The sequence below is a fragment of the Mesorhizobium sp. WSM4935 genome (genome assembly GCF_029625735.1).
In the GTDB taxonomy this organism is placed as follows: domain Bacteria; phylum Pseudomonadota; class Alphaproteobacteria; order Rhizobiales; family Rhizobiaceae; genus Mesorhizobium.
On sequence record NZ_JARTVR010000001.1, the window covers coordinates 213505 to 268974 of the forward strand.

At 64.2% G+C, this 55470-nt stretch carries 55 protein-coding genes (1 of these 55 only partly in view); 21 read left to right on the forward strand and 34 right to left on the reverse strand.

Annotation, left to right across the window (positions count from 1 at the left end):
* Positions 1-46: 46 nt before the first annotated feature.
* Genes P9273_RS00985 through P9273_RS00995 form a run of 3 tightly spaced genes read left to right on the forward strand, consistent with a single transcriptional unit; the run spans position 47 to position 1742 of the window.
* Complete coding sequence (locus P9273_RS00985; protein ID WP_278047234.1) at positions 47-334, forward strand: PqqD family protein; 288 nt, start codon at positions 47-49, stop codon at positions 332-334.
* The gene (locus P9273_RS00990) at positions 334-765 is read left to right on the forward strand and encodes a lasso peptide biosynthesis B2 protein (protein WP_278047235.1); all 432 of its coding nucleotides are present in this window, start codon (positions 334-336) and stop codon (positions 763-765) included. The genes P9273_RS00985 and P9273_RS00990 overlap by 1 nt, the downstream gene beginning before the upstream one ends.
* On the forward strand, positions 762-1742 hold the full coding sequence (locus P9273_RS00995) for a serine kinase (RefSeq protein WP_278047236.1): 981 nt from the start codon (positions 762-764) through the stop codon (positions 1740-1742). Before P9273_RS00990 ends, P9273_RS00995 begins: the two co-directional genes overlap by 4 nt.
* 16 nt (positions 1743-1758) lie before the next feature.
* Here the strand turns inward: P9273_RS00995 and P9273_RS01000 are convergent, their stop codons facing one another.
* The 15 genes from P9273_RS01000 to P9273_RS01070 form a co-directional block, all read right to left on the reverse strand.
* On the reverse strand, positions 1759-2784 hold the full coding sequence (locus P9273_RS01000) for a nucleotidyltransferase family protein (RefSeq protein WP_278047237.1): 1026 nt from the start codon (positions 2782-2784) through the stop codon (positions 1759-1761).
* A gap of 66 nt (positions 2785-2850) precedes the next feature.
* Positions 2851-3837, reverse strand: a complete 987-nt coding sequence (dhaK, locus tag P9273_RS01005; protein WP_278047238.1) for a dihydroxyacetone kinase subunit DhaK — start codon at positions 3835-3837, stop codon at positions 2851-2853.
* 23 nt (positions 3838-3860) lie between these two features.
* The gene (locus P9273_RS01010; protein ID WP_278047239.1) at positions 3861-4292 is read right to left on the reverse strand and encodes a hypothetical protein; all 432 of its coding nucleotides are present in this window, start codon (positions 4290-4292) and stop codon (positions 3861-3863) included.
* A 7-nt stretch (positions 4293-4299) separates the two neighbouring features.
* Entirely contained in the window at positions 4300-5874 is a 1575-nt protein-coding gene (gene ptsP / locus P9273_RS01015) for a phosphoenolpyruvate--protein phosphotransferase (protein WP_278047240.1), read from the reverse strand.
* 41 nt (positions 5875-5915) lie between these two features.
* The gene (locus tag P9273_RS01020) at positions 5916-6218 is read right to left on the reverse strand and encodes an HPr family phosphocarrier protein (protein WP_040988690.1); all 303 of its coding nucleotides are present in this window, start codon (positions 6216-6218) and stop codon (positions 5916-5918) included.
* Positions 6219-6237: 19 nt separating this feature from the next.
* Positions 6238-6627: a dihydroxyacetone kinase phosphoryl donor subunit DhaM gene (dhaM, locus tag P9273_RS01025; protein ID WP_040993682.1), complete on the reverse strand. Its 390-nt coding sequence runs from the start codon at positions 6625-6627 to the stop codon at positions 6238-6240.
* On the reverse strand, positions 6624-7226 hold the full coding sequence (gene dhaL / locus P9273_RS01030) for a dihydroxyacetone kinase subunit DhaL (protein WP_278047241.1): 603 nt from the start codon (positions 7224-7226) through the stop codon (positions 6624-6626). Before dhaL ends, dhaM begins: the two co-directional genes overlap by 4 nt.
* 10 nt (positions 7227-7236) lie before the next feature.
* Positions 7237-8877, reverse strand: a complete 1641-nt coding sequence (locus P9273_RS01035; RefSeq protein ID WP_278047242.1) for a dihydroxyacetone kinase subunit DhaK — start codon at positions 8875-8877, stop codon at positions 7237-7239.
* A gap of 62 nt (positions 8878-8939) precedes the next feature.
* Positions 8940-9953, reverse strand: a complete 1014-nt coding sequence (locus P9273_RS01040) for an ABC transporter ATP-binding protein (RefSeq protein WP_278047243.1) — start codon at positions 9951-9953, stop codon at positions 8940-8942.
* Positions 9946-11052, reverse strand: a complete 1107-nt coding sequence (locus P9273_RS01045) for an ABC transporter ATP-binding protein (protein WP_278047244.1) — start codon at positions 11050-11052, stop codon at positions 9946-9948. Before P9273_RS01045 ends, P9273_RS01040 begins: the two co-directional genes overlap by 8 nt.
* A 2-nt stretch (positions 11053-11054) precedes the next feature.
* Positions 11055-11255: a hypothetical protein gene (locus P9273_RS01050; RefSeq protein WP_278047245.1), complete on the reverse strand. Its 201-nt coding sequence runs from the start codon at positions 11253-11255 to the stop codon at positions 11055-11057.
* A gap of 217 nt (positions 11256-11472) precedes the next feature.
* Positions 11473-12423, reverse strand: coding sequence for a carbohydrate ABC transporter permease (locus tag P9273_RS01055; RefSeq protein ID WP_278047246.1), 951 nt, complete (start codon positions 12421-12423; stop codon positions 11473-11475).
* Positions 12420-13367: a carbohydrate ABC transporter permease gene (locus P9273_RS01060; RefSeq protein WP_040993696.1), complete on the reverse strand. Its 948-nt coding sequence runs from the start codon at positions 13365-13367 to the stop codon at positions 12420-12422. The genes P9273_RS01055 and P9273_RS01060 overlap by 4 nt, the downstream gene beginning before the upstream one ends.
* Before the next feature lie 121 nt (positions 13368-13488).
* On the reverse strand, positions 13489-14820 hold the full coding sequence (locus tag P9273_RS01065) for an ABC transporter substrate-binding protein (protein ID WP_278047247.1): 1332 nt from the start codon (positions 14818-14820) through the stop codon (positions 13489-13491).
* Positions 14821-15054: 234 nt separating this feature from the next.
* Positions 15055-15753 carry a PIG-L deacetylase family protein gene (locus P9273_RS01070; RefSeq protein WP_278047248.1) on the reverse strand — a complete coding sequence of 233 codons (699 nt, stop codon included), beginning with the start codon at positions 15751-15753 and terminating at the stop codon, positions 15055-15057.
* A 24-nt stretch (positions 15754-15777) separates the two neighbouring features.
* Between P9273_RS01070 and P9273_RS01075 the strand changes: the two genes are divergently transcribed.
* The 5 genes from P9273_RS01075 (at position 15778) to nhaA (ending at position 22884) form a co-directional block, all read left to right on the forward strand.
* A complete protein-coding gene (locus tag P9273_RS01075; protein WP_278047249.1) occupies positions 15778-16668 on the forward strand; it encodes a DMT family transporter in 891 nt (296 codons plus the stop codon).
* A gap of 37 nt (positions 16669-16705) precedes the next feature.
* The gene (gene hrpB, locus P9273_RS01080; RefSeq protein ID WP_278047250.1) at positions 16706-19168 is read left to right on the forward strand and encodes an ATP-dependent helicase HrpB; all 2463 of its coding nucleotides are present in this window, start codon (positions 16706-16708) and stop codon (positions 19166-19168) included.
* A gap of 43 nt (positions 19169-19211) precedes the next feature.
* Positions 19212-20537 carry an ActS/PrrB/RegB family redox-sensitive histidine kinase gene (locus tag P9273_RS01085; RefSeq protein ID WP_278047773.1) on the forward strand — a complete coding sequence of 442 codons (1326 nt, stop codon included), beginning with the start codon at positions 19212-19214 and terminating at the stop codon, positions 20535-20537.
* Positions 20538-20767: 230 nt separating this feature from the next.
* Positions 20768-21331, forward strand: coding sequence for an ActR/PrrA/RegA family redox response regulator transcription factor (locus P9273_RS01090; RefSeq protein WP_040993706.1), 564 nt, complete (start codon positions 20768-20770; stop codon positions 21329-21331).
* 362 nt (positions 21332-21693) lie between these two features.
* A complete protein-coding gene (nhaA, locus tag P9273_RS01095) occupies positions 21694-22884 on the forward strand; it encodes a Na+/H+ antiporter NhaA (protein WP_278047251.1) in 1191 nt (396 codons plus the stop codon).
* Positions 22885-22951: 67 nt separating this feature from the next.
* On the opposite strand, the gene P9273_RS01100 is transcribed toward nhaA, so the two are convergent.
* A complete protein-coding gene (locus tag P9273_RS01100) occupies positions 22952-23452 on the reverse strand; it encodes an MmcB family DNA repair protein (RefSeq protein WP_278047252.1) in 501 nt (166 codons plus the stop codon).
* 186 nt (positions 23453-23638) lie between these two features.
* Between P9273_RS01100 and P9273_RS01105 the strand changes: the two genes are divergently transcribed.
* Entirely contained in the window at positions 23639-23830 is a 192-nt protein-coding gene (locus tag P9273_RS01105; protein WP_278047253.1) for a hypothetical protein, read from the forward strand.
* On the opposite strand, the gene P9273_RS01110 is transcribed toward P9273_RS01105, so the two are convergent.
* From P9273_RS01110 to P9273_RS01120, 3 genes are all read right to left on the reverse strand, one after another.
* A complete protein-coding gene (locus tag P9273_RS01110; RefSeq protein WP_278047254.1) occupies positions 23827-24021 on the reverse strand; it encodes a hypothetical protein in 195 nt (64 codons plus the stop codon). The two genes, P9273_RS01105 and P9273_RS01110, sit on opposite strands and share 4 nt — an antisense overlap.
* The gene (locus tag P9273_RS01115) at positions 24018-24839 is read right to left on the reverse strand and encodes a hypothetical protein (RefSeq protein ID WP_278047255.1); all 822 of its coding nucleotides are present in this window, start codon (positions 24837-24839) and stop codon (positions 24018-24020) included. Before P9273_RS01115 ends, P9273_RS01110 begins: the two co-directional genes overlap by 4 nt.
* Before the next feature lie 612 nt (positions 24840-25451).
* The gene (locus tag P9273_RS01120) at positions 25452-26393 is read right to left on the reverse strand and encodes an IS1595 family transposase (protein WP_278047256.1); all 942 of its coding nucleotides are present in this window, start codon (positions 26391-26393) and stop codon (positions 25452-25454) included.
* A 401-nt stretch (positions 26394-26794) separates the two neighbouring features.
* Between P9273_RS01120 and P9273_RS01125 the strand changes: the two genes are divergently transcribed.
* Positions 26795-27052 carry a hypothetical protein gene (locus P9273_RS01125; RefSeq protein ID WP_278047257.1) on the forward strand — a complete coding sequence of 86 codons (258 nt, stop codon included), beginning with the start codon at positions 26795-26797 and terminating at the stop codon, positions 27050-27052.
* A 390-nt stretch (positions 27053-27442) separates the two neighbouring features.
* Here the strand turns inward: P9273_RS01125 and P9273_RS01130 are convergent, their stop codons facing one another.
* Entirely contained in the window at positions 27443-27697 is a 255-nt protein-coding gene (locus P9273_RS01130; protein ID WP_278047258.1) for a DUF6894 family protein, read from the reverse strand.
* A 205-nt stretch (positions 27698-27902) separates the two neighbouring features.
* The gene (locus tag P9273_RS01135; RefSeq protein ID WP_278047259.1) at positions 27903-28124 is read right to left on the reverse strand and encodes a hypothetical protein; all 222 of its coding nucleotides are present in this window, start codon (positions 28122-28124) and stop codon (positions 27903-27905) included.
* A gap of 147 nt (positions 28125-28271) precedes the next feature.
* On the opposite strand from P9273_RS01135, the gene P9273_RS01140 reads away from it, so the two are divergent.
* On the forward strand, positions 28272-28742 hold the full coding sequence (locus P9273_RS01140) for a nucleoside deaminase (RefSeq protein WP_278047260.1): 471 nt from the start codon (positions 28272-28274) through the stop codon (positions 28740-28742).
* Positions 28743-28755: 13 nt separating this feature from the next.
* Here P9273_RS01140 and cueR read toward each other — a convergent pair whose 3' ends face one another.
* Entirely contained in the window at positions 28756-29145 is a 390-nt protein-coding gene (gene cueR / locus P9273_RS01145; RefSeq protein ID WP_278047774.1) for a Cu(I)-responsive transcriptional regulator, read from the reverse strand.
* A gap of 226 nt (positions 29146-29371) precedes the next feature.
* On the opposite strand from cueR, the gene P9273_RS01150 reads away from it, so the two are divergent.
* Positions 29372-29989, forward strand: a complete 618-nt coding sequence (locus tag P9273_RS01150; RefSeq protein WP_278047261.1) for a L,D-transpeptidase — start codon at positions 29372-29374, stop codon at positions 29987-29989.
* Positions 29990-30133: 144 nt separating this feature from the next.
* Here the strand turns inward: P9273_RS01150 and P9273_RS01155 are convergent, their stop codons facing one another.
* From P9273_RS01155 to trpS, 3 genes are all read right to left on the reverse strand, one after another.
* A complete protein-coding gene (locus tag P9273_RS01155) occupies positions 30134-30703 on the reverse strand; it encodes a NifU family protein (protein ID WP_040994447.1) in 570 nt (189 codons plus the stop codon).
* 168 nt (positions 30704-30871) lie between these two features.
* Positions 30872-31363, reverse strand: a complete 492-nt coding sequence (locus tag P9273_RS01160) for a universal stress protein (RefSeq protein ID WP_040993731.1) — start codon at positions 31361-31363, stop codon at positions 30872-30874.
* Positions 31364-31461: 98 nt separating this feature from the next.
* Positions 31462-32529, reverse strand: coding sequence for a tryptophan--tRNA ligase (gene trpS / locus P9273_RS01165; protein WP_278047262.1), 1068 nt, complete (start codon positions 32527-32529; stop codon positions 31462-31464).
* Between the two features lie 172 nt (positions 32530-32701).
* Between trpS and P9273_RS01170 the strand changes: the two genes are divergently transcribed.
* The 3 genes from P9273_RS01170 to P9273_RS01180 all read left to right on the forward strand — a co-directional run bounded on the left by P9273_RS01170 (position 32702) and on the right by P9273_RS01180 (position 34069).
* A complete protein-coding gene (locus tag P9273_RS01170) occupies positions 32702-33328 on the forward strand; it encodes a LysE family translocator (RefSeq protein ID WP_278047263.1) in 627 nt (208 codons plus the stop codon).
* 91 nt (positions 33329-33419) lie between these two features.
* The gene (locus P9273_RS01175; protein ID WP_278047264.1) at positions 33420-33665 is read left to right on the forward strand and encodes a type II toxin-antitoxin system VapB family antitoxin; all 246 of its coding nucleotides are present in this window, start codon (positions 33420-33422) and stop codon (positions 33663-33665) included.
* Positions 33665-34069 (forward strand): type II toxin-antitoxin system VapC family toxin, encoded by a 405-nt coding sequence (locus P9273_RS01180; RefSeq protein WP_278047265.1) that lies wholly within the window; start codon positions 33665-33667, stop codon positions 34067-34069. The genes P9273_RS01175 and P9273_RS01180 overlap by 1 nt, the downstream gene beginning before the upstream one ends.
* On the opposite strand, the gene murJ is transcribed toward P9273_RS01180, so the two are convergent.
* Together murJ and P9273_RS01190 are read right to left on the reverse strand one after the other, a co-directional pair.
* The gene (gene murJ / locus P9273_RS01185; RefSeq protein WP_278047266.1) at positions 34044-35648 is read right to left on the reverse strand and encodes a murein biosynthesis integral membrane protein MurJ; all 1605 of its coding nucleotides are present in this window, start codon (positions 35646-35648) and stop codon (positions 34044-34046) included. The genes P9273_RS01180 and murJ overlap by 26 nt on opposite strands.
* Before the next feature lie 40 nt (positions 35649-35688).
* Positions 35689-38490 carry a [protein-PII] uridylyltransferase gene (locus P9273_RS01190; RefSeq protein ID WP_278047267.1) on the reverse strand — a complete coding sequence of 934 codons (2802 nt, stop codon included), beginning with the start codon at positions 38488-38490 and terminating at the stop codon, positions 35689-35691.
* 190 nt (positions 38491-38680) lie between these two features.
* Here P9273_RS01190 and P9273_RS01195 point away from each other — a divergent pair, with 190 nt between their 5' ends.
* The 3 genes from P9273_RS01195 (at position 38681) to P9273_RS01205 (ending at position 42652) form a co-directional block, all read left to right on the forward strand.
* Positions 38681-41185 carry a heavy metal translocating P-type ATPase gene (locus P9273_RS01195; RefSeq protein ID WP_278047268.1) on the forward strand — a complete coding sequence of 835 codons (2505 nt, stop codon included), beginning with the start codon at positions 38681-38683 and terminating at the stop codon, positions 41183-41185.
* Between the two features lie 42 nt (positions 41186-41227).
* Positions 41228-41617: a CopM family metallochaperone gene (gene copM / locus P9273_RS01200; RefSeq protein WP_278047269.1), complete on the forward strand. Its 390-nt coding sequence runs from the start codon at positions 41228-41230 to the stop codon at positions 41615-41617.
* 189 nt (positions 41618-41806) lie between these two features.
* Positions 41807-42652 (forward strand): aldo/keto reductase, encoded by an 846-nt coding sequence (locus tag P9273_RS01205; RefSeq protein ID WP_278047270.1) that lies wholly within the window; start codon positions 41807-41809, stop codon positions 42650-42652.
* Here the strand turns inward: P9273_RS01205 and P9273_RS01210 are convergent.
* The 3 genes from P9273_RS01210 to mutS form a co-directional block, all read right to left on the reverse strand.
* Positions 42649-43218 (reverse strand): TetR/AcrR family transcriptional regulator, encoded by a 570-nt coding sequence (locus P9273_RS01210; RefSeq protein ID WP_278047271.1) that lies wholly within the window; start codon positions 43216-43218, stop codon positions 42649-42651. The two genes, P9273_RS01205 and P9273_RS01210, sit on opposite strands and share 4 nt — an antisense overlap.
* Before the next feature lie 89 nt (positions 43219-43307).
* Positions 43308-43772 carry a nuclear transport factor 2 family protein gene (locus P9273_RS01215; protein WP_278047272.1) on the reverse strand — a complete coding sequence of 155 codons (465 nt, stop codon included), beginning with the start codon at positions 43770-43772 and terminating at the stop codon, positions 43308-43310.
* 77 nt (positions 43773-43849) lie between these two features.
* On the reverse strand, positions 43850-46579 hold the full coding sequence (gene mutS, locus P9273_RS01220; protein ID WP_442920184.1) for a DNA mismatch repair protein MutS: 2730 nt from the start codon (positions 46577-46579) through the stop codon (positions 43850-43852).
* Between the two features lie 275 nt (positions 46580-46854).
* Between mutS and P9273_RS01225 the strand changes: the two genes are divergently transcribed.
* Entirely contained in the window at positions 46855-49134 is a 2280-nt protein-coding gene (locus P9273_RS01225; protein ID WP_278047274.1) for an NADP-dependent malic enzyme, read from the forward strand.
* A gap of 96 nt (positions 49135-49230) precedes the next feature.
* On the opposite strand, the gene P9273_RS01230 is transcribed toward P9273_RS01225, so the two are convergent.
* The 3 genes from P9273_RS01230 to P9273_RS01240 all read right to left on the reverse strand — a co-directional run bounded on the left by P9273_RS01230 (position 49231) and on the right by P9273_RS01240 (position 52731).
* Positions 49231-50373: a porin gene (locus P9273_RS01230; protein ID WP_278047275.1), complete on the reverse strand. Its 1143-nt coding sequence runs from the start codon at positions 50371-50373 to the stop codon at positions 49231-49233.
* Positions 50374-50740: 367 nt separating this feature from the next.
* Positions 50741-51439 (reverse strand): antitoxin Xre/MbcA/ParS-like domain-containing protein, encoded by a 699-nt coding sequence (locus P9273_RS01235; RefSeq protein ID WP_278047276.1) that lies wholly within the window; start codon positions 51437-51439, stop codon positions 50741-50743.
* A 299-nt stretch (positions 51440-51738) separates the two neighbouring features.
* On the reverse strand, positions 51739-52731 hold the full coding sequence (locus tag P9273_RS01240) for an adenosine kinase (RefSeq protein WP_278047277.1): 993 nt from the start codon (positions 52729-52731) through the stop codon (positions 51739-51741).
* Between the two features lie 346 nt (positions 52732-53077).
* Between P9273_RS01240 and P9273_RS01245 the strand changes: the two genes are divergently transcribed.
* Positions 53078-53980, forward strand: coding sequence for a DMT family transporter (locus P9273_RS01245; RefSeq protein ID WP_278047278.1), 903 nt, complete (start codon positions 53078-53080; stop codon positions 53978-53980).
* A 151-nt stretch (positions 53981-54131) separates the two neighbouring features.
* The gene (locus P9273_RS01250) at positions 54132-54827 is read left to right on the forward strand and encodes a sulfate transporter family protein (RefSeq protein WP_278047279.1); all 696 of its coding nucleotides are present in this window, start codon (positions 54132-54134) and stop codon (positions 54825-54827) included.
* Here the strand turns inward: P9273_RS01250 and P9273_RS01255 are convergent.
* Positions 54824-55470, reverse strand: partial view of an isocitrate lyase/PEP mutase family protein gene (locus P9273_RS01255; RefSeq protein ID WP_278047280.1) — the 3' portion only. 160 nt of this gene lie beyond the right edge of the window; only the last 647 of its 807 coding nucleotides appear in the window; its start codon lies beyond the right edge, outside the window; the stop codon is at positions 54824-54826. The two genes, P9273_RS01250 and P9273_RS01255, sit on opposite strands and share 4 nt — an antisense overlap.

Below are 55470 nucleotides of genomic sequence, written 5' to 3' on the forward strand. Positions count from 1 at the left end.
TCTCGCGGCGCCGCGCTAATTGCTCTTCGGCGAAGGGAGCGGGCAGATGGCTGAAATCGGCTCTGAAACGGTGCTTCGGATGGCGGAGGATGCGTCCGTGCAGCATGTCGGCGATGGCGCCGTCGTGCTTTTGGCGCGCAGCGGCCAGCTTTACACCTGCAACGACACCACCGAGGCCTTTCTCGACAAGGTGAACGGCGCGCGCAACCTCAACCAGATCGTCGACCTGCTGTCGGACGAATTCGAGGTCGACAAGGCAACACTCGACCAGGATATGGTCGAATTGGCCGTCGAGCTGGTGGCTGAAGGCATCCTCGCCGACCCGGGCGCGTGATGGCCGACGGACCGGTCCTGCGCGTCCTGTTCCGCGTCCATTTGTGGCTCAGCGCCCGGCTGCTGCCGGTGCTGGTCGGCCGGCGCGATTTCGAAAGCGTGTTGAAGCTGGCGCCGCTGCAGTCGCCTGCGCCCTATCGTGACTTGCCTTGGACCTACATCGTCCACCGCGTCAAACGAACGGTGCGGCGCCCCTGGCTGATGCGCGACCGCAGATGCCTTCGGGAAGGTCTGCTCGGCTTTCGTTTTCTGCGCATGGCCGGTCTCGACCCGGAACTGCATTTCGGCGTCGACGCCAAATCGATGCACGAGCCTCGCCTGTCGGCGCATTGCTGGGTCTGCCTCGACGGCACGCCGGTGGTCAGCGACAGCCAGCCCGGCATGGTGGAGATCTACCGCCACCCGGCCAGGATGAAGGCGCCAGCCGCTTGAGCGACCAGACTTTCCGCTACGACCTTGACGGCCAGGTCATAGGCATCACCGCCGCGCGCGCCGATCTCTGGCCAAGCTTCGACCTGATGCTAGGCGCCCTGCGTGTGAACGAGCCTGTCCCGCCCGGTTTCCGCGTCGACATCGTCGAAACGCTTGAGTTGCAGGAGAACCCCGAAGGAAATCTGGCTTTCGACGGCGACGTGCCGCTGGATGGCCATTGCCGCATGATCGACGCCGGAAGCGTCTTCCATCTCGTCTTTCCGGGCCAGCAGACGCTGTCGATCCGCGACGGCGAGCGCCGGGCCGAAATCCGTCTTCATCCCGACAGCAAGATGAAGTGGACCTTGCTGATGATGGTGCTGGATGCGGCGCTCGATGCGGACGGCCAGCACATGCTGCATACTGCGGGTCTCACTCTGCCCGGAAAGGACGGCTTGGTTCTTATCCATGCGCCAAGCGGCACGGGCAAGTCGACGACGTCGTTGGCGCTTGCCTCGCAGGGTTTCGGCCTCTGCTCGGACGACGTCATGGTCCTCAAGGCGACAGCGGACGGGGTCGCGGCCTGGGGTATGCCGCGCAAAGTGAAGGTCCACCGCAACACGGCGGCGATGCTGCCCTTCGTCGCGCCTTGCCTGGGCGAGACCTGGGACGCCGAGGGCGAGCAGTCCGTTTCGCTGGATTGCCTCGGCCAAATCATTCGCGTCGACGATGTGCGCGCCAGGCCCGTCGCCGTGCTCCTGCATCTCGCGCGCTCGGCCGACGCCGAGACCCGGCTGCTGCCCATGGCCAGGACCGACGCCATGGTGGCCTTGGCCACCGACAATGTGCGGACCGGCATGACCGGCCTGCTGTCGCTGCAGAAAAGGCGCATGGCGATGATCGCGGCCCTCGTGAAGGCGGTGCCAACCTTCACGCTGGAGGTCGGAGCAAGGCCGGATGAGGCGGCGGAGTTGATCCGCGCCACGGTGGGTGTCTGAGGTCTGCTTCCCGCGCTCAGGCTGGATAAGGTCGCGGCCGTGCCAGCCTCTGTACCCAGCGGAAGGCGTCGCGGCTGAGGCGCGAGCGCAGCTTTTCGCGGGAATTGACGCGAAGCAGCATGTTGCCGGTGATCAGCCATTTCGCCAGCCGTATCGAGAGGTCCGGCTTGATGCGGTCTGCGAGCTCCATAGCGCGCGGCGCGGCGAACAGGCGTCCGGTGACATTGAGCACCGTCGCCAGCTCGAGCTCGATGCCGGTCATGCGGGCGGCCTCGAGCAGGCGCGCTTCGTCTTCCGGCGATCTCAGCGCCCGCACGCCTTGCAGCACGTCGACGCAGAGCTGCAGCCGGTGGAATTTGTGGCCGCCTGCGGCATGGACGATGGCAGTGGTGAGCAGCGCCGCCGGCGTGTCGGTCTCGCCCTTGTCGATCGCCTGCAGCTCACGAAAGCCGAGTGACAGGCGTCTGCGCATGCCGGTGTCGTGCACCAGATTGCCGTGCAATTCGATGAGCAGGCTGGAGTTCTCTTTCTCCAGCCATTTGAATTCCTGCAGCTCATGCGACTCGGCTTCGCCGCTGCCGAGCTCGAAACCGCATTCGGCGATCGTCCGATTGGCCGCCTCGACGCTGGCGGGGTCGACGAGGATGTCGATATCGGTGAACGGCCGGTCGGCAAGCTGCCGATAGAGCTTGCGCGCGAACACCGGCCCTTTGACGATCCGGGCCGGAACGCCTTTTGCCGCCAGCGCCTTCATGATGCGGTCGCCGTGATATTGCAGCAGCATCGACTGCCCGGTCGCCGTCGTCATCTGGTCGCGCAGCTCGGCAAGCTTTTGCAGCAGGCCCGCGTCTTTCGGCAGACCGGCCTCGCCGCGTTCGCGCAGCTTGCGCAGCACGATCGGCAGCACGCCGTGAAACTCCGCATTGGCCAGCAGCGCCAACAGGCCGGCCGCTGAAACGTCCTTGTCCAGATCGGCCGGCGCCCCCGGATCCGCAAGGTTGATCAGCAGTTTTTCCTGGGCAGGCGAAAGCTCGGGCAGCATCGTTCAGGCAACAGCGGCAGGTTCCACGCATGCTTGCCAGAAAAGCATCGGGGAAGCCAGCGACGGCTACATCCCCCACCGCAGCGCTGCCGTGTGCACGGGAGCGTCCCAAAGCGCCGTCATGTCGTCGTCGAGCAGGGTCAGCGTGATCGAGCATCCGGCCATGTCGAGCGAGGTCACATAGGAACCGACCAGCGAGCGGACCACCGTCACGCCCTGTTTCTCGAACATTCTGCGGGCGCTGTTGTACATCAGATAGAGCTCCATCGACGGCGTGCCGCCGAAGCCGTTGACGAACAGCAGCGCTGGTCCTTTGGCGCGGCCGCCGAAGTCACCGGCAATTGCCGCGCAGACTTCCTCGGCGATGGCATCGGCGCTCTTCAGCGCGTCGCGCCGCCGGCCGGGCTCGCCGTGGATGCCGACGCCGAATTCCATCTCGCCGTCGCCGATCTCGAAGGTCGGCTTGCCGGCGGCGGGCACCGTGCCGCTGGTCAGCGCCACGCCCATCGAGCGCGTCGCGGCGTTGACGCCGTCACCCAACGCCTTGAGCGCGGGCAGGGCCATACCTTGCTCGGCCGCGGCGCCGACGATCTTTTCCACCACCAGCGTGCCGGCCACGCCGCGCCGCCCCGTTGTGTAGGATGAATTCTCGACCGCGACGTCGTCATTGGTCACCACTTGCAGCACACCGTCCGCCATCTCGGCCGCCATGTCGAAATTCATCACGTCGCCTTCGTAGTTCTTGACGATGAACAGGCAGCCGGCGCCGGTGTCGACGGCCTCGAAGGCGGCCAGCATCTGGTCGGGCGTCGGCGACGTGAACACCTGGCCAGGACAGGCGGCGTCAAGCATGCCGTGGCCGACCAGCCCGCCATGCAGCGGCTCGTGGCCCGAGCCGCCGCCCGAGATCAGCGCCACCTTGCCGGGCTTCAGCTCTCTGCGGCGGATGAATTTGTGGTCCTCGCCGAGCACGAGGATGTCGGCATGAGCCGCCGCAAAACCATCGAGGCTTTCGGCCAGCACCGTGTCCACCGAATTGATGAATTTCTTCATGGCAGTCCTCCCATGCTCCCGCGCTAGCCGCTGCCCTTGCCGGCGATGCTGGTGATCTTCTGGATGAACTCGTTGATCGCCCGGTCCAGCGCGGCGTTCTGCCTGTCGTCGCCGAAATCCGGCACGATGAGCGAGACATGGCGTGTCTTGCGCTGGCCCGAGGCCGCGGGCGCCTTGCCGGGATGGGCCTGGTGATAGGCGGCCATGAACTGGTCGCGCTCGGCCTGGCTGAAGTGGCAGACCGAGAAGATGGACGGCAGATGCTTTGACGGGATCGGGACCGAATAGGCAGGGCTGGAAATCTGCGTGACAAAGCTGCGGTGCTTGCCGAGCGCGTCGGCAAGGCGCTGGCGCATGCCCGACGGGCGCTGGTCGATCACTTGCGACAGGATCGTCTTATAGGCGCGGATCGCCTCTTCCGAGCCAACTTCCTGTATCTTGGCAGTCTTGGCCATGCCGCGCTTAGACCGAAACGTCCGCAATGGCCGCCTTGGCCATGGCGAGTTGCGCAGGAGCGACCGACAGGTCGCGCAGGCCCGCATCGAGCAGCGCCGGGATCGCTGCCGGATCGCCGCCGGCGTCGCCGCAGAGGCTCACTGGAATACCTCTTTCCCGCCCGAAGGTCGTGATCGCAGCGATCAGCCGCAGGACGGCTGGGTGGCGGACGGAATTGAGATGCGCCACGGCTGCGTTGTCTCGCGCGGCCGCCATCACATATTGCGCCAGGTCGTTGGAGCCGATCGAGAAGAAGGCGACGTCGGCGAAATCCTCCGGCGCCAGCGCCACGGATGGCACCTCGACCATGATGCCGAGCGGCGGCAGCCTGTGCGCCACGCCTTGCGCGGCAAGCGCGACTCCTTCTTCGGCGAACAGCGCTGCTGCTTGGGCATACTCGTCAGGCGTGGCGATCATCGGGAACATCACCTTCAGATTGCCGTGGATGGCGGCGCGCAGCAATGCCCGTATCTGCACGCGAAAAATATCGGGCCGCTTGAGCGAAAGCCGGATACCGCGCAAACCGAGAAACGGGTTGGTTTCGCCGACGGTGAAACCCGGCACCGGCTTGTCGCCGCCGGCATCGACGGTGCGGATGGTCACCGGCTTGTCGCCGGCCCATTCCAGCACCTTACGATACGCGCGGTATTGCGTCTCCTCGTCCGGCAGCGTCTTGCCGAACAGGAATTCCGTGCGCATCAGCCCGACGCCGTCGCAGGTCGCGATATCGATGCCGTCAACATCGGAAGGGTAGGCGATATTGACCTGCACGCGCACGGCGGTGCCGGCCTTGGTCACCGCCGGTTCTGCCAGGAATGTCTTCGCCGCGCCCCGGCGGTCGGCGAAGGAAGAGGCTGACTGCCGGAAGGCTTCGATCTCGGCGGGCGAGGGCGAAAAGATGAGCCCGCCGCGTTCGGCATCGAGCAGCGCGACACCGGTGAGCGTTTGAGCCTCGTCGCCGAGACCGACGACCATCGGCACGCCGCGCGAGCGCGCCAGCATCGCGACATGGCTGGCGGTGCTGCCCCGCTTGAGCGCGATGCCGCCGCCCTCGCTCCAATCGGTCTCCAGGAAGCGCGTCGGCGCGATGTCCTCGCCATAGAGGATCGCGCCGGGGGGCCCCGCAGCTTCGCCGGCTTCGCTCAGCGCCCGCAGCACCTGGTCGCGAATGTCGCGCAGGTCGGCGGCGCGGGCGCGGAAATAGTCCTGGTCCGACGCTTCATAGCCGGCGATCTCGCCGTCCAGCGCTGCCCGCCAGGCGGCGTCCGCCGGCTGCCCGGAGCCGATCGCCGCCAAGGCCGGGCCGCTCAATGCGTCGTCCTCCAGCATGGCGATGTGGAATTCGAGGATGCCGGGGGCGTCGCCATCGGTGCTTTCGACCAGTGCGGCCAGCCGGTCGACGGCTTTGCCGATTGCGCTTACCAGTGCGACTTTTTCTTCCTCGGCGCTCGCCCTGGCCTTGTAGCTGGTTGGAGGCTGCTCGAGGTCGAACAGCGGGCCTTCGGCGTAACCGGGGGAGGCCGGGATACCCTCAACCCGCATGGCTCGCATTCCTTGCGCGCCTGCCGTCATGCAAATCGGTCTCAAGCCGACCGGGCATGATCCGCATCCTCGTCGAAGTCGCGCTGCACCAGGTCGACCAGCGCTTTCACCGCCTGGGCGGCGCCGTCGCCCTTGGCGCGGATATGCAGCATGGTCCCTTTCGGCGCTTTCGCCGCCATCACCTTGACGATGCTCTTGGCATCGAACCAAGGGCCGTTGGCGGCCACCGCCACCTCCACCTCGGCCGCGAAGGACTTGGCAAGCTTGGTGAACTTCACCGAAGGGCGCGCATGCAGCCCGACCGCGTGGGTGATCAGGACCGTTGCTTCGGCGGATGCGGACATTCAGTCGATTCCCGTTCGTTCACGACGGCGACAATTCGTGCGCCGTCGCCACCACTTCCTTGAGCGAGGCGCCGCCGGAAGATTCGGTCGCCGCCATCACCGCGCCTTCGACGATCGGCGCGTTGCAGACGACTATTTTGTGCGAGCGCGGCTCGCCGATCATCTCGACCGCCATCTCGCTGTTGGTCTCGGCGCCGCCGAGATCGACCAGGATGGCGACGCCCGCGTCCGACCAGGCCTTGTCGATCGCGCCCATGATTGCCTCGACACTGGTGCCGAGCCCGCCATGGCCGTTTCCGCCGCACCATGCAAGCGGCACTTCGTCGCCCACCATCTGGCGCACCATGTCGGCCGTGCCTTCGGCAACCAAGGGCGAATGCGACACGATGACGATACCGACATTGCTCATCGATTGCCCTCTATGGCTTCCGCGATTGCGCGCACCAGAAGCGCGGTGGAGCGCGCTCCGGCGTCCATATGCCCGATCGAGCGCTCTCCCAGGAAGGAAGCGCGCCCGCGCAGGGCCTTCATCGGCACCGTGGCCTCTGCCGCTTTGTCGGCGGCATCGGCGATTTCGCGTACCGTCTTGCCTTGCGCCAATGCCTCATACACCGGCTGCAGCACGTCGAGCATGGTTTTTTGTCCCGGCTGCGATTTGCCGCGCGCCGCGACCGCTTCGATCGCCTTGTCCAATGCCGCCGCCAGCGCAGTGCGATCCGGGACAGCGGGCAGTTCCTTGCCGAGCGCCATGAACAACGTGCCGAACAAGGGACCGGAAGCGCCGCCCACGGTCATCACCAGCTTGGTGCCGACAGCCTTCAGCGCCTCGGGCAGCGGCTTCGCTGAAAAGGCGTCGGCCTCGGCGCGCACGGCTTCGAAGCCGCGCTTCATGTTGAGCCCGTGGTCGCCGTCGCCGATCGCCTGGTCGAGCGCGGTCAATTCCTCGGCATGCGCCGCGATCGTGTCCGCCGCTGCTGCGATCAGCTTTGAGAAATCGGATGCGGCCATTCTTGGTCCTTTATGCCGGGGCGAACAGCGCCGCCACGGCAGCGAAAACCTCGGCGACGGCGAAGGCGCCGGGATCCGCTACGTCAAGCTGCCTGCCAATATAGGCAGAACGGCCGGCCTTTGCCTTCCGCATCGCGGCAGTTGCCTCGGCGCCTTGCCGCGCCGCCTTGGCGGCTGCTTCCAGCCCGCTTGCGTCGAATGCCCTCAGCGCCGGCTCCAGCGCATCGACCATGGTGCGGTCGCCGATCCTGGCACCGCCATAAAATGACATTCGTCCGAGGCCGGCAAGCAGCGCCTTGGGCAGAGTTGCGCCAAAACCCAAAGTCTGCGAGGCGGCGGTGAAGAAGATCGACAGAAGCACGCCGCTGGAACCGCCCATCGAAGTGCCAAGCGCATCGCCGATCGCGGCAAGCGTGGCCGCGCGATCGGCAAGCGGCAGGGTGTCGATGCGCTCGAGCACGCTGCGCGCCCCGGTTGCCATGGTCGATCCGGTATCGCCGTCGCCTGCCTTGGCGTCCAGCGCGTTGAGGGGCTCTTCGAGCGCGATCAGCCTTTGGCAGGCGGCCCTGATCAGCCGCTCGGCGGCCGCATCGCGGCTGGCGGGCTTTGGGGCTGTGCCGGTAACAGGCTCGGGCATCGCGACAACGACCGGCTGACGAACCGGTTTTGCCGGTGGCCAGGCATGCGGGCCGACAGCCGCAAGCAGCGCCGCCTCGCGCGCCGGGTTCAGCTTGAGCAGCGACAGCGAGAAACCGTTCATATTGAGCGCCGTCATCAGATGCCCGGGACCGATCGTCAGCGTCACGGCCTTGGCGAGCGGCGAGGACAAAACGGCGTTGGCGATGAGCGACATTTCGAGCGGCGGCACCGAGCCAAGATTGTTGATCAGCAAGCCATAGTGATCGCCGGGATCCAGCTGCGCGGCGAGGCGCTCCGCCATGATGGCGACGAATGCGCCCGCGCTTTGCAGCGGGATACGCTCGACGCCCGGCTCGCCATGGATGCCGAGGCCAAGCTCGCCATCGTCAGCGCCGAAGCGCTCCTCATGCGCCTGCCCGGGGATCGAACAGGAGGAGAGCGAGATGCCGAGCGAAACGATGTCCTTAGCCGCCGCGCGGGCCGCCGCGGCTACCGATGCCAAGTCATCCCCGGATTCCGAAAGGTGCCCGGCGATCTTGTGCACGAACAGCGTGCCGGCGACGCCACGCGGCTGTGCGATGTCCGGCAGCGCTATGTCGTCGGCAACAATCACCATCTCGACCGCGAAACCTTCGGCGCGCGCCTTCTCGGCCGCCAGGCCGAAATTGAGCCGGTCGCCGGTGTAGTTCTTGACCACCAGCAGACAGCCGGCCGGCCCTGTCGTCGCGCGGATCGCCGCCAGCACCGCCTCCACACTGGGCGAGGCGAAGATCTCGCCGGAGACGGCCGCAGTCAGCATGCCGGCGCCGACGAAGCCGGCATGCGAGGGCTCATGACCCGCGCCGCCGCCCGACACCACGGCCACTTTCGTCTTGTCCCAGTCGGCGCGCAGCACGACCTTGATCTCGGGATAGCCATCGAGGCGGGCGAGCGTGCCCGATCCCGCCGTGGCGAGGAAACCGTCGAGCGCCTCTGTGACGATCGTGTCCTTGCGGTTGAAAAAGTGCTTCATGGATTTCGTCCAGTCCGTATCTGCGGTCGTCATTCGGTGTGCTAATATCTAAGGCGTCGCAGCTACATCAGTCTTTGCCCGTCCGAGCCGAAATAGAGCGGGGCGATGTAGCGGATCGTTACTCTGTCCCCCTTTGCGAGCGGCGTGTCGGGATCGGTCAGCGTCACCAGCTTCTTCGCCCCCACCGTCACATGCAGGTGGTTCTGGTCGCCGAGATGCTCGACCCAGTCGACGACGCCGTCGGCATTGCCGTTCATCGCCTTTTCGATCGCGAGATGTTCGGTGCGGGCGCCGATCGTCGTCGTTCCGGCCGGCGCGCCGCCGTCGGGCAGCAGCCCGGCCGGCAAAAGGTTGATCGCCGGCTGGCCGAGGCGGGCCGCGACATGGAGGTTCGCCGGCTCCGAATATATCGCGCGCGGCGTGCCGATCTGCACCAGCACGCCGTCGGCGAGGATGCCGATGCGGTCGGCCATGGTCATCGCCTCGATCTGGTCGTGCGTGACATAGAGCATGGTGGCGCCGAGCTCGGACTGGATACGCTTCAGCTCGAGCCTGAGATCGGCACGCAGCTTGGCGTCGAGCGAGGAGAGCGGCTCGTCCATAAGGTAGATCGCGGGCTTGCGCACCAGCGCGCGGCCGATGGCGACACGCTGCATCTCGCCGCCCGACAATCGTGTCGAGCGGTTGTCGAGCTTGTGGTCGATTCGCACCATGCGCGCCACTTCCTCGACACGGCGCCGCACAGCGTCCTCCGGAAAACGCCGTGCCGGCGAGCGCAGCGGGAAGGCCAGATTGTCGAACACCGAAAGATGCGGGTAGAGCGAATATTGCTGGAAGACGAAGGCGGTGTCGCGTTCGGCCGGCGACAGCGCCGTCGCGTCATGGCCGCCGATGTGGATCGTGCCGCTGTCCGGCCGCTCCAGCCCCGCGATCAGCCTGAGCGTCGTCGTCTTGCCGGCGCCGGTCGGCCCAAGCAGCACGACGAATTCGCCGTCCTTGATCGCGAGGTCGAGATTGCTGACCGCGACGGTCTCGCCGAAGCTTTTGGTCACGCCCTGGAGATTGACATCAGCCATGGCGCGCCTCCGCTGCCTGATCATGCATGGCGGTCCTGACCGCGCGTCCAGTGCCCTTTTCGAACAGCGAAAGCCGCGCGCTGCTCAGCGTCAGCCCAACCTGCTCGCCGGGACTGAGATGGATGCCGGCCGGCACGCGGGCCTTGATGATGCCGTCGGCCGTCTCCACCGCGACGATCTGGGTGGTGCCGAGATATTCGGTGCCGTAGATCGCGCCGCGCAGCTTCGAGCCATCGTCGAAACGGATGTGCTCGGGCCGGATGCCGAGCGCCATGTCGGCGGGTGCCACGTCCTCGCGCACCTCCGGCACAGGCACTTTCGCGCCCTGAACGACGATCTCCTTCGCGCCCTTCGCCAAGCCGCCGCCGAAGCGCAGAAAATTCATCGGCGGCGAGCCGATGAAATCGGCGACGAACATGGTCGCCGGCCGGTCGTAGATCTCGCGCGGCGTGCCGAACTGCTCGATGACGCCGTGGTTCATCACCGCTATTTTGTCGGCCATCGACATCGCTTCCATCTGGTCATGCGTGACATAGACGGTCGTGGCATGGATGCGGTTGTGCAGCTCGCGCAGCTCATGCACCATCAGGTCGCGGAACTCGGTATCCAAAGTGCCGAGCGGCTCGTCCATGAGAAAACATTTCGGACGTCGCACGATGGCGCGGCCGAGTGCGACGCGCTGGCGGTCGCCGCCGGCGAGGCCCGACACGGATTTGTCGAGCAGATGGTCGATGCGCAGCAGCTTCGCCGTCTCCTCGACGCGGCTGCGGATCTCGGCCGAAGGCATGCCCTGCGCCAGCAGTGGGAAGCCGATGTTCTTGCGCACATTCATATGCGGATAGAGCGCGAAGAGCTGGAAGACGAAGGCGATGTCGCGCTCGCGCGCCCGGCGCATGGTGACATCCTCGCCGCCGAGCAGGATCTTGCCGCCGGTCGGCAGTTCGAGGCCGGCGATCATTCGGAGCGTTGTCGTCTTGCCGCAGCCGGAAGGCCCGAGCATGACGAAGAATTCGCCGTCCTCGACGACGAAATTGGAATCCTGCACGGCGACGAATGCGCCGAAGGCCTTCCTCAGGTTCTGAACACGGATCTCGGCCATCTCTATTCCGGGAATTTCGAGACGATGATGAACATCACCGTGCCGGCAAGCATGGTGATGAAGGAATACGTGTAGAGCGCCAGCGCGAAGGGCTGGAACAGCATCAGGAAACCGATCGCGATGATCGCGGTCGCGATGTTTTCCATCAGGCCGCGCCTTGCCCAGCGGGGCCAGGAGGAGCGTTTGGAGACAGCGCGGCTCATGCGTTCCTCCCGTTCTTCTCCCCCGTTACGAGGAGAGATGGTTGCCAGGTGGTTCCCCCACTCCGTCGCTGCTTCGCAGCGCCACCTCTCCCCCCTCCGGAGGGAGAGGAAGGGAGCCAGGCTGAATGAAGTTCGCGTCCTTCCTCTCCCCCGTCGATCGGGGGAGAGGTGTCGAGCGACGCTCGACGGAGTGGGGGTCGACTTATTCCCACATCAATCATTTGCGCACCGCGCCGAAGGTGATGCCGCGCAGCAATTGCTTGCGGAGCAGGATGGTGAAGACGAGGATCGGCACCAGGAAGATGGTCGTGCCCGCCGCCACCGCAGGCCAGTCCTGGCCGCCCTCGCCGATGATGGTCGGGATGAAGGGAGGCGCGGTCTGCGCCGTGCCTGAGGTGAGCAGCGCTGCGAACGCATATTCGTTCCAGGCGAAGATCAGGCAGAAGATGGCGGTCGCGGCGATGCCGGTCGTCGCCTGCGGCAGCACGGTGCGCCAGAAGGCCTGCAGCCGCGTGTAGCCGTCGATCATCGCGGCCTCTTCGTACTCGCGCGGGATCTCGTCGATGAAGCCCTTGAGCAGCCAGACCGCCAGCGAGACGTTGACCGCGGTGTAGAGCAGGATCATGCCGAGCGCGGTGTCGGAGAGGCCAAGCTCGCGGTACATCAGATAGATGGGAATGGCCACCGCGATCGGCGGCATGAAGCGCGTCGACAGGATGAAGAACAGAAGATCGTCGGCGAGCGGCACCTTGAAGCGCGAGAAGCCATAGGCCGAGAGCGTGCCCAGGAACACCGCGCAGAACGTAGAGCCGAAGGCGATGATCAGCGAGTTGACGAAGCGTGGCAGGAAGTTCGACGGGCCGGCGATGACCATGTTGCGCTTGCGCACGGTCTCGTCGCAGAAGCCGGTCGCCGGCCCCAGCGCGTTGATATATTCCGGCGTCTGGCGGGTCCGGGTCGTGAAGAGGTTGCAATAGCCCTCGGTGCTCGGCTGGAAGACGATCTTAGGCGGATAGGCGATCGAATCCGGCGGCGTCTTGAAGCTGGTGGCGAAGATCCAGAGCAGCGGCACGATCGAGATCAGCGCATAGGCTATGATGATCGTGCCGGCGATCAGCTTCGCGTTCGACGACGGGGCGACGACGGAATGGGCGGTGGTCAGGCTCATCTCTGCTTCACCTTGTTGAGGGCCTTGACGTAGATGTTGGCCAGCCCGAACACGGCGACGAACAGGATGATGGCGAAGGCCGAGGAATAACCGGTGCGCCAGCTTTCGAAAGCCTGCCGCTTCAGCGTGATCGAGGCGACCTCGGTGGTCGAGCCGGGTCCGCCGCCGGTGAGCAGGTTGACCATATCGAACATCTTGAAGTTCTCGATGCCGCGGAACAGCACCGCCAGCATGATGAAGGGCAGCGCCATAGGCAGCGTGATCGACCAGAACTGACGCCAGTTGGAGGCGCGGTCGACCTCGGCCGCTTCGTAGATGTATTCGGGAATCGAGCGCAGCCCGGCGAGGCAGATCAGCATCACGTAAGGCGTCCACATCCAGGTGTCCACGATGATGATCGCCCACGGCGCGAGTTCGACATTGGACAGCATCTGCACATTCGTCGGAGGAATGCCGGTGACGAAGGAGACGACGTAGGAAAACAGGCCGATCTGCGGCTCGTAGAGAAAGCGCCAGAAATTGCCGACCACCGCCGGCGACAGCATCATCGGCACCAGGATGATGGTGGTCCAGAAAGCGTGGCCGCGGAATTTGCGGTCGATGAGCCAGGCCAGCGTGAAGCCGATCACCGTCTGCAGGAGGATCGTCCAGAAGACGAAATGAGCCGTGGTCTGCATGGCGATCCAGATATCCTGGTCGCCGAGGATGCGCCGGTAGTTGGCGAGCCCCAGATTCTTCACAACCTCGTTGGGGCGGTTGGCCCGGTAATTGGTGAAGGAGAGATAGATCGCCCAGAACAGCGGGAAGATGTTGATGGCCAAAAGCAAAAGGATCGTCGGCGAGATGAACAGCCAGGCGAGGCCCTTGTCGCTGATGCCCCGGATCTTCTTGGCCAACGGTTCCGGTGTGGCCCGGGCAACGTTGTCCGCAGTCCGATCGAGCATGGTTAATCCTGCTTCGGTCACGTCAAGTCTCGACAATGGAATTTATCTGAACTGCGTCCCGTGCCAAGGCGGCACGGGACGCTGCGATCAAGCTCGGGAGGAGCTTTACATCTTGCCCCGACTACATCTTGCCATCGTCCTGGAAGATCTGCGTCCAGTCCTTGACGAGGCCGTCCAGCGCATCCTTGGCCGAGCCCTGGCCGGCGACGACATAGTCGTGGAAGCGCTTCTGCGAGGCCTGCAGCAGCGGCGCGTAGCTCGGTTCCGCCCAGAAGTCCTTCACGATGGCCATGGAGTCGAGGAAGGCCTGCGCGTAAGGCTGGCTGGACGGGAATTTCGGGTCCTTGACCACCGAGTTCAGGCAGGAATAGCCGCCGAGCGACCACCACTTGGCCTGCACGTCCTTGTTGGCGAACCACTTGATGTATTTCAGCGCCGATTCCTGCTTGTCGGAATAGGAGACCACCGAGATGCCCTGGCCGCCGAGCTGCGCGAACTGGTCGCCGTCGGGGCCTTTCGGATTAACGAAGTAGCCTATTCTGTCGCCACCGACATTCTCGTCCTTCTGCAGGCCGGGCCAGGTGAAGGCGAAGTTCATGTGCATCGCCACCTGCCCGGATTTGAAGGCGTCGACGCCTTCGCCCATGTAGCTGTTGGAGGCGCCGGGCGGCGTGCAGCAATCATAGAGCGCCTTGTAGAACTCGAGACCCTTCACCGATTTCTCGGAGTTGACGAAGCCTTCCATTTCGTAGGGCTTCTTGGGGTTCTCATATTGGAAGCCGTAGCTGTAGAGCACGTCCATGGCGCCCATGGTGATGCCTTCCGAGCCGCGCTCGGTATAGATCGAGGCACCATAGACGGTCTTGCCGTCGATCTGCCGCTTCTGGAAGAACTCGGCGATCTGCTTCAGCTGGTCGAAGGTGGTCGGCGGGGCGAGGTCCCAGCCATATTTCTCCTTGAATTCCTTCTGCAGCTCGGGCCGCGAGAACCAGTCTTTGCGATAGGTCCAGCCGACGACGTCGCCCATGGCTGGCAGCGCCCAGTAGTTCGGCGTGTTCTTCGGCCATTCCGAATAGCCGACCACGGTCGCCGGCACGAAGTCGTCCATGCTGATCTTCTCCTTGTCGAAGAAGTCGTTCAGCTTGACGTAATGGCCGTTCTCGGCGGCGCCGCCGATCCACTGGCTGTCGCCGATGATCAGGTCGCAGAGCTTGCCGTGCGAGTTGAGCTCGTTGAGGAATCGGTCGGCGTAATTGGTCCACGGCACGAACTCGAACTTCATGCCGATGCCGGTTTCCTTGGTGAAGTCCTTGGACAGTTCCACGAGCGCGTTGGCCGGATCCCAGGCCGCCCAGCACAGCGTCAGGTCTTCCGCATGCGCGACGTTCCAGACGGCTGTCGACGCAAAGATCGCCGAGGCCAGTCCCAACGCCAGTTTCAAGGTCGATTTCATGCCTTACCTCCCATTTGCGAAACGCGTCCGGATGACGGTTTCAAGAGCCCTCGACCCTCGCTCCTCCGAGGGCCTAAACAAGGCACGCTATGCGCTGCCGATGTTTAGTAATTTGTTTAGTGATGCTCTTTTTACTAAACAACGCAAGCGAATTCGTTGCTGCGCCGCAGCATGGCGAGCCGTGTCATTGAAATCGTTGGGAAATGATCGCCGGACGTTTCCGGCCTGCTGCCGTCAGTTGGTCGGGACGGCCGGGCCTGGGCTTGTCGTCACCGGCCGGATCGATGGCGCCGGCGGCAGCAATGCGCGTATGTCTGCGAAGGGAAAGATCGGCTCGAAGCGGAAGGCCTCCGCCAGCGCGCCGGAGGCGCCGTTGCACTGGCCGGCGCGAAACTCGTTCTGGAGGCGCGCCCTGTGCACATAATGCTCCGGGCCTTGCGACTGGTGCGCCCGGATCGCTTCAGCCTTGACGTCCCAATGCTGCGAAATCTCGACATAGTGCGTCGGCGAAAAACCGGTGCCGCCGAGCGTGTCGACATGCAGCACCGGGACCGCGAAGGATGCGGCGATGCGCACGCCGTCGGACAGGGCGCGGTGGTCGCCATGATAGTCGTAGGGCGCATGGGTGATGGCGAGATCGGGCTTCACCTCGCCGATCAGCGCCTTTAGCGCCGCAATGAACGCGGCGTCGGCGACGAGCTCGCCGTCGGGAAAGTCGAGGAAGCGCGGCTCGACGCCGAGCAGGCCCGCCGCCTTGGCCGCTTCCTCGCGCCGCAACCGGGCAAGCACCTTGCGGTCGCCCATGCCGCCTCTGGCACCATCGGTGGCTATTGCGAAAGTCAGTTCTGCGCCTTGCGCGGCATAGGCGGCCAGCGTACCGAACATGAATATCTCGATGTCGTCGGGATGCGCCCCCAGCGCCAGTATCTTCATGTCTTCTCTCCCGGAAATGGTATCGTGCCGAACGGAATCCTGCTCGCCCTTCTCGCCTACGCAAACTATTCGTTCAGCGACGCCGTCATCAAGGGTCTGGGCGGGCAACTGACCGTCTTCGAGATCGGTTTCTTCGTGACCTTGTTTGCCGGCTGTTTCCTCTTCTTCACTCGGCCGAAGGAGGAACGCTGGCGCGATTTCTGGCGCACCAGGCGGCCGTGGGCCGTTCAGGCGCGCGCCTTGGCCGGCATCATGTCTGGCGTGCTCAGCGTCTATGCCTTCACCACCATTCCGCTGGCGGAGGTCTACGCCCTGCTGTTTCTGGCCCCGTTGCTCGTCACCGTGCTTTCGACCGTCATCCTCAAGGAAAAGGTCGGTCCCTGGCGGTGGCTGGCCGTGGTTGCAGGCTTTGTCGGCGTCATGCTGGTGGTGCGGCCAGGCTTTCGCGACTTGCATCTCGGCCATCTCGCCGCCTTTGCCAACGCCTTCGTCGCGGCAGCCATCGTCATCCTGATGCGCTCTCTCGCCCAGCAAGAAAAGCGCACCACCATGTTGGGCACGCTGATCGGCTACGGCCTGCTGTTCAACGGCGCCGGAGCCGCCGCAACCTCGTTTTCGCTTCCCAGTCTGTGGCAACTGGGCTGGCTGGTCCTGGGCGGTCTGTTTACTGCCGGCGGCCAATTGCTGCATCTCCTGGCGGCCAAATATGCACCCGCCAACCGCATCGCGCCGACGCATTATTCGCAGATCGTCTGGGCGGTCATCCTCGGTGCTATGTTCTTCAACGAACATCCCGACGCGATGACACTGGTCGGCCTTGCAGTCGTCGGCGCCTCTGGCCTCCTGACCATGGTGCGCGAGGAAGTACGGCTTGGCACCGTGCGCTGGAACCCGTTTACGCGCGCTCGGCTTTGAGTTGCGCAGCAATCGCGACCGCTGATATGCGGGCGACATGACGACGAAACCCTTGCCGGAGCTTCCGGTCACCGCTGTGCTGCCGGCACTTGGCGAAGCGCTCTCGGGGCGCAACAGCGCCGTGCTGGTGGCGCCGCCAGGCGCCGGCAAGACGACGCTGGTGCCGCTGGCCCTGCTCGACGCGTCTTGGCTAGGGCAGGGCCGGATCGTGCTCCTCGAGCCGCGGCGGCTCGCCGCCCGCGCCGCCGCGCGCCGCATGGCCGAGTTGCTGGGCGAGGAGCCCGGCGGCACGGTGGGTTACGCCATGCGCATGGAGAACCGGACCTCGGCGCGGACAAAGATCCTGGTCGTCACCGAAGGCGTGCTCTCGCGCATGATCCTCGACGATCCGGAGCTGCCGGGCGTCTCGGCGGTTATCTTCGACGAGTTCCACGAGCGTTCGCTGGACGGCGATTTCGGCCTGGCGCTGGCGCTTGACGTGCAGGGCGCGCTGCGGCCGGACCTGCGTCTGCTGGTCATGTCGGCGACGCTCGACGGCGCGCGCGTCGCGAAGCTTTTGTCGGAAGCGCCGGTGATCGAAAGTGAGGGCCGCGCCTTCCCGGTCGAGATCCGCTACGACGAACGACCGGCCGGTACGGCGATCGAGGATGCCATGACTAAGGCCGTGCGCTCTGCGTTGGCTGGCGAGCAAGGCAGCGTGCTCGCCTTCCTGCCTGGACAGCGCGAGATCGAGCGCACCGCCGAGCGGCTCGCGGGCAATGTCGCGGCCGACACCGACGTCGTTCCGCTCTACGGCCAGCTCGACAACAAGGCGCAGGATCAGGCGATCAGGCCGGCGCCGGCCGGCCGCCGCAAGGTGGTGCTGGCGACCTCGATCGCCGAGACCTCGATCACCATCGACGGCGTGCGCGTCGTTATCGATTCCGGCCTGTCGCGGCTGCCGCGCTACGAGCCGGCGAGTGGCCTGACCAGGCTAGAGACAGTGCGCGTCAGCAGGGCTTCGGCCGATCAGCGCGCCGGCCGCGCCGGGCGCACGCAAGCCGGTGTGGCGGTGCGCCTGTGGCGCGCGGAGCAGACCGCGTCGCTTCCCGCCTTCACGCCGCCGGAAATCCTCGAGGCCGATCTGTCCGGCCTGCTGCTCGACTGCGCCGCTTTCGGCGTCGCCGACCCGTCGAGCCTTTCATTCCTCGATCCGCCGCCGGCCCCGGCGCTCAACGAGGCGAGGGTTCTGCTCAGGGCGCTGCACGCCATCGATGAGGCAGGGCGGCTTACGGAAGCAGGCGCCGCCATGCGCAAGCTGGTGCTGCCGGTGCGGCTGGCGCATATGGTGGCCGAAGCGGCGAAGACCGGCCATGCGCGGGATGCGGCGACGCTTGCCGTGCTCTTGACCGAGCGTGGGCTGGGCGGCGACAGCGCCGACCTGGAGCGGCGTCTGATCCGGTTTCGCGGCGAGAAATCCTCCCGCGCCAATGCCGCCAGGCAGCTCGCCGAGCGTTTGGCCAGGCAGGCCGGTGGCGGGCGGGGCGGCGAGGCGGCCTCCGCCGGCGCCCTCCTCATCCACGCCTGGCCGGATCGCGTGGCAAGGGCGCGCGGCGAGCGAGGCCGCTTCGTGCTTGCCAACGGCTCGGGCGCAATGGTCGACGCCGCCGATCCGCTCGCCAATGAAACCTGGCTCGTCGTCGCCGACCTCCAGGGCAAGGCGCAGAACGCCCGCATCACCGCCGCCGCCCCTGTTGAAGAAGCGGATATCCGCGCCGCCCTCGCAGACCGCATCGAGACCAAGCGCGAGGCGAGCTTCGACCGCGAGCGCCGTGCCGTGCGCATGCGCGAGACTGCCAGGCTCAGCGCTATCACGCTTTCCGGGCGCATGCTGCCGGCGCCGTCCGGCGCGGATGCCGACCGCGCCATTCTCGTTGCTTTGCGCGAGCATGGCCTGTCGCTGCTCGACTGGGGCAAGGAGGCGGAGACGCTCCGTCAGCGGCTCGGCTGGCTGCATCGCGGCCTCGGCGCGCCCTGGCCGGACGTTTCCGATGCCGCGCTTCTGGACCGGCTCGACGACTGGCTCCTGCCGTTTCTCGCCGGCGACGCCTCCTTCGCAGCAATCAAGCCGGCGACTTTGTCTTCGGCGCTCATGGCGCTGGTCCCGCACGACCTGCAGCGCAAGGTCGACTCGCTGGCGCCGACCCATTTCGACGCTCCGTCCGGCAGCCACGTGCCGATCCGCTATGACGGCGAATGGCCGGTGCTTTCGGTCCGTGTGCAGGAGCTGTTCGGCCTTGACCGTCATCCGGCAATCGCCAACGGCACCGTGCCGCTGACGCTGGAATTGCTGTCGCCGGCGCACCGGCCGATCCAGACGACGCGCGACCTCCCTGGCTTCTGGCGCGGTTCCTGGGCCGATGTGCGCACCGACATGCGCGGCCGCTATCCAAAGCATGTCTGGCCGGAAAACCCGCTTCTGGCCGCCGCCACCAGCCGCGCCAAGCCACGCGGGACTTGACGAAGCTCTATCGCTTCCGCTCCTGCGGCTGTAATCCTTGACCATGATCAACATCCTGCGCGCGCCCGATTCCCAGCAGAGCCAGCGGCTGCGGCTCAACACGCTGATCCGTCTGCGCTGGCTCGCCATCGTCGGCCAGAGCATTGCGGTGCTCGTCGTCGCCTATGGACTGAAGTTCCCGCTGCCGGTGTCGATGTGCTTCGCGCTGATCGCCTGCTCGGCCTGGATGAACCTCTGGCTGACCTTCCGCTATCCGGCGGCGCATCGGCTCACCCCGTTTTCGGCCTTTGCCATCCTCACCTTCGACGGCATCCAGCTCACCGGCCTGCTTTACATGACCGGCGGCCTGACCAATCCGTTTTGCGTGCTGCTTTCGGTGCCGGTCGTCATCTCGGCCGCGTCGCTGCCGCTGCGCTTCACCGCGATCCTCGGCGCGCTGGTCATAGTGGCTGCAACCCTTCTGGTGTTCTTCCACCTGCCGCTGCCCTGGTACGAGGGATCGCCACTGGCGATGCCCTTCATCTATGTCGCCGGCATATGGATGGCGGTCTTCGCATCGATAGCCTTCACCGCCATCTATGCCTTCCGCGTTGCGGCGGAAGCGCGCCTGCTCGCCAATGCGCTTGCCGCCACCGAGCTGGTGCTGCAGCGCGAGCAGCATCTGTCGGCGCTGGACGGGCTGGCCGCCGCCGCCGCGCATGAGCTCGGCACGCCTCTGGCCACCATCACCGTGGTGGCCAAGGAGATGGAAAAGGCGCTCGGCAAGGACCCGAAATACGGCGAGGACGTCAAGCTCCTGCGCTCGCAGAGCGAGCGTTGCCGCGAGATCCTGAAGCGGCTGACCAGCCTTTCCTCGGAGGGCGAAGCGCATCTGTCGCGCATGCCGCTCACCTCGCTGATCGAGGAGGTGACGGCGCCGCATCGCGATTTCGGCATCTCGATCCAGCTGCGGCCCGGCGAGCGCATCGGCCCCGAGCCGGTCGGCCAGCGCAACCCCGGCGTCATCTACGGGCTCGGCAACCTGGTCGAGAACGCCGTCGATTTCGCCCGCAGCTCCGTCACCGTAAGCTGGAGCTGGGACAATGAGGCGGTTACCTTCTCCATCATTGATGACGGGCCGGGATTCCCGGCCGAGATCATCGACCGCATCGGCGAGCCCTATATGTCGACGCGCCAGGGCACGGAGGCCGGCGGCGGCCTGGGGCTCGGACTGTTCATCGCCAAGACCTTGCTGGAGCGTTCCGGCGCAACCATCGATTTCCGCAATTCGAGCGGGCTCGGCGAAGGCGCGGTGGTGCAGATATCCTGGCCGCGCGGCCTCTTCCTCAACCAGGAACAGGCCTCGGCCACCATGTTCGACAATGCCTAAACCTCGGTTGGATAGCGCGTAACCTTTGCAATTGCCGCATGGCAGCTCTGTTGCCGGCTCTAAAAATTGGACATTGCCCTTGCGGGACTGTATCTGCGTAAAAGTGAGGCATGTCGCCTAAAACTGTGCAGCGGCTTGGGAAGACGATATGCCCGGAAACAAGGATCGGAAGGGTCTTCGGCAGAATAGGTTCTGCGTGGCGCGCTTCAGGTCAGTAGGATGCCGATAAGATGAGCGGAGACGAAACGACTGGCGCAATGGTCGAGGGCGAGGACACCTCGCTGCTCATCGTCGAGGATGACAAGCCGTTCCTCACCCGGCTTGCCCGGGCCATGGAGACAAGGGGCTTCGTGGTCGAGACGGCGGAGAGCGTGGAAGAGGCGGTCGCCAAGGCGCGCGCCCATCCGCCGGCTTATGCGGTGGTCGACATGCGGCTCGGCGACGGCAACGGCCTCGATGTCGTGGCGGCCATCCGCGAGAAGCGCGACGACGCCCGCGCCATCATCCTGACCGGCTACGGCAACATCGCCACCGCCGTGACGGCGGTGAAGCTCGGCGCCGTCGACTATCTTTCCAAGCCCGCCGATGCCGACGATGTCTTCGCCGCGCTCACCCGCACCTCAGGCGAGCGCGCGGCGCCCCCGGAAAATCCGATGTCGGCCGACCGCGTGCGCTGGGAGCACATCCAGCGCGTTTACGAAATGTGCGACCGCAACGTTTCTGAAACGGCGCGCCGCCTGAACATGCACCGCCGCACGCTGCAGCGGATTCTCGCAAAGCGGGCGCCGCGTTAGGTATCGCTGAGCGCGCAGTATTATGCGCCCGAGGCCGGCCTCAGTCCGGCTTGTATTGAAATGCCAACCCACCAAAGTCAGCGCTGCCCCTCATCGCCCTGCCGGGCACTTCTCCCCGTATAGTGACGGGGAGAAGGGGCTGCCCGCAGCCTTGGCGCCCTTCTTGCAACGCTTGTGATTGGCGAAACCGCGGGGACAGCGCCCTTCTCCCCGTTCACGGGGAGAAGATACCGGCAGGCAGATGAGGGGCAGCGCTAGCGCTCGGAACTGGAGGAGAGGGCAGCGACGATTGCCTTCGATGCTTGCCCGGCCGTTGAAGTTTCAGCATCATCGCGCCGCCGAAAGGGAAGCGAGGAGGCGGAATGCAAGACGAACGGCCGAAATCGATCCTGCGCGAGTTCCTCGACGGCGAGGCCGCAGGCGGCATCATCCTGATGGTGGCCGCGGCCCTTGCGCTGATCGTCGCCAATTCGCCTTTGGCTGAAACCTATTTCGCCGTCCTGCATGCCTATCTCGGGCCGCTCAGTGTCTCGCACTGGATCAATGACGGGCTGATGGCGGTGTTCTTCCTGCTGGTCGGACTGGAGATCAAACGCGAGATACTGGACGGACAGCTCTCGACCTGGCCGCGCCGCGTGCTGCCCGGCATAGCCGCCGCCGGCGGCATGGCGGTGCCGGCGCTGGTCTATGTCCTGATCAACCGCGACAATCAGGCAGCGCTTTCCGGCTGGGCGGTCCCCACCGCCACCGACATCGCCTTCGCGCTCGGCGTGCTTTCGCTGCTCGGCAGCCGCGTGCCCGCCTCGCTGAAGGTCTTCCTCACCGCTCTGGCCATCATCGACGATCTCGGCGCCGTCGTCATCATCGCGCTGTTCTACACCAGCGGCCTGTCGCTCGCCTATCTGGCCGCCGCCTTCGTCGTCATCGCCTTGCTCGTCCTGCTCAATCGCATGCGGGCCATGAAACTCTGGCCGTATCTCCTGCTTGGCGTCGTCTTATGGGTGCTGGTGCTGAAGTCGGGCGTGCATGCCACGCTGGCCGGCGTCGCGCTGGCGCTCACCATCCCACTGGAGCGTTCTCCCGGCATCAGCCAGGATCTCGAACAGTCGCCGCTGCACCGGCTGGAGCACGGCCTGCATAGGCTCGTGCCCTTCCTCGTCATCCCGATCTTCGGCTTCGCCAATGCCGGCGTCTCGCTCGGCGGCCTGAGCCTTGCGGCCCTTGTCGAGCCGCTGACCCTGGGCGTCGCTGCCGGCCTGGTCCTCGGCAAGCTGGTCGGTGTTTTCGGCTCCTCGGCGCTGGCGATCCGGTTCGGCCTCGCCGACCTGCCGGCCAATGCCGGTTGGCTGCATATGCTGGGCATTTCGCTCTTGTGCGGCATAGGCTTCACCATGAGCCTGTTCATCGGCCTGCTCGCCTTCGCCTCCGACCCGGCGCTTCAGGACGCGGTGAAGGTCGGCATCCTTGCAGGCTCGCTGCTTGCCGCGCTGCTGGGCGCCGCCGTGCTGCTGACGGCGCCTGCGGCCGGCGGGGCCGATGAGGACGTGGAGTAGGGCGCGCGGCGACGCCTATTTCCTCGTTCCCGCGAAGGCGGCCCACTTCGTGGGACGGGGAACCGGACTACTCGCTCTCGCCATCCAGCGCCGGCACGGCGACGCCGGCAAGCTCGGCTGCCAAGAGCCGCGCGGCGCCCGCGCGGGCGATCCGCAGCATCAGCGCCTTGCGTGTTGCCGCCGCCATGCGGTGTTCCGGCGCATCGCGCAGGATCTCCGCGCCATAGCCGTCCGAGAGGATGAAGCCGCATTCCTCGGGAAAGATGTCCTGGGCAACGCCGGGATGGGTGGCGAAGAAGAAGCGGTCGGAATGCAGCCGGTAGTCCGGCCATTTGCGGTCGACTCTGAAATCCTCGATCGAGGATTTGATCTCGATGATCCAGATGTCGCCCTGCCTGGTCAGCGCGACGAGATCGGCGCGCCGCCCGGTCGCCAGGGACAACTCCGGCAGCACATGCGCGCCCATTTCGCTGAGCAGCCGCTGCACGCCGCGCCGCACCAGCATGGCGCGCTCGGACTGGCGGCCGTCGATCAAGGGATTGAGGGGAATCGGGGAAACGAGTGGCATGGGAGGCACCATGCCAGATTTTGTTCACGGTTTGAACCCCTGCCAGGCAGGCGATTATCTGGTTGACAAACCAAGAGCGCGATAGGAATATAATCCAGACAGGCCGGCACCACCCTGGAATTTTGACGATGGCATGGAACCCGTCCCCGAGAACGGAGTTTGGAATCGATTCGGGGACGGAATCCCATGGCACAAAGGCGGCCTCACGCTGGCGGTGAAGCCATTCGCTCGATGATCCGAAACGAGCAAAACCGCCGCGCATTACACAAGCTTTTAGGGCTGGAAGTCGATCCCGAATTGCCGCTCAACTTCGTCTCGCTGCTCAAGGCTCTTGAGGAGGCGGAAGAAAGCGAAGGGGGAAAGGACTCTACCCATTAATCTTTGGCGTCACTCCGCTTCCGCCGCGCCAATTCCTTTATCTGCTCATTGGTGAGCTTGGGCGCGTGGGCGATCTTGCCTAGAGCGGACTCGAAGGCTTCGTCGGACTGGTCCGTTCCAAGTTCCCGCGCGGCTTTGCGAAACTTCTCGACTTGCGATTCCTCCGCCCTTGGGGCGGGCTTCTTGGTCACTGGAAAGCATCTCCCTTGTCGCTGTCGTCCTCATAGACCAAATCAAAGCTATTTTCGAGGATTTGAAGCCAAAGCTTTCGCTTCGCCTTTGGCCAATGCGACCCAGCCGGGGGAAGCCTGCCGATCAAGCCACGGATGATTGGGTCGATAGAGGGCGGCTCATTCCCATTGCCGTCATCACCGCCCCCGGCTCGCCTTTCTTGAGGCGGAACTGATGTCGAACGTTCTGCTGCTACGGGCGCTGATTCCGAAGCGGAGGTCTGTTCCATGCGAGGACGCACGAGGCGGTCTTTTCCGCTATCAGAGAAGCCCGCATATTGTGCGGAGCGTTCGAACGCTTGCCGTGCGCGGTCGGTTTGTTTGGCCGGCACTCCCAACGTCTCCATTTCCCTTTCGAGCGCCTTCATCGGAGGCAGATTATGCCCCCGAAATTTTTCATAAATCTGATTGTAGAGGGGTACGGCCAAAAACGCCTCGACGCGCGCTGACCGTTCCGTTTCTGGCGCGACGATGCGCTTACCAATGTCGGACAGCCGAAAAGCGCTGCGGCCATCCTTCTCGACTAGTGCAAATGTCTTTGCCGCGCCAGTCTTCATGCGGAATGCTCCGCTAAGGGTTTGGCCCATCTCGGCGGCTAGTTCGTCCTGATCGCAGGAACTGAAGGCGCACCGGCTGTAAATAGCTCGGGCCACCTCTACCGCTCCCTCAAGCGATACGTAGGGGAAATCGATCAGGGACCGCTCACGCTTACTCTTGTCGTCGCCAGCTTCGCGCGCCGCGTTGGCCGCCTCGCTGAAATCAACCTTCTCGCCTGTCATGGAGACACCTCGCGCCTTCTAGATGGGCGGGACATTAACAGAACATGTCTCCCTGCGCAAGTTGGGCGCATAACGAACGCGCAAATCGAAAAGGCGCGATTGCAAAATCCCGAATCGTTCGTTATACGTGTTGGCGCCTACAAGCGGGCCAACATGATTCATGGAGGATAGGCAGTGAAGAGAACTGGTAGCCCCTCGCGCCACGGGTCATCGGCGCCTGAGGGGAGACTAAGGAAAGGCCGCCAAACCGATTGCAGCGGTGAGGCGGCCCAGATGACCAGCAGTCGGAAAGGGCGGTAGAGGCCCGCGACCACTAGAGCGTCACAGCCTAGAATCGCATCTCTGCCGCCTCTTTTCAAGGCCCACGCTCTGAAAAGAGGGTGTTGCGATGGTATGGGTCAATCCCTACACGCGCTTCCGTTTCGGACGCATCGAATCCGTCTGCGGCCATTTTCGCAGTCGATAAGACGGCGCTAGCGGCGTAGCCGCCTAGCCGTTCCGATCAACCAAATTGCCGGGGACTAGATCCCCGGCTTTTTCTTGCGGTGCCTTGCATATCGCCAGAGCGGCAATTCGAGTTGCACCGGCTTGCGGTAGTGTCGTCGCTTATCGTCAAGCAGGTCTGCGATAGGTGAGGCGCTTACCCTTGGCACCATTCAGGGCGATGAAAGCGCGGGTGCCGTCATCGACGCCAAGGGCTATGCGGTTCGAATAGCGGAAGTCGAATTCGGCAAGGTAGCGGTGCAGGTGGTGTTCGCTGCAATGCTGGTAAACGCCCTTCATGCCGCGCTTGAAGATCGAGAAGAAGCCTTCGACGGTGTTGGTGTGGACGTTGCCGCGAACGTATTCGTCCTTGGAATGCGTGACGAATTCGTGCGAGGCGAAATCCTGACCGGCGCGGCGATAGATACCGCTTTCGTCGGTCATCAACGCGCTTTCCTTGGCGATGTTTGCGCGGACGATTGGCATGACATTGCCCATGCGGGCGGTATCGACATGGAATGAACGGGCCTTGCCGCCGCGCTCGACAAGCGTGACGACCGTGTTCTTGTGGGCGCTGCCGCCGCGCTTGACGGGAGAACCCTGCAAACGACCGATATAGGTTTCGTCCGCTTCAACGGTCTTACCGCCGCCACCCATCGGGGAAAGCTCGCCAGACGCCATTGCAAGGCGAATGCGATGGCACAGGAACCAAGCGGCCTCATAGGTGCATTCGAGTATGCGGTGCATCTGGTGCGCGCTGATACCCTTCTTCGAGGCGCACATAAGGTGGATTGCCTGTAGCCACTTGGTAAGCGGCAGATGGCTTTCCTCGAAGATCGTGCCCATGCGGACGGTAAACTGCGAACGGCAGGCGCTGCACTTGTACAGGCCATGACGCTCGACGCCGTTCGGGTTCTTTTTGGAAGGCTTGGTGCGAACGCCCTTCAATGCGTAGTGGCGATCAACGCTACCGCACTTGGGGCAAACGGGACCGTTCGGCCACAGTATGGATTCGACATGCTCGAAAGCCTTGGCTTCGTCATGGAATTCGGGGCGGGACAGAACGGACATAGCGATAACTCCTTGGAATCGTTATCGCAGTTCCATTTGGGTTTGTCAACCAGATAATCGCCGCCAGGCATCGCCAAGGAAAGCCTGCTTATGGCCGACGAGAGCGGCACCTATCGTCGCGCCTACCATGATTTCGCCTTGCATGAATTCGGGACTCATCCCCCCGTCTTCTGATACCGTGAAAGACCCCGTAGGCGAGGGCGCTGCGGCAAACGACTCATCGCAGACGTTCAAGTTGAACAGCCTGCCAAAAAGCCGCCGCCTCCCAAGAAAGAAGGCTCACTGAGGGAAGGCGAGCGCGAATTAACCACTGGCATTCTGTCGAAAGGCGCCACGTTCCGTGTCATAGTCAGCGGGCATATAGGCGATAAGGAAATTGACCGGCTCATCCGAAAGCTAGATTGGACAAGGAAGTTCTGGTGGAGCCCGACGGCGCGGACGGAGACGATGTTTTGGCCAAGACGGTAGAACCCAAGAGGGCACAGAAGTTCCGCGAAGCCGACCGCGAGCGCGAAACGGACGACGGTGAAGAGAACTTCAACGCGCGCCTAAAGCACGTCGTCAAAGGAGCCCAGCCTAGGGAAGAGGCTCCGCCCTCGCCTAACAAGAAAGTCGCGAAGTCGCCGGCGCCGAAAGAAGACAAGAAGTCAAAGAAATGAAGGCTGGCTTGATGCCCTGATGCACGACGTCTGCGTGCGGTGGGGTTGGTGCGGTGCGGTCAAGGACGGCAAGTCGCTTCACATTACAGACTTCATTCCCAAAAGTGGCTTAGTAACGGCTGACCAGTTCGTTAACTGGGTTTTCCTAGGCGACGGCATGGACCCCTGTACGAATCCCAATAAATGGCAAAAACAAAAAAACGCCATTAGAGCAGCTTTTATCAAGTACATGGGGCGCTGAGGCCGTAGACGCGGCCCGTCTCCAGTGGGTTTCGGAATAGCGGCTATGTCAAATATATAATCGCCGCAGGTCGGGCGATTATATATTTGAAGAGGCTCCTCGCACGCCCGGGCGGAAGCGAGCAAAATCGAAGAGCGAGTAGGCCGCATTCATCCGCCGGGTTGGAGCCGGTTCATCGACTCGATCTCAGCGGGGACCGTGCATTGCACCCTGATTTGCAAAAGCTGTCTGCCAGTGATGTCGCGGACTGTGCAAACGATATCGCTGGTCTTTGCGTTTAGCAGCATTCGGCGGGCGATTTCGAAGGCTCGTTCCTTGGCCTCCTTCAGCCCCAGCAGTTCTTTCCCCCGGGCGTCGTGGTAGACATCCCCGCTATGAGAGAGCTCAAAGAAATATCTGGCCATGACGGATAACAAACGTCGCCGCTGGGAGAAAAAGTCCGGCTTTTTTGGTGGCACGGTGTTGCGTGTGGGAGCGGGGCAAGCGATCGAGAGGCAGGTCTGTCAAATCTATAATCGCCACAGGTCGGCGATTGTCGGCCGGTTCCTCCGGTCGGTGGGCGCAAAGCGAAAAGGCAGCGGTTGAAGCATATGTCTACGGCGACACCCGCTACGGCGAGTCTCCCGCTCGAAAATCATCCGCCAGAAGCCTGGCCAAGTGGTCGCGGCTCAGGCTCAATGTCTCTTTCAGGAACCACAGGAAGTTGCTCGGGCCGTCCGTCGCCAGGCCGTTTTCTTTTGCCTGGGAGATGACCGCGCGCTGGCGCTCGATCCGCTCTTCGATCTCGCGGATGTGCTGCTCGACCCGTTCGATGTCTTCCTGGAGACCCATGGCCGGCAATCTCATTTTGCGCGATCGTCAAAATAGCACCAAACCGGAAATGCGTGGAGCGTAAAGGATGCTCGAGCTGCGGTTCAGAGAAGATTAGGTTGCTAATCATAAGCCTCGGCAGCAATCTCGCCGTGAGAGGATTTCACCATGACCCGCGATCAGATGCTTGCCCACCTTCGGTCCGCCGGCGCCGTCGCGCGCGAGGCGGCGGCGCATGGGCATCATCCGTTCGGCTGCGTGCTGGTCGGGCCCGACGATCGCGTTTTGATGCGGCAGGGCAATCTCGATACGGTGCGCCATGCCGAGACGGAACTGGCCCGCCGCGCCGCGGACGCCTATGAGCCGGAGTTCCTGTGGCAATGCACGCTGGTCTCTACCTTCGAACCATGCGCGATGTGCAGCGGGACGATGTACTGGGCGAATATCGGGCGCCTGGTCTACGAGGTCGAGGAAACCAGCCTCCTGGCGCTCACCGGCGATCACGAGGAGAATCCGACGATGAACCTCGCCTCGCGCACCGTGTTCGCCTCCGGCCAGAAGAAGATCGAGGTCTTCGGGCCGTTCCCCGAAATCGCCGACGAGTTGCTCGCCCCGCACCGCGATTTCTGGAAGCGCTGATAGAATTCCGACCTCAGGCCGCCCCCGCCATATCGTCCAATATCGGGCAGTCCGGCCGGTCGTCGCCATGGCAGGCGTGGATCAGCTTTTGCAGCGTCGAGCGCATGGACTGCAATTCGCGCACCTTCTCCTCGATCGCCCTGACATGGGCGGCGGCGATCTCGCGCACGTCGTGGCTGGCGCGGCCGCGATCCTGATAGAGCGCCATAAGCTGCCTGCAATCGTCGATTGAGAAGCCGAGATTGCGCGCGCGGCGCAGGAAGGCCAGCCGGTGGATGTCCTCGCCGGAGTAGTCGCGATAGCCGTTCTCGGCCCGCGCCGGACGAATCAGGCCGATCTCCTCATAGTAGCGGATGGTCTTGGCCGGCAGGCCGGAACGTTCGGCGGCATCACCGACATTCATGGCGCTCTCCTCGAATTCCAGGCGGCCCATGAGCCGCCTCATTGATTTTGTTTCACAATCCAGTGAGGCCTGTTGCGGAAATGCCGCAGCTCGGCACTTACCGGCGCGTAAGGCCTTGCATATAGGCAGTGCGCGCTTGGCAAGCAAAAGAAATGCCAGCATGAATGATGGCAACAAAGCGGCCGACTCGTGCCGCTGCCATAGAGACGGGGCGTCGGACCTATTCATGCGCTTGAAGTCATTTGCAATCCTCGCCGCTCTTGCGCTGTCGACCGCGATCAGCGGGTGCAGCACCATCGGCGGGCAAATGTTCACCAACAACTATGGCGCGATGACGGATGCCGGCTACCAGCTGCCGCGCATCCCGATCGAGAAGGTGCCCGCCAAATATCACCGGCAGGAAGTGCGCTATGAGACTTCGGAGAAGCCGGGCACCATCATCGTCGATACCCAGAACAAGTTCCTCTACTTCATCGAGGGCGACGGCATGGCGATGCGCTACGGCATCGGCGTCGGCCGCGAAGGTTTTGAATGGCACGGCACCGCTCATATCGCGCTGAAGCGCGAATGGCCGACCTGGACGCCGCCGGCGCCGATGATCAAGCGTCAGCCCGAGCTCGCCAAATTCGCCGGCGGCATGGAGCCGGGCCTGAAGAACCCACTTGGCGCGCGCGCCATGTATCTCTTCAACAAGGGCGGCGACATGGGCTACCGCCTGCATGGCAGCCCGGAATGGTTCTCGATCGGCAAGGCGATGTCGTCGGGCTGCATCCGGCTGATGAACCAGGACATTATCGACCTCTACGACCGCACGTCGGTCGGCGCCAAGGTCATTGTGATGTAGGCACGAAAAATTTCGCAGGCGGACCGTCTAGGCAACAACAAGACGTCCTGAAAACAGAAAACCGGGCTGTTGGGGCCCGGTTTTTTGTTTTTTGCGTTGGGGAAAATTCGCTCCGCTGAGCGGGCGGCCGGCGGAGTAGAATTCTCAGGCGACCTGCTCGACCTGCTGGACTTCCGGAACAAAGTGGCGAAGCAGGTTCTGGATGCCGTGCTTCAGCGTCGCCGTCGACGACGGGCAACCGGCGCAGGCGCCCTTCATATGCAGGAACACCGTGCCGTTCTCGAAACCGCGGAAGGTGATGTCGCCGCCGTCTTGGGCGACGGCCGGACGCACGCGCGTGTCGAGCAGTTCCTTGATGGTCAGCACCAGCTCTTCGTCGGCCTTGTCGTAGAACTCGCCGGTGCCGCCTGCTTCGCTCGCCGGAGCGGCCGATGCCATGACCGGCGCGCCGGACATGAAATGCTCCATGATGGCGCCGAGGATCGCCGGCTTCAGGTGCTGCCAATCCGGGCCGTCCTTGGTCACGGTGATGAAATCATAGCCGAAGAAAACCCCGGTGACGCCCGGGATCTCGAACAATCGGCCGGCCAACGGCGACGCCTCCGCCGCGGCTTCGGCGTTGCGGAAATCGGCTGTGCCTTCGCGCAGCACTTCCTTGCCCGGCAGGAATTTCAGTGTCGCCGGGTTCGGCGTCGATTCGGTCTGGATGAACATGGGTATCTCCAGGCCCTTCGTGGGCCGATAGTTTGGAATAGTTCTAAATAGGCTCTATCGGCTGGACATTCAAGCGAAACGCGTCGCTGGGAACGGCTGGCCGGCGGAATGTTTTTTTGGCTTCCATGGGCGTCGAGCAGGCCGGCCTCACCTGAATATCGATGCACCTCAAGCGAGGCTGTCGATCTCTTCGTCGGACAGGTTCTGCGGCACCACCGTGACCGGGATGGGGAAGGCCGCGCCGCGGCCGGCAACCGCGCTGACCAGCGGTCCGGGACCTTCCTTGCCGGCGCCGGCTGCCAGCACCAGGATGGCGATGTCCTGATCTTCCTCGATCAGCTTGTGGATCTCTTCGGTCGGCTTGCCTTCGCGGACCACCAGCTCCGGCTCGATGCCGACGCTCTGGCGCACCTTGTTGGCGTAGCCGTCGAGTGCTCCGCGCGCCGTCGCGTTCGCTTCCTCGCGCATGATCTTTTCCACGCCCAGCCAGTGCTGGAAATCGTCCGGCTCGATGACATAGAGCAGCACCAGCACGCCGCTTGTGTGCTGCGCCCGCTTCGAGGCGTAGGCGACGGCCCGCTCGCATTCCGGCGTATCGTCGATAATCGCCAGGAATTTTCTGCGATGGCCGGCTTCGCGGCTGAGGCGTTTGGAGACCATGTCTATCTGCTCGGTATGGTTTCAGCCGCAATCTGCCACCGCCACAGACCGGCGGCAAGCCGCCGGTCGGCATGGCGTGGTTCAGCAAGATCGCTCGATCAGTCCTGCAGCAGGCCGATAATGTCGCGAACCGTCTTCATCGTGCCCTCGGCGATCGCGCGGGCCCGGTCGCCGCCATCCTTGAGCACAGCGTCGACATAGGCGCGGTCGCCCTCGATGCGGCGCATCTCCGAAGCGATCGGCGCCAGCTTCTCCACGGCAAGGTCGGCAAGCGCCGGCTTGAACACGGAAAACTGCTGGCCGCCATATTCCTTCAGCACGTCTTCCTTCGAGATCTCCGCGAGGCCGGCATAGATGCCGACGAGGTTTTCCGCCTCCGGCCGGCTTTCCAGCCCGTCGATCTCGCTCGGCAAGGCCTCCGGATCGGTCTTGGCCTTGCGGATCTTCTTCGAGATTGTGTCGGCGTCGTCCGTCAGGTTGATACGCGAGAGGTCCGACGGGTCCGACTTCGACATTTTTTTGGAGCCGTCGCGCAGGCTCATGATGCGCGCCGCAGGACCGCCGATGACGGGTTCGGTGATCGGGAAATAGCCGTTCACCGTCTCTTCGCCGACCTGCATCTCGACGCCGACACCGAGCGCTGCGATCTTCTCGGAGAAGTCGTTGTTGAACTTCTGCGCGATGTCGCGGGTCAGCTCCAGATGCTGCTTCTGGTCCTCGCCCACCGGCACATGGGTGGCCCGGTAGAGCAGGATATCAGCCGCCATCAGACTCGGATAGGCGAGCAGGCCGAGCGAGGCGTTCTCGCGGTCCTTGCCGGCTTTGTCCTTGAACTGCGTCATCCGGTACATCCAGCCGATGCGCGCCACGCAGTTGAAGATCCAGGCCAGCTCGGCGTGCTGGATGACCCGCGACTGGTTGAAGACGATGTGCTTCTTGGGGTCGATGCCGGAGGCAAGGAACGCCGCGGTGATCGAGCGGGTCTGGTCGCCGAGGTCCTGATGCACGAGCTGCGCGGTCAGCGAATGCAGATCGACGACGCAATAGATGCAGTCGGACTGTTCCTGGAGGGCGACGAATTTCTTGATGGCGCCGAGATAGTTGCCGAGATGCAGATTGCCGGTCGGCTGGACGCCCGAAAAGACGAGTGGCTTGAAGGCGGACATGAGTTCCTCAGGGCTTGTGGAGGGCCGTTTCGCGCGCGGCGAAAGTCTTGCGACGGCGCGCTTATGAACGAAGCCGACAGCGCGATCAAGAGGCCCGGCCATGGCGCGCATCGGCCCTAGCCAGCCGGCATTGATCCGGCCTAGCATTATCGCCTTGTTTGGAACCCTCATCATGCTTTCGCATCTGCTTGCCGTCGCCTCCGTGTGGCTGGTCGCGGCCGTGTCGCCCGGGCCGAACTTCCTGATGACGGCGCGGATTGCCGTGGCGCGCTCGCGCGGCGCCGGCTTTGCCGCCGTCTGCGGCATCGGCATCGCCACCGCCATCTGGGGCATCTGCGGGCTCGCCGGCATCAAGGCCCTGTTTCTCGCCGCGCCCTGGGCCTACGCGACTTTGAAATTCGCAGGCGCCGGCTATCTCATCTATTCGGGCGTAAGGCTGATCGTCCTTGCCGAGAAGCGCAGCGCGGCCGATGGCTCGCTGCTTGTCGATCCGAAGGGATTCTCAACTCATCGGGCCTTTTGGATCGGTCTCGTGACCAGCCTTGCCAACCCGCGTTCCGCACTTTCGGTGGCCAGCATCTTCGCCGTCGCATTGCCGGCGCAGCCTTCATTGTGGCTCGGCGTCGCGTCGGTCGCGCTCATGGTGGCGATCTCCGTCGGCTGGTATGCGTGCGTGCTCTGGCTGTTCGCCGCCGAAGCGGTGTCCAACGGCTATTGGCGGCTGCGGCGCACCATCGATCGCGTCGCTGGCTGCCTGCTCATCCTGTTCGGTGCCAAGCTGGCTTTGGAGCGTGGGTGAGGCCGGGCTAGGCACGCGTTAGCCGCGTGTTGATTTCTTCTTGTAGATTGCTACATTAAAATGACTACACAATCGAACGCGGACGCTCGCTATGACCATCAACATCAACAACAAGGAAGCGGACAGCCTGACACGCGCCTTCGCCAAGGTCGAAGGTGTCGGCATCACCGAAGCGATCGTGATCGCCATGCGTGAGGCTCTGGAGCGTCGGCGCAATCGCGAGACGCCGCTGGAAACAGCTGCCCGACTCAGGGCCGAGTTCGGAATTGAGCTTAGCGAGCAGGCGCGCAAACCGCTGCCGCGCTCAATCTATGACGAATTGTCTGGCGACGACTAATGTTTGTCGACGCCGCAGCCATCGTGGCAATGCTGAGCAACGAAGCGGAGGCCGAGCGTTGTGCGCAGGCGGTCGTGGACGCTGCGGCTCCGTTCACGTCGGCGATTGCTGTCTGGGAGGCCGCGATGGCGCTAGCGCGACCAGAAAAGCTGGCCGTACCGGTCGTCAGAAGTGCGGAGATTGTGGGCCGCTTTCTCGAAGAACGCGCAATTGCGTTACGCGAGCTTCCGCCCGCGTCCGAGGCAGCGTCGCTATCCATTGAGGCCGCATCACGATTTCGCAGCAACGCCATGCGCCTGAACATGGCGGATTGTTTCCACTACGCTTGCGCTCGCTACTACGCGGTTCCGATGCTCTCTACGGCAGACGAATTCAGGCTCACGGATCTGGAGACTGTTCCGTAACAGGCGGCGTCGCCTTCGAGCCGCGTTTCACGTTCCTGCGGATCATGCCGAAATCGGCGCCGCCGGTGCCGAAAGCGGCGATGAAATAGAGCGCCGCTCCCCCGCCGACCAGCGCGAACAGCGTCGTCGCCTTCACTACCAGGGGCGAGCCGGGCCCGAGCCGCGCGGCGAAATAGTGCTCGGCGAAGTAAAGCGCCACGGCCATGATCACCGCCGACAGCACCAGTCGCGGAATGCGCTTCAGCAAAGGGATGTCGCGGCCCCAATGGCCGCGCCTGATCAGCATGCCGAGCAGCATCAGCGCGTTGACCCAGCCGGCGACGGCCGAAGCGACGGCTATGCCCGGCGCGCCCATCGACGGGAACAGGGTCAGCGCCGTGGCGACATTCACGCCGACCGAGACGGCTGCGAAGATCATCGGCGTGCGCGTGTCCTCGCGCGCGAAATAACCCGGCGTGAAAGCCTTGATCAGCACGAAGGCCGGCAGGCCCAGGCCGAAGATCGCCAGGATCGAGGCGACGATCGGTGTCGAGTGGTTGGCGGCGAAGGCGCCGCGCTCATAGACCAGCCGTACGATCGGCTCCGACATCACCCAGAGCGCCGCCGCCGCCGGCAAGGTCATGAACAAGGTGAACTCGACCGAGCGGTTCTGCAGATTGGCGGCCTCGATGAGGTTGCCCGATTTCAGTGCCCGCGACAGTTCCGGCAACAGAACGATGGCGACGGCCACGCCGACGACGCCGAGCGGCAGCTGGTAGATGCGGTCGGCATAGGCGAGCGAGGACACGGCGCTGTTCTGCCCCGAGGCGATCGCCGTGCCGATAAGCTGGTTGATCTGGGTGATGCCGCCGGTGATCGCCGCCGGCAGCGCCAGGATCAGCAGCCGCTTGACATTGGGCGTCATCTTCGGCCGGCGGAAGCCGATCGAGATGCTGGCGTGGCGCACCGCCACCCAGACGATGGCGAGCTGCACGATGCCCGCCGCCAGAACGCCCCAGGAAAGGCCGAAGCCGACATCATGCGCGTCGAGCCCGTGGTACCAGGCATAGGCGAGCACGCTGATCAGGATGATGTTGAGGAAGGCGGGCGCGATCGCCGCCGCGAAATAGCGGCGCAGCGAGTTCAGCATGCCCGCCATCATGGCGCCGAGCGACATGCAGATCAGGTAGGGAAACATGATCGTCGCGAGCGTGACGGTCGTCTCGAACTTGCCTGGAGTGTCGGCAAAGCCCGGCGCCACCAGGTAGCGCACGATAAGCGGCATCGCGAGTTCCATGGCGATCGTCAGCGCCAAAAGCGCCGAAAACAGCACGCCGAACACTTCCTCCGAGAAGCGCTTGGCGCCATCGGTGCCATGCTGCTCGATCTCCTTGGCGAAGAGCGGCACGAAAGCGGCGTTGAAGGCGCCTTCGGCGAACAGCCGGCGGAAGGTGTTGGGGAACTGGAAGGCAGCGTTGAAGGCGTCGGCGACCGGCCCGGTGCCGAGCGCTGCCGCCATCAGCATCTCGCGGCCGAAGCCCAGCGCGCGGCTCATCAGCGTGCCGGAGGCGACGGTGGCGAATTTCTTGACGAGGCTCATCTTGGGAACGACTGCCAGAAAAATTGCGTCAAATGCATGGTCACTCGGCCGCCGCCTTGGCTTTGCCGTTGCGTTCCGACGAATTGCCTTCCAGCGTATCGATCAGCCGCTTGTGGATGGCGGCGGTGCGCGTCGGGCTGTCGATCTTCTGTCCAGTCAGGTCGGTGACATAGAACGTGTCGATGACCTTCTCGCCGAAGGTGGTGATATGCGCCGAGGCGATGTCGAGCGAAAGGTCCGACAGCGTTCCGGTAATCTCGGAGAGCAGTCCCGGCCGGTCCAGCCCCTCGACCTCGATCACCGAGAAGCGGTTGGAGAGCGTGTTGCGGATCTCGGCGCGCGGCGGGATGCGGAACGCCTTGGCGCCGCGCTTCGGCTTGGTGCGCTTCTCGATCATCTCGGGAAGCCAGCTCTTGCCCGAAAGCACGTCCTCGATCAGCCGGCCGACGCGTTCGGCGCGGCGGCGCTCGTCCTCGTCGAGGTCGAACTCCCGGGAGATCAGGATGGTGTCCAGCGCGCGCCCGTCCGACGTCGTGAAGATCTGCGCGTCGACGATGTTGCCGCCGGCCGCGGCACAGGCTCCGGCGATGATCGACAGCAGGCGCGGATGGTCGGGCGCCAGAACGGTGATCTCGGTCACCGCTTCGAATTCATGCGTCTTGACCATGGTGGCGAGCTTCTTGCCCGCCGCATCCGCCTCGCGGACGAATTCGGCATGGCGCAACTGATCGGGCAGGTCGACGGTCAAGAGGTAGTTCTCGTAGTGCAGGGCGACGTAGCGTTTGCGCTCCTTCGCCGGCCAGGCCGACAGCGCTTCGGCCAGATGCTCGCGCGCGGCGGAGGTGCGCTCGGCGCGCGACACTTCCGAGAAGCCGCCGGTCAACAGCAGCTCGGTCTCGAAATAAAGCGTGCGCAGCAATTGCCCCTTCCAGCCGTTCCAAACACCCGGCCCGACGCCGCGGATGTCGCAGACGGTGAGGATCAAAAGCAGCTTCAGTCGCTCGACCGACTGCACGATCGAGGCGAAATCTTCGATTGTCTTGCGGTCGTTGAGGTCGCGCGTCTGCGCCGTCATCGACATCACCAGGTGGTTCTCGACCAGCCAGGCCACGGTCTCTGTGTCGGCCGCCGACAGCCCCATATGCGGGCAGATGCGCCGGGCAATTCGGGCGCCGGCCTCCGAATGGTCCTCAGGCCGGCCCTTGGCGATGTCGTGCAGCAGCACGGCGACATAGAGCGCCTCGCGGCTCTTCTTCAGTCCCGGCATCAGCGAATGCGACAGCGGATGCACCTTGGCGCCGTCGCCGCGCTCGATCTCGGCCAGCACGCCGATGCAGCGGATCAGATGCTCGTCCACCGTATAGTGGTGGTACATCGAGAACTGCATCATGGCGACGATCTTGCCGAAGTCGGGGATCAGCTTGCCGAGAAGCCCGGCCTCGTTCATGCGCCGCAGGTTGAGCTCGGCGTTGCGGTCCGAGGTCAATATGTCGAGGAAAAGCCGGTTGGCCTCCTCGTCGCGCCGCAATGACTTGTTGACGAGACCCAGCGAGCGGGTGAGCAGCTTCAGCGCGTCCGGATGGAACTCCAGCCCATGTTTGTCGGCGAACCAGAACAATCTCAGCAGGTTGACCGGATCGCGCTCGAACACGCTGTCGTCGGCGATGTTGATGCGGTGGTTGTCGACGATGAAGTCGGACGTGCCGGCAAGCTTGCGCTTGCGCCGCTGGAAGGTGAGAAAGATGCGGTTGAAGCCCGGCACATGCTTGGCCTGCTCTTCCTCGAGCGCCGCGCAGAAGATGCGGGTGAGGTCGCCGACATCCTTGGCGACGAGGAAATAGTGCTTCATGAAGCGCTCGACGGCCGACAGGCCGGGATGCGTCGTGTAGCCCAGCCGCTCGGCGATCTCGCGCTGGATATCGAAATGCAGCCGCTCTTCCGCCTTGCCGGTGAGGAAATGCATGTGGCAGCGCACCGCCCAGAGAAAATCCTCGGCCTTCTGGAACTCGCGGTATTCGGCCTCGGTGAAGACGCCCTTCTCGACCAGTTCCTCGCCGGTGCGCACGCGATAGAAATATTTGCCGATCCAGAACAGCGTCTGCAGGTCGCGCAACCCGCCCTTGCCGTCCTTGACATTGGGCTCGACCAGGTATCGGCTTTCGCCGGCCTTGGCGTGGCGCTCGTCGCGCTCGGCAAGCTTGGCCTGGACATATTCCGGCCCGGTCGTGCGCACCACTTCATGATCGAAGCGGGTGAGCAGCTCGTCATATAGCTTGCGTTCGCCCCACAGGAAGCGCGCTTCCAGGATCGATGTGCGGATGGTGATGTCGCTGCGCGAGAGTCTCAGGCACTCCTCGATGTTGCGGGTGGCGTGACCGACCTTCAGCCCCATGTCCCACAGCATATAGAGCATGTATTCGACGATCTGCTCGCCCCACGGCGTTTGCTTGTAGGGCAAGAGGAAAAGCAGATCGATGTCGGAGCCCGGCGCCAGCGTGCCGCGGCCATAGCCGCCGACGGCCACCACCGCCATGCGCTCGGCCGCGGACCGGTTCTTGACCCGGTAGACATGGGTGGCGGCGAAATCATAGAGCGCCCGGATCAGCTCATCCATCAGATGCGAGAGCCGCTCGGCGCAGGCATTGCCGCCGCCATCCTGCTTGAGCATGGTCTCGGCGATCCTGCGCCCCTCCGCCAGCCTGCTCTTGAGCAACTGGAGGACGGCGGTGCGAACCGCCGGGCTCGAACCGTCGCCGGCGCTCGCTGCCGTCAGCGCGGTCAGGTCGCGGCGCAAGGCATCGCCATCGATGATTTCGTCGAGTTTCAGGGAGATCTTTGCCATTCGGCGGCGTCTATAGCCTGTTTTCGCGGCGCTGTGTATGGGGGCCGGCGGCGCCGATTGTCATCGCGCAGCGAAGCCTCCGATCGACAATCGCACTGCCGATTTTCGCAAAAGGCGAAACCGGCCCTTGACCTTCCAGTTACTGGAAGGACTACCTCCGCCTCAATTCGAAAATTCCGAGGCATTGCTGATGACCCATTCCGACCATCACCACCACCATCATGCGCATGGCGGCACCTGCTGCTCCGGCAAGGACAGCAAGGCCGCCGACGCGGTGATTCGCGATCCTGTCTGCGGCATGACCGTCGATCCGGCGGCCGGCAAGCCGGCGGTCGAGCATGGCGGCCGGACGTTGCATTTCTGCAGCGAGCGCTGCCGCACGAAATTCCAGGCCGAGCCTGAGAGCTACCTGTCGGCCACCGATCCCCTCTGCGGCATGAGCGTCGATCGGGCGAGCGCGAAGCACTTCCTCCGTCATGAAGGGCAGGGCTTCTATTTCTGCTCCGCCGGTTGCAAGGGCAAGTTCGAGGCGGAGCCGGCAAAATATGTTGCCGGCCGGCCCGAGCCGCAGCCGATGCCGAAGGGCACGCAATACACCTGCCCGATGCATCCCGAGATCGTTCGCGACAAGCCCGGCTCTTGCCCGATCTGCGGCATGGCGCTGGAGCCGATGGGTGTGCCGTCAGGCGAAGAAGGCCCGAACCCCGAGCTGATCGATTTCACGCGCCGCTTCTGGGTCAGCGCGGTGCTTTCCGTGCCGCTCCTGATCGTCGCCATGGCTCCGATGCTGGGCTTCAGCTTCGAGAACCTCATCGACGGCCGTACGAAGACTTGGGGCGAGCTGGCGCTGGCGAGCCCCGTGGTGCTGTGGGCGGCGTTCCCGTTCTTCCATCGCGGCTGGGAATCGATCCTCAACCGCAGCCCGAATATGTGGACGCTGATCTCGCTGGGTGTGGGTGCTGCCTATTTCTTCAGCGTCGTAGCGACGCTGTTCCCGGACGTCTTCCCGCATCAGTTCCGTGGCCATAACGGAGCGGTTCCGGTCTATTTCGAGGCCGCCGCCGTCATCGTCGCGCTGGTCTTTCTCGGCCAGGTGCTGGAGCTGCGCGCCCGCGAACGCACCGGCTCGGCCATTCGCGCCCTGCTCGACCTTGCGCCGAAGACGGCGCGGCTGATCGGCGCCGACGGCTCCGAGAAGGACGTGCCGCTCGACGGCGTCAAGACCGGAGATCGGCTTCGCATCCGCCCCGGCGACGCGGTGCCGGTCGACGGCATTGTGCTGGAGGGGCGCTCGGCGATCGACGAATCCATGATCACCGGCGAACCGCTGCCGGTCGAAAAGACCGAGGGCGACAATCTTACCGGCGGCACGCTGAACAAGAACGGCTCGCTGGTCATGCGCGCCGAGAAGGTCGGCGCCGAAACCACGCTGTCGCGCATCGTCGAACTGGTCGCCAAGGCGCAGCGCTCGCGCGCGCCGATCCAGGGTTTGGCCGACCGCGTGTCCTTCTATTTTGTCCCGGCCGTCGTGCTGGTGGCCGTCATTGCCTTCATCGCCTGGGCCTTCGTCGGTCCCGAGCCCAGCCTGATCTTCGCCATAGTCTCGGCGGTGTCGGTGCTGATCATCGCCTGCCCTTGCGCGCTTGGCCTTGCCACACCGATGTCGATCATGACCGCGACCGGGCGCGGCGCGCATGCCGGCGTGCTGATCAAGGAGGCCGCGGCGCTCGAGCGCTTCGCCGCCGTCGACACGCTGATCGTCGACAAGACCGGAACGCTGACCGAGGGCAGGCCGCGGCTGACCGACGTCGTTGCGGCCGGCGACATCGAGGAGAACGAACTGCTGGGCCTCGCCGCCGCGCTCGAAAAGGGTTCGGAGCATCCGCTGGCCGAGGCGATCGTCGAGGGCGCCACCGCGCGCGGCCTGAAGCTGGCCGACGCGACCGATTTCGAAGCCGTCACCGGCAAGGGCGTTTCGGGCACGGCGTCGGGCCGGAAGGTCGCGCTCGGCAATGCGGCGATGATGACGGATCTCGGCGTCGGAACGCCGGCGGCCAATGCCGAGGCGTTGCAGGCCGACGGCAAGACGGCCATGTTCGTGGCCGTCGATGGCAGCTTCGCCGGCATCGTCGCCGTCGCCGATCCCGTAAAGGCAACGACGGCCGAGGCGATCAAGGCGCTGCATGACAGGGGCCTGAGGATCATTATGGCCACTGGCGACAATGAGCGCACGGCGAAAGCCATCGCCGGCAGGCTCGGCATCGACGATATCCGTGCCGGCCTGCTGCCGGACGGCAAGGGCGCGCTGGTGGAAGAGTTGCGCGGCAAAGGCGCTGTCGTCGCCATGGCCGGTGACGGCGTCAACGATGCGCCGGCGCTGGCCGCCGCCGATGTCGGCATCGCCATGGGCACCGGCGCCGACGTCGCGGTCGAAAGCGCCGGCATCACGCTGGTCAAGGGCGACTTGAACGGCATCGTCAGGGCGCGCACGCTGGCTCAGGCGACGATCCGCAACATCCGCCAGAATCTGTTCTTCGCCTTCCTCTACAACGTGCTCGGCGTGCCGGTCGCCGCCGGCCTGCTCTATCCGCTCACCGGCACGTTGCTGTCGCCGATGATTGCCGCGGCGGCGATGAGCCTCTCATCGGTCTCGGTGATCGGCAACGCGTTGCGGCTGAGGACGTTGAAACTTTGAGCAAAGCCCCCAGATACGAACCTCAATCACAAGGAGACCTGAATGACCCTGGCCAAGAAAATCGTGCTGCTTTTGATGGCGGCCGGAATGCTGCTTGCCGTCTTCCTCGAAAGCGTGCCGGCCTCGTCCGAGGAGATGAAGCACGACATGTCCAAGATGGCGATGGGCGCCCAGAGCCCGGCCACTACGGGCTATGAGGCGGCGATGAAAAAGATGCACAAGGACATGGCGATCAAATACACCGGCAATGCCGATGTCGACTTCGTCCGCGGCATGATCCCGCATCATCAGGGCGCCATCGACATGGCCAAGGTGGTGATCGCCAACGGCAAGGACCCCGAAATCCGCAAGCTCGCCGAAGGCGTGGTCACGGCCCAGGAGGCCGAGATCAAGCAGATGCAGGACTGGCTCGCCAAGCACCCGGCGAACTAGAGCAATTCCAGGAAAAGTGTGAGCGGTTTTCCGTCCGGAATTGCATAGGAACAAATACTTGGAACGGTTCGGCGGTTCCGCGAAACGCTGAACCGCTCTAACCCACTCCCGGGAAATCCGGGCGGCCCGGCTTTGGTCTGGATTTCCGGCCATGGCTGTGCTGCGATCCGTCCTCACGCGGAGAAAGCCATGCCCTCGTCGATCAGAACTCTGAAGCTGCCATCCGGCGAAGCCGTTCCGGTGCTGGGCCAAGGCACCTGGAAGATGGGCGAGGACCGGCGCCGCCGCGCCGATGAGGTCGCGGCGCTGAAGCTCGGGCTCGATCTCGGCATCACGTTGATCGACACCGCCGAAATGTATGCCGGCGGGGGCGCCGAGGAAGTTGTGGCGGAAGCCATAGCCGGGCGGCGCGACGAGACCTTCCTGGTCTCCAAGGTGCTGCCCTCCAACGCCTCGCGCGCCGGCGTGAAACGCGCCTGTGAGGCCAGCCTGAAGCGGCTCGCCACCGACCGCATCGATCTCTATCTGCTGCACTGGCCGGGCAGCGTGCCGCTGTCCGAAACCGTTGAAGCCTTCGAGGCCCTGAAGGCCGAAGGCAAGGTCCGCCACTGGGGCGTCAGCAATTTCGACACCGATGAGATGGAGGACCTTGTCGGTCTGCCGTCCGGCGGCAATGTCCAGACCAATCAGGTGCTCTACAACCTTTCCCGGCGCGGCCCCGAATTCGATCTGGCCCCGTGGTGCGCGGAGCACGGCATACCGCTGATGGCCTATTCGCCGGTGGAGCAGGGCGCGCTGGCGCGCAATGCCCGGCTGGAGGTCGTCGCTGCCCGCCACAACGCCACGGCCGCGCAGGTCGCGCTCGCCTGGGCGATGGCGCAGCCGGGCGTCATCGCCATTCCCAAAGCCGGCCGCCAGGAGCACCTCCGCCAGAACGCCGCCGCGCTCGACATCGCTCTGACGGCGGAAGATTTCGCCGATCTCGACCGCGCCTTCCCGCCGCCGACACGCAAGCGCGGATTGGAAATGATCTAGCCGCTTACCGGCACGCCCAGCCGCTTGCGGATCCTTCGTAAGGCGCGGGAAAACAGATCGGTATCATTGGCGGCGCGGGCAAGCGTGAGTGCGCCCTGTATGGCGGCGACGGCCTCCTCGGCGAGCGCGCTGGCTTCGCCCGGTGGATGCCCGGATCGCTCCAGCGTATCAGCGAGATGCGTGACCCAGCGGCCGAAATAGCTTCTGATCTGGTCGGCGAAGAGGTCGCGCGATTCGTCCAGCGCGAAGGCGCCGATGAGGCAAACGCGCCGTCCCGAGCGGAAATAGCTGTCTGTCGCCGCGAGCATCTGCTCGATCCCGGCCAACGGATCGGCGCTGTCGCGCAACGGTGCGAAGACATTATCCTCGAACCAGCCGTTGATGTGGGCAATGACGGCTCCCGCCATCTCTTCCTTGCCGCCGGGAAAGAAATGGTAGAGGCTTCCCTTGCCGAGCCCCGTCGCCTCGCCGATCAGGGACAAGCTGGCACCCTCATAGCCATGCTCGCGGAAAACCTCGGCAACGATCCCCAGCAACCGGTCGCGATCCGGAGCGATCCGTCGCATACTGGCTCAGCCTTCTTGTTTAATCATGATCTTTTCCGAACAGAAGGTCAGCGAAGCAAAAACCGCTTCACATTTTTCGGGATCATGCTTTAGAGCCCGAGCTCCGAAAGACCGGGATGATCATCCGGCCGGCGGCCGAGCGGCCAATGATATTTGCGCTCGCTCTCGGCGATCGGCAGGTCGTTGATGCTCGCCACGCGCCGGCGCATCAGTCCGGCGTCGTCGAACTCCCAGTTCTCGTTGCCGTAGGAGCGGAACCAATGGCCGCTGTCGTCGCGCCATTCATAGGCAAAGCGCACCGCGATGCGGTTGTCGTTCCAGGTCCACACCTCCTTGATCAGGCGATAGTCCAGCTCGCGCGCCCATTTGCGCTTGAGGAAGCCGACGATCTCGCCGCGGCCTGAGATGAATTCAGCCCGGTTCCGCCAGATGCTGTCCTCGGTATAGGCAAGCGAAACCCGCTCCGGGTCGCGGCTGTTCCAGGCATCCTCTGCAAGGCGCGCCTTTTGCGCTGCCGTTTCGGCCGTGAAGGGCGGCAATGGCGGACGGCTCATGAGATCTCCTGTCGGTTTCGGTTATCGATAACCGACATTGTACCGACTGGTACAATGAGTCAATGGCGGGTCCGGTGCTACTGCTTTGTCGCCAACCCCTTCAGCCTGTACAGCGCTTCCAGCGCCTCGCGCGGCGTCATCTCGTCGGGATTGATCGCGCCGAGCGCTTCGCCCAGCGCGTCGCTCTTGACCGGCTTCGGCGCTTCGCGCTTTACCGCCACCGAAAACAGCGGCAAATCATCGACCAGCCGGTTGGTCTTGCCCGAAACCTCGCCTTCCTCGAGCTGATGCAGCACCTCCTTGGCGCGGGCGACGACGGCTTCGGGCAGGCCGGCGAGCCGCGCCACTTGCACGCCGTAGGACCGGTCGGCCGCACCCTTGCCGACCTCGTGCAGGAAGACGACGTCGCCTTCCCATTCCTTGACCCGCATGGTGACGTTGTGGAGCCGGGGGAGCTTGCCGGCCAGCGCCGTCATCTCGTGGAAATGCGTGGCGAAGATCGCCCGGCAGCGGTTCTTCTCGTGCAGGTACTCCACCGCCGCCCAAGCGATCGACAGGCCATCGAAAGTTGCCGTGCCGCGGCCGATCTCGTCGAGGATGACCAGCGCCCGCTCGCCGGCCTGGTTGAGGATCGCCGCCGTCTCGACCATCTCGACCATGAAGGTCGAGCGGCCGCGCGCCAGGTCGTCCGAGGCGCCGACACGCGAGAAAAGCCGGTCGACGACCCCGATGTGAGCGCTTTGCGCCGGCACGAAGGAGCCGGTCTGGGCAAGGATGGCGATCAGCGCGTTCTGCCTGAGGAAGGTCGACTTACCGCCCATATTGGGGCCGGTGAGCAGCCATATCGCGCCGGCCTTGGCGCCGTCTTCCGGCGATAAGTCGCAATCATTGGCGACGAACGGACCTTCGCCGGAACGCCTGAGCGCCTGTTCGACCACCGGGTGACGCCCGCCGGCAATGTCGAAGGCGAGGCTCGAATCCACCAGCGGCCGGCACCAGCCCTCGCTTTCGGACAAGAGCGCCAATGCCGCGGACACATCCAGCACCGCAAGCGCCTCGGCACCGGCGCGGATCCGTTCGGCCTCGCCCACCACTTCCGCCGTCAGCCGGTCGAAGGCGGCGAGCTCGATGCTGAGCGCCCGGTCGGCGGCATTGGCGATCTTCGATTCCAGTTCCGCCAGCTCCGTCGTGGTGAAGCGCATGGCGTTGGCCATGGTCTGGCGATGGATGAAGCGCGCCTTGGCGGCGTCGCTTCCGGTCATGATCGAGTGGTGGTTGGCGGTGACCTCGATGTAATAGCCGAGCACATTGTTGTGCCGGATCTTCAGTGAGCGGATGCCGGTCTCCTCGATCAGCGAGCGCTCCAGCCCGGCGATCACTTTTCGGGATTCGTCGCGCAGCGCCCGCATCTCGTCGAGCTCGGCATGATAGCCGGTGCGAACGAAGCCGCCGTCGCGCTTGATCAGCGGCAGTTCGTGGTCGAGCGCTTCGCTGAGATGGCGGGCGAGTGCCTCGGGCAAGGCCTTGATCGCGGCAAGCGCCGCGGAGAGCTCGGCGGGCAGGGCGCCCACCGCGAACAATTCGGCGATCGCGCCGGCCGCCTCGAAACCGGCGCGCAGCGCCCCAAGATCGCGCGGGCCGCCCCGGTTGAGCGCCAGCCTGGACAGCGCGCGCGGCATGTCGGCGACGTTTTTGAGGCTCGCCCGCAGACCCTGGCAGAGCCGCGTCTCGGAGCGGAAGAAGGAGACCGAATCCAGTCGCGCCGCGATTGCCGCCGGATCGGTCAGCGGCGCCGTCAGCCGGTCGGCGAGCAAGCGCGCGCCGCCGCCCGTCACCGTGCGGTCGATCGCCTTGAACAGCGAGCCGTCGCGGCTGCCGGAGAGCGTCCGCAGCAGTTCCAGATTGGCGCGCGTCGCCGGATCGATGAACAGCGTCGAGCCCTGCTCCTCGCGCTCCGGCCGCGACAGCGGCGGGCGTTCAGCTTTTTGCGTCTTTTCGACATAAGCGATGGCGCCGGAAATCGCCGACAGCTCCGCGCGCGAGAAGGTACCGAAACTGTCCGGCGTCGCGACCTCGAAGAAGCGCGCGATGCGGCTTGTGGCCGAGGCCGAATCGAACAGCGACGGCGGCTGCGGATTGGCAACCCGGCCCAGCACATCGAATATCGGCCTGAGCTCCGGATCGTGGAAAACCGGCTCGGCGACGATCAGCTCGCGCGGGTCGACGCGGAAGATATCGGCAAGCAGCCGCTCGGCGCTCGTTTCAGCGACGCGGAAGGCGCCGGTCGAAATGTCGATCCAGGCCAAGGCGAAGCTCGCCTGACTGGTCGCCGCGCCGCCGCCCCTCACGCGGCCGAGCGCCATCAGGAAGCTCGATTCCGAGGGCGCCAGCAGCTTGTCCTCGGTGATGGTGCCGGGCGTGACCAGCCGCACCACGTCGCGACGCACCACCGATTTTGAGCCGCGTTTCTTGGCTTCGGCCGGATCCTCGATCTGCTCGCACACGGCAACGCGGAAGCCTTGCGCGATCAGCTTCTGCAGATAATCGTCCGCGGCGTGAACCGGCACGCCGCACATCGGGATGTCGTGGCCCTGATGCTTGCCGCGCCTGGTCAGAACGATGCCAAGGGCCTGGCTCGCCTTCTCCGCATCGTCGAAGAACAGCTCGTAGAAATCGCCCATGCGGTAGAAGAGCAGCGAATCCGGGTTCGCCGCCTTGATCTCGATATATTGCTCCATCATCGGCGTGACGCCGCCGGTGGCGGGCGCAGGCGTCGTCGTCTCCTGGGCGTCGTTGTCTGTCGGCATATGCATGTTCATGCCCGGACGCTAGCAGAAGTGGCAGCCCGGTTTAATGCGGATGGTGCGAAAAGCAGGGGAAAGCGGGCAATGGTGCGCGAGCAGGCCCGCGAGATTGCCCGGTCCAGGACGGCGGATCATCGTCACTGACGGCACTGACCATGTTGAAGCGGCTTTGCGGCGCTTGCCGGTTTACAGCCGTCGCCTGTGGCCTTAGTCCTGGAATTCCAAAGGAAAGCACCCGTCCCAAGCGGTGCCGCACAGGTGAGGAAACCAAAAGCATCATGGCCAGGAAAACCGAAAGCAGCGGCCCCTCCGTCAGTCCCGAGGAGGCGCTGGAATTCCACGCCATGGGACGGCCCGGCAAGCTGGAGATCATCGCCACCAAGCCGATGGCGACGCAACGTGATCTGAGCCTCGCCTATTCGCCCGGCGTCGCCGTTCCTGTGCGCGCCATCGCCGAGGATCCGAGCCGTGCTTTCGACTATACGACGCGCGGCAACATGGTCGCCGTCATCTCCAACGGCACCGCCATTCTCGGCCTCGGCAATCTCGGCGCGCTGGCGTCCAAGCCGGTGATGGAGGGCAAGGCAGTGCTGTTCAAGCGCTTCGCCGATGTCGATTCCATCGACCTCGAAGTGGCGACCGAGGACGCCGACGAGTTCATCAATTGCGTGCGCTTCCTCGGGCCCTCCTTCGGCGGCATCAATCTCGAGGACATCAAGGCGCCGGAGTGCTTCATCATCGAGCAGCGGCTGCGCGAGCTGATGGACATTCCCGTCTTCCACGACGATCAGCACGGTACGGCGATCATCTCGGCCGCCGGGCTGATCAACGCGCTGGAGATCACCGGCCGCGACATGAAGACCACGAAGATGGTTTGCAACGGCGCGGGCGCCGCCGGCATCGCTTGCATCGAGTTGATGAAGGCGATGGGTTTTCCGCCCGAAAACGTCATCCTGTGCGACACCAAGGGCGTGGTCTTCCAGGGCCGCACCGAAGGCATGAACCAGTGGAAGTCGGCACATGCGGTTAAGACCGATTTGCGCAGTCTCGCCGAAGCACTGGATGGCGCCGACGTCTTCCTCGGCCTTTCCGCCAAAGGCATGCTCACTCCCGCCATGGTGCAGTCCATGGCGAAGAATCCGATCATCTTCGCTATGGCCAATCCCGATCCGGAGATCACGCCGGAGGAAGTGGCCGAGATCCGCACCGACGCCATCATGGCCACCGGCCGTTCGGACTATCCGAACCAGGTCAACAACGTGCTTGGCTTCCCCTATATCTTCCGCGGCGCGCTGGATGTGCGCGCCACCACCATCAACGACGAGATGAAGATCGCCGCGGCACGCGCGCTGGCCGAGCTGGCGCGCCAGGACGTGCCGGACGATGTCGCCGCCGCCTATCAGGGCAACCGGCCGAAATTCGGCCCCAACTACATCATCCCGGTGCCGTTCGATCCGCGCCTGATCTCGGCGATCCCGCTGGCGGTGGCGAAGGCGGCGATGGAATCCGGCGTCGCCCGCAAGCCGATCCTTGATCTCGACCGCTACGCGCAGGAACTGTCCGCCCGCCGCGACCCGATCGCTTCCACCTTGCAGCGCATCTACGACCGCGTGCGCCGCCAGCCCAAGCGCATCGTCTTCGCGGAGGGCGAGGAAGAGCAGGTGATGCGCGCCGCCGTTTCCTATGTGAACCAGAAGCTCGGTACCGCGATCCTGCTCGGCCGCGACGACGTCATCAAGGACAATGCCCGCAACGCCGGCATCGACTTGAACAAGCCGGGCCTCGAGATCATCAATGCCAGGCTGTCGCGCCGCAACGGCATCTACACCGACTATCTCTACGAACGCATGCAGCGGAAGGGTTTCCTGTTCCGCGACTGCCAGCGCCTGATCAACAACGACCGCAATCACTTCGCCGCCTGCATGGTGGCGCTGGGCGATGCCGACGGCATCGTCACCGGCGTCACCCGCAACTATTCGACGGCGCTCGACGACGTGCGCCGCGTCATCGACGCCAAGCCCGGCCACCGCGTCATCGGCGTCTCGGTCGTGCTCGCGCGCGGCAGGACGGTGCTGGTCGCCGACACCGCCGTGCACGACATGCCGAACGCCGAACAGATAGCCGACATCGCCGAGGAGGCCGCGGGCTTCGCCCGCCGCATGGGTTACGAGCCGAGGATCGCCATGCTTGCCTATTCGACCTTCGGCCATCCGCAGGGCGAGCGCTCCGAGCGCGTGCAGGAGGCGGTGCGCATCCTCGACAAGCGCCGCGTCGATTTCGAGTATGACGGGGAGATGGCGGCCGACGTGGCGCTGAACCCGCGCGCCATGGCGCAGTACCCCTTCATCCGGCTGACCGGCCCGGCCAATGTGCTGATCATGCCGGCCTTCCACTCGGCCTCGATCTCGACCAAGATGCTGCAGGAGCTCGGCGGCTCGACCGTCATCGGCCCGCTGCTGGTCGGCCTCAACAAGCCGGTGCAGATCGTCTCGCTCAATGCCAAGGACTCCGATATCGTCAACATGGCGGCGATCGCGGCCTATACGGCGGGGAATTGACCGAGCTTATCGGCGTGCCCAATTCCTTATAACATCCAAAAAAGCAAAGGGCCCGCGGCATTGCCGCGGGCCCTTCTGTTTGATCGCGAGGATCGATCAGAAGTTGCGCTGGAAGCGGACGATGCCGCCGATGCTGTCTTTCTTGTCGGCGTGGGTGAAGTTGCCGTAGATGGTTGTGTCGTTGAAGCGGCCGAAGTGGTCCCAGTCGACTTCGGTCGTGATCGTGAAGCCCGGCACGATGGTGTAGGCGACGTTCGCGGCCAGAGCGATGTTCTTGTCGTCGTCAGCCGAGGCTTGGACGTTAAACGCCGTCTTTTCGTTGAACTTGTAGGTGCCGCCGCCCCAGATGGCCCAGTTGCCGCCCCACGGCTTGTATTGGGTTCGGCCGCTCGGAGCAAAGTCGTCGCTGTTGTCGGTAGTGCCGTAGCCGCCCATGACGAACAGCGTCAGTTCCTTGCTGACATTGACGTCCAGGCGGACCTTGCCGGTCACTTCCTCGTAATTGCTGTCATAGGCGACGACGCCGGTGATCGCGCCCCAGTCGCCCTTGTACTTCAAGCCGCCGACGACATGCGGGACATAGCTGTCGATCGTGTTGACGCCGGTGCCTTCTTCGAGTGAGACGACGCCCGTGATGCCGTTGCCTGCATCGAAATTGTATTGGACGACGTTGGTGTCCTTGATGCCGTAAGGAATGATCGTGTCCTGGATGACGTTGCCGGCATAACCGATGAACTGATCATATGCCGTCTCATCCTTACCGACGCGCAGCCCGCCGAGCTGGATCCAGGCGAAATTGAGGGTGGTCGTCTTGTTGCCGGCCTGCCAGCCGGAGCCGCCAAATTCGTAGTCGTTGGAGGAGTTGCCGAACTGGAAGCGGGTCTCGGTGAAGGTCTTCAACGTACCGAGCTCGGTTTCCTGGCCGGTGTAAGTCCTCAGCGTGAAACGCATGTTCTTGTAGTAGGTGTCGTGATCGCGACCGTCCATATGATCCGGCACGTTGTTGACGCCATCCAGCGTGCCGGAATCGCCGACGCCGATGTCATAGCGCAGATAGCCGCCGATGCGCAGGCAGGTCTCGGTGCCGGGGATGTAGAAGTAACCCGCGCCATAGACGTCGCAGATCTTGACGTATTCGGCCGGTTCCGGCTCGGCGACGGTCTCCGCGTCGGCGGCGCGCGCGCCCGAAACTGCGATCAGGGCCGCAGCGGAGCCGAGAAGAAGGCTCTTGATGTTCATTTTCTTGAATCTCCAGTCAAAGGTTCAAGACAGGCCTGACATGCCGTTCGGCTTTTGCCACCCCGTCCCCATCGTTGAAAAAGTCGCGCACCGGCGCCGCTTCTTCGCCTTGGACATGGCTTAATCGACCGTCACGTACAACAGAGATTGTGTCTGAAAGGCGGCTTTTTTAATCTTATGAAGGTCTTGTTGCCCAAATATCACGTCATACATTTGTAAAAGTGGCACAAATTGCACAATATATACAATCGAAACATGTAGAGAGACGTGAGAATGTACCAAATGTGCCAATTATTACAGAATTATGACAATGAGTTTGCCAGCTAATTTATAGCTCTGGATAAGGAGAAACGAATCCGGGAGAAGGTCAGGACAGGGCGCGGGCGGCGCGGACCACGTCCTCGACCATATCTTCCCTCAGCATCTCGATCGGGACGCGGCCGTCGAGCTCGGGCGAAGGCCGGCTCAACCAAAACCAGGCGAGCCTCGGATTGGCGATCGCCGAAAGCACGTCGCTGATTCCCGGAACTGGCCTGCCGTCGACGAACTGCGCCAAGGGGAAGACATGCTTGCGGCCGCCCTTGCGCAGGGCAACCACCTCGCCGCGCCTTTGCCAGCGATGCAGCGTGGAGCGCGGGATGCGGAGCTTCTCTTCCAGATAGGTCGAGCCGGCGACCTCGCCGGCCCAATCCTCGATCAGCATCGACTGGAGTTCCGCGGCTCGCTCGGTGATCGGCCTTCCCTGTTCCGGCTTTGGCAACATGCGCTCAAAGGTGGGGACAGATATGGACGAGCCGCCGCTCGCGATCCTCTCTGCCATCATGCGGAAAAAATCTGAGGCAAGGCTGCTCCACCCGCCCTTGAAGGAGCCGACCGCGAGGCGCTGTCCTTGTGGCAGGAAGGGAAGAGCCGCAGCCATGTGGCCGGCGACCTTGCTGGCCGATACCAGCACCTCGGCGTCCAGCAGGACACCATGCTGCATCAGCGCCTGTTGCACGGCTTCGGCCACCAGGCCTGCCAAGGCCTCTTGTGAAATCCCTTCAGACGGGCTCTGGAATCTGGTCATGCATCTATCTTGTGGCCCGCGCTCCTCCCCAAGCGCTGGCGGTTGCTGAAAATCTATAGCGGAAAGCAAAAATCGCCACGACAACAGGCACCGCGGCCCGGCTGCTTGCTGGCTTGCATCTTTACACCCCTGATTGGGCGCCGAAATGTCAGTCACGGAACGCCTCATTTTGCGTTCTAGAAGCCGAACGTGACAGGTCCGCGACAGCCGGCTTTGTTGAAAGGCTGTTGATGGTGACGCAACGGCACGTCTTTCCGCGGGATTCCGAAGCCAGAATCGTCGTTGCCTGCTCGGTAATTCTAAAGCAGCCCGACCTGCTCGGCCTCGCGGCGCAGGTTCTGGCGCGGACGCGGGCCGATCTGCTGGATCACCAGCCCGGCGGCCAGCGAACCGAGATCGCCGCAATCCTTGAGGCTGCGCCCGCTCGTATAGCCGTAGAGGAAGCCGGCGGCATAAAGGTCGCCGGCGCCGGTCGTGTCGACGAGTTCCTTGATCTTCGTCGCCTCTATGGTGACGGTTTCGTCGCCGCGCACGATCACCGAGCCTTTTTCGGAACGTGTGACGGCGGCTATTTTGCAATCCTTGCGGATGGCGGCGAGCGCCTCCTCGAAAGAGGCGGTCTGGTAGAGCGATTTGATCTCGTGACTGTTGGCAAAGACGATGTCGACGGTGCCCGACCGCATCAGCTCGAGGAACTCGTCACGGTAGCGGTCGACGCAGAAGGAATCCGACAGCGTCATCGAAACCTCGCGGCCTGCCGCATGCGCCAGCCTGGCGGTCTGCCGGATCGCTTCCTTGGCGCGCGGCGGATCCCACAGATAGCCCTCGAAATAGGTCACCTTGGCGCCGGCGGCCTTGTCGGCCTCGACATCCTCGGGGCCAAGTTCGACGCAGGCGCCGAGATAGGTGTTCATCGAACGCTCGCCGTCGGGCGTAACAAAGATCATCGAGCGCGCGGTCGGCGGTTCGCCCGCGAGCGGCTTGGTGTCGAACGCAACGCCCTGGGCGTGAATGTCATGGGTGTAGATGTCGCCCAGTGCGTCGTTCGACACCTTGCCGAAGAAGGCTGCCCGCCCGCCGAGACTGGCGACGCCGGCCGCCGTGTTGCCGGCGCTGCCGCCGGAAGCCTCGATCGCTGGTCCCATGCGGCTGTAAAGCAATTCGGCGCGCCTGGCGTCGATGAGGTTCATCGCCCCCTTGATGATGCCGTTGGTCTCGAGAAAGGCTTCGTCGCACTGCGCGATGATGTCGACAATGGCATTGCCGATGCAAAGCACGTCATATTCCGGCATCAAAATCTCCGCCAAGGACTGCCCCGGCTATCTGGCATGCCGGCCGGGCGCGGGTCTAGCGACTTGGCGCTGCTTTGCCTACCCTGAAAATCGTCATCATCTTCCGTGACGCCGACCTCGACGCCGATCGTTCGCCGGCTGCGGCAGCGTTCACATCGAACTGGCCTATATCGACCGTAGCTGTCCCCGCTATGGTTTCGCGGCGATCGAAACATTTCCGCGCCGCCATGGGCTAGAATTAATTCCAGGAAAACTGCGTGGCGGTTAGGTTCGGCGACCCGCCGTCGCCTTCCGTCCGGAATTGCGCAAAAACAAAGCGGAGCGTTCCCCGCAACGGAAGGCAGAAATGTCCGAAAAGACCGAAATGTCCACCGACCTCGCGCTGCTCGGCGTCCTGGCGGTGCTATGGGGCGCTTCCTATACCTTCATCAAGATCGGCGTCGAGACGATCCCGCCGGTGACCTTCATCGCCGCCCGGACGCTGATCGCCGGGGCTATTCTCCTCGCTGTCATCCGCTGGCGCGGCCTTGCCATGCCTGGGGATGCGGCGACATGGCGTCGGTTCACCTTCCAGGCCTGTCTCAACAGCGTCGTGCCGTTCACGCTGATCGCCGCCGCCGAGCGCTCGGTCGATGCCGGCCTTGCCACCATCCTCAATTCGACGTCGCCGATCTTTACCTTCTTGCTGACGGCATTGATCACGCGCCATGAGCCGGTCACGACGCGCAAGCTCGTCGGCGTCGGCGCCGGCATCGTCGGCATCTGCCTCATCGTCGGCACGCAGGCACTTGGCGGGCTTGGCCATCAATTGTGGGCGCAGCTTGCGATCGTCATCGCGACGGTCTCCTATGCGGGAGCGGCGATCTTCGGCCGCGGCTTCAAGGGCCTCGATCCGATGATACCCGCCGCGGGTTCGATGCTTTGCGGCGCGGTGATGCTTGTGCCGCTCAGCCTGATCGTCGACCGGCCCTGGACGCTTGCGCCCTCGGACGCATCGATCCTGGCCCTGCTCGGCCTGTCGGTCTTCTCGACCGCGCTGGCCTTCGTCATCTATTTTCGCCTGATCCACACGCTGGGATCGGTCGGCACCACCTCGCAGGCCTATCTGCGAGTGCCGATCGGCGTCGGTATCGGCGCCGTCTTCCTCGGCGAAAGTCTGGGATCGACGGCCTGGGCCGGCATGGCCTTCGTCGTCGCCGGCGTCGCGGCGATGACCATTCCGGCACGGCAGGTCAAGCTTGCGCGATAATGCATGTCGCCCCGCGTGTGACGCGGTTTTGGGATAACCGACATGCATCGAGACAAAGCCAAAGCGCGTCGACGCGACGCGCTTGGTTGCGTCTGGGAAGAAGCCCGCCTATCTCGGGGACGTCGTTTCTCGATAAGGGCTTGGACCTGCCGTGATCCTAGACGCCGCCCGCGCCGCCGCCAGCCGCCTGTTCTCGCCTGAATTCCGCGCCGTCTTCCTGAAGACGCTGGGGCTGACGCTGCTCGCTCTGCTGGCGCTTTGGCTCGGCCTGGAGAGCCTGCTCGAATGGCTGGCCTGGCCATGGCTGCAAACGCTGCTGCCTGGTCTGCCGTCCTGGGCCGGGTGGCTGGGCGGCATCATTGCCGGCATCGTTCTGGCTATGGGATTGGCCTTGCTCGTCGCGCCGGTGACGGCGATCGTCGCCGGCCTGTTCCTCGACGATATTGCCGAAGTGGTCGAGCGCACCGACTATCCCAACGACTCGCCCGGCCGCGCCGTGCCGGCGCTGCAGTCGCTTGTGCTGGCGGTCAAATTCTTCGGCGTGGTGGTCCTCGGCAATATCGTCGCGCTGCTCTTGCTTCTGCTGCCGGGCATCAACATTGCCGCTTTCTTCATCGTCAACGGCTATCTGCTCGGCCGGGAGTTCTTCGAGTTCGCCGCCATGCGCTTCCGCCCCGAGGCAGAGGCCAAGGCGCTGCGGCGCAAACATGCCGGCACGGTATTCCTGGCCGGGCTGGTCATTGCCCTTTTCCTGGCCGTGCCGTTGCTCAACCTTCTGACGCCGCTTTTCGCGGCCGCCATGATGGTCCATCTGCACAAGGCGGTTTCGGCGCGGCTGCCGGTTTAATCGATGTCGCCGCTGCGAAACAGTGCCTGCAGCTTGCCGAAAGGCATCGCCGCCCGGGTGAAGCCGAAAGTGCCGTCCTGCTGGATTTCGCGCGCCGCCGTTTCCAGCATGCCATAGGCGAAATTGGTCAGCCATGGTCCGAGCGAAATGCGTTTGACGCCGGCCTGGGCAAGGTCGCCGATGGTGAAGCCTGGCCGGGCCATCACATTGACCGGTCGGCTCACCGACGAGCAGATCGTGCGCACCATTTCGACGTCGCCGATGCCGGGAGCGTAGAGCACGTCGGCACCGGCCTTTTCGAAGGCCTGCAGCCGCTTGATCGTGTCGTCGAGATCGGTCTTGCCCCACAGGAAGTTTTCGGCCCGCGCGGTGAAGACGAAATCGTGCTTGAGCGCCCGGGCAGCCTCGACCGCGGCCGCGACCCGTTCAGTCGCCAGCGAGAAATCGTAGATCGGGTTGGCGGGGTCGCCGGTGTGGTCCTCGATCGAGCAGCCGGCAAGGCCGGCGGCTTCGGCTGCGAAAATGGTCTCGGCGGCCTGTTCCGGGCTGTCGCCCTTGCCGCGCTCCAGATCGGCCGAAACCGGCAGGTCGGTCGCCGCCGTCACCTCGCGGCAATGATGGATCATGGCCTCGAACGTCACGG

Bases quoted from the DNA above. Each gene is read 5' to 3' on its own strand.
- ptsP (WP_278047240.1), bottom strand. From the start codon at position 5,874: ATGCGGGTTGAGGGTATCCCGGCCTCCCCCGGTTACGCCGAAGGCCCG.
- P9273_RS01180 (WP_278047265.1), top strand. From the start codon at position 33,665: ATGTTTGTCGACGCCGCAGCCATCGTGGCAATGCTGAGCAACGAAGCG.
- P9273_RS01175 (WP_278047264.1), top strand. From the start codon at position 33,420: ATGACCATCAACATCAACAACAAGGAAGCGGACAGCCTGACACGCGCC.
- P9273_RS01235 (WP_278047276.1), bottom strand. From the start codon at position 51,439: ATGACCAGATTCCAGAGCCCGTCTGAAGGGATTTCACAAGAGGCCTTG.
- P9273_RS01085 (WP_278047773.1), top strand. From the start codon at position 19,212: ATGATCAACATCCTGCGCGCGCCCGATTCCCAGCAGAGCCAGCGGCTG.
- dhaM (WP_040993682.1), bottom strand. From the start codon at position 6,627: ATGAGCAATGTCGGTATCGTCATCGTGTCGCATTCGCCCTTGGTTGCC.
- copM (WP_278047269.1), top strand. From the start codon at position 41,228: ATGACCCTGGCCAAGAAAATCGTGCTGCTTTTGATGGCGGCCGGAATG.
- P9273_RS01170 (WP_278047263.1), top strand. From the start codon at position 32,702: ATGCTTTCGCATCTGCTTGCCGTCGCCTCCGTGTGGCTGGTCGCGGCC.
- P9273_RS01045 (WP_278047244.1), bottom strand. From the start codon at position 11,052: ATGGCCGAGATCCGTGTTCAGAACCTGAGGAAGGCCTTCGGCGCATTC.
- P9273_RS01230 (WP_278047275.1), bottom strand. From the start codon at position 50,373: ATGAACATCAAGAGCCTTCTTCTCGGCTCCGCTGCGGCCCTGATCGCA.
- P9273_RS01000 (WP_278047237.1), bottom strand. From the start codon at position 2,784: ATGCTGCCCGAGCTTTCGCCTGCCCAGGAAAAACTGCTGATCAACCTT.
- P9273_RS01020 (WP_040988690.1), bottom strand. From the start codon at position 6,218: ATGTCCGCATCCGCCGAAGCAACGGTCCTGATCACCCACGCGGTCGGG.
- dhaK (WP_278047238.1), bottom strand. From the start codon at position 3,837: ATGAAGAAATTCATCAATTCGGTGGACACGGTGCTGGCCGAAAGCCTC.
- P9273_RS00990 (WP_278047235.1), top strand. From the start codon at position 334: ATGGCCGACGGACCGGTCCTGCGCGTCCTGTTCCGCGTCCATTTGTGG.
- dhaL (WP_278047241.1), bottom strand. From the start codon at position 7,226: ATGGCCGCATCCGATTTCTCAAAGCTGATCGCAGCAGCGGCGGACACG.
- P9273_RS01215 (WP_278047272.1), bottom strand. From the start codon at position 43,772: ATGAGCCGTCCGCCATTGCCGCCCTTCACGGCCGAAACGGCAGCGCAA.
- P9273_RS01050 (WP_278047245.1), bottom strand. From the start codon at position 11,255: ATGAGCCGCGCTGTCTCCAAACGCTCCTCCTGGCCCCGCTGGGCAAGG.
- trpS (WP_278047262.1), bottom strand. From the start codon at position 32,529: ATGTCCGCCTTCAAGCCACTCGTCTTTTCGGGCGTCCAGCCGACCGGC.
- P9273_RS01115 (WP_278047255.1), bottom strand. From the start codon at position 24,839: ATGACAGGCGAGAAGGTTGATTTCAGCGAGGCGGCCAACGCGGCGCGC.
- mutS (WP_442920184.1), bottom strand. From the start codon at position 46,579: ATGCCGACAGACAACGACGCCCAGGAGACGACGACGCCTGCGCCCGCC.
- P9273_RS01245 (WP_278047278.1), top strand. From the start codon at position 53,078: ATGTCCGAAAAGACCGAAATGTCCACCGACCTCGCGCTGCTCGGCGTC.
- hrpB (WP_278047250.1), top strand. From the start codon at position 16,706: ATGACGACGAAACCCTTGCCGGAGCTTCCGGTCACCGCTGTGCTGCCG.
- P9273_RS01190 (WP_278047267.1), bottom strand. From the start codon at position 38,490: ATGGCAAAGATCTCCCTGAAACTCGACGAAATCATCGATGGCGATGCC.
- P9273_RS01205 (WP_278047270.1), top strand. From the start codon at position 41,807: ATGCCCTCGTCGATCAGAACTCTGAAGCTGCCATCCGGCGAAGCCGTT.
- P9273_RS01040 (WP_278047243.1), bottom strand. From the start codon at position 9,953: ATGGCTGATGTCAATCTCCAGGGCGTGACCAAAAGCTTCGGCGAGACC.
- P9273_RS01225 (WP_278047274.1), top strand. From the start codon at position 46,855: ATGGCCAGGAAAACCGAAAGCAGCGGCCCCTCCGTCAGTCCCGAGGAG.
- P9273_RS01100 (WP_278047252.1), bottom strand. From the start codon at position 23,452: ATGCCACTCGTTTCCCCGATTCCCCTCAATCCCTTGATCGACGGCCGC.
- P9273_RS01155 (WP_040994447.1), bottom strand. From the start codon at position 30,703: ATGTTCATCCAGACCGAATCGACGCCGAACCCGGCGACACTGAAATTC.
- P9273_RS01210 (WP_278047271.1), bottom strand. From the start codon at position 43,218: ATGCGACGGATCGCTCCGGATCGCGACCGGTTGCTGGGGATCGTTGCC.
- P9273_RS01120 (WP_278047256.1), bottom strand. From the start codon at position 26,393: ATGTCCGTTCTGTCCCGCCCCGAATTCCATGACGAAGCCAAGGCTTTC.
- P9273_RS01060 (WP_040993696.1), bottom strand. From the start codon at position 13,367: ATGCTCGATCGGACTGCGGACAACGTTGCCCGGGCCACACCGGAACCG.
- P9273_RS01070 (WP_278047248.1), bottom strand. From the start codon at position 15,753: ATGAAGATACTGGCGCTGGGGGCGCATCCCGACGACATCGAGATATTC.
- P9273_RS00985 (WP_278047234.1), top strand. From the start codon at position 47: ATGGCTGAAATCGGCTCTGAAACGGTGCTTCGGATGGCGGAGGATGCG.
- murJ (WP_278047266.1), bottom strand. From the start codon at position 35,648: ATGAGCCTCGTCAAGAAATTCGCCACCGTCGCCTCCGGCACGCTGATG.
- P9273_RS01065 (WP_278047247.1), bottom strand. From the start codon at position 14,820: ATGAAATCGACCTTGAAACTGGCGTTGGGACTGGCCTCGGCGATCTTT.
- P9273_RS01150 (WP_278047261.1), top strand. From the start codon at position 29,372: ATGCGCTTGAAGTCATTTGCAATCCTCGCCGCTCTTGCGCTGTCGACC.
- P9273_RS01195 (WP_278047268.1), top strand. From the start codon at position 38,681: ATGACCCATTCCGACCATCACCACCACCATCATGCGCATGGCGGCACC.
- P9273_RS01035 (WP_278047242.1), bottom strand. From the start codon at position 8,877: ATGAAGCACTTTTTCAACCGCAAGGACACGATCGTCACAGAGGCGCTC.
- P9273_RS01130 (WP_278047258.1), bottom strand. From the start codon at position 27,697: ATGGCCAGATATTTCTTTGAGCTCTCTCATAGCGGGGATGTCTACCAC.
- P9273_RS01140 (WP_278047260.1), top strand. From the start codon at position 28,272: ATGACCCGCGATCAGATGCTTGCCCACCTTCGGTCCGCCGGCGCCGTC.
- P9273_RS01240 (WP_278047277.1), bottom strand. From the start codon at position 52,731: ATGCCGGAATATGACGTGCTTTGCATCGGCAATGCCATTGTCGACATC.
- cueR (WP_278047774.1), bottom strand. From the start codon at position 29,145: ATGAATGTCGGTGATGCCGCCGAACGTTCCGGCCTGCCGGCCAAGACC.
- P9273_RS01090 (WP_040993706.1), top strand. From the start codon at position 20,768: ATGAGCGGAGACGAAACGACTGGCGCAATGGTCGAGGGCGAGGACACC.
- P9273_RS01010 (WP_278047239.1), bottom strand. From the start codon at position 4,292: ATGGCCAAGACTGCCAAGATACAGGAAGTTGGCTCGGAAGAGGCGATC.
- P9273_RS01055 (WP_278047246.1), bottom strand. From the start codon at position 12,423: ATGAGCCTGACCACCGCCCATTCCGTCGTCGCCCCGTCGTCGAACGCG.
- nhaA (WP_278047251.1), top strand. From the start codon at position 21,694: ATGCAAGACGAACGGCCGAAATCGATCCTGCGCGAGTTCCTCGACGGC.
- P9273_RS01160 (WP_040993731.1), bottom strand. From the start codon at position 31,363: ATGGTCTCCAAACGCCTCAGCCGCGAAGCCGGCCATCGCAGAAAATTC.
- P9273_RS01105 (WP_278047253.1), top strand. From the start codon at position 23,639: ATGGCACAAAGGCGGCCTCACGCTGGCGGTGAAGCCATTCGCTCGATG.
- P9273_RS01135 (WP_278047259.1), bottom strand. From the start codon at position 28,124: ATGGGTCTCCAGGAAGACATCGAACGGGTCGAGCAGCACATCCGCGAG.